Genomic DNA, 57671 nt, shown 5'->3' with positions numbered 1-57671 from the left:
CCCCTAATCGCCGTACTAAGGCTTCAATATTCACACTCATTGATATAATCCTCTCGCTCTATTTAATCGGTGTATTTCTGCTAAAACGTTATCCAATTATGTTTGATAGGGTAATCATGCCTTAAAATCGTTTTGAAGGACGTGAATATGGATAAACGGGATCATTTATAGTGATCAGGTTTCCAACGTGCTTCTAAATCGTCTAATAATTCAAAGGTGATTTTTTTAGCAAAGCCTTTCATTTCGGGGTGATAGCTAACCAAAAGAGAGACTTTTTGGTTTAAGTGAGTCTGCTCTTTTAATATAAATACCTCTGCTTTACCATAGGGAGTCCCTAGGAGAACCTTTTCTGGTGCTCGTCTAATCGGGTTACCCATATGCTGATAAAGCCATTGGTCAGTCATGATCTGTTCTAACTCAAACGGGATTTTATTGGGAAATACCCAGCCATTTTTCATATTGTCAGGAATTAAAGTTAGCGTAATTTGTTTTAATTCTTTTGATGGATTTTTAAAGGATAAAAAAACATATTCTTTACGCATCCATAACTTTAAAGTGATATCACCCGAATTGCCTTGCGGTTTAGTTTTATAAGGGATTAATCCGTCGCTATAAAGTTCATCATAGGTATCCCCTAATCGCAGCACTAAGGCTTCAATATTCACACTCATTGGTATAATCCTCTCGCTCTATTTAATCGGTGTATTTCTGCTAAAACGTTATCCAATTATGTTTGATAGGGTAATCATGCCTTAAAATCGTTTTGAACGACGTGAGTATGGATAAACAGGCGGTTTTCGCCAACTAACTCGCCCGTTTAACATAAAAGGGATTATTTGTAGTGATCGGGCTTCCAACGTGCTTCTAAATCTTCTAATAATTCAAAGGTAATTTCTTGAACAAAATTTTTCATAGTAGGATGAAAACTTGCTATTAAAACGACTTTTTGATTTGAGTTTGTCTTCTCTTTTAAGGTGAATACTTCAGTCTTACCATAGGGGGTACCTAAGATTACTTTTTCCGCCCCTTGCCTAATTGGATTCCCCATATGCTGATAAAGCCATTGGTCTGTCATAACCTGTTCTAGCCCAAAGGGGGTTTTATTGGGAAATACCCAACCATTTTTCATATTATCGGGGATTAGTGTCAGTGACATTTGAGAGAGTTTTTTTAATGGGTTTTTAAAAGCTAAAAAAACATATTCTTTACTCATCCGTAACTTTAAAGAATTATCACCCGAATTACCTTGCGGTTTAGTTTTATAAGGGATTAACCCATCGTCATAAAGCTCGTTATAGGTATCCCCTAATCGCCGTACTAAGGCTTCAATATTCACACTCATTGATATAATCCTCTCGCTCTATTTAATCGGTGTATTTCTGCTAAAACGTTATCCAATTATGTTTGATAGGGTAATCATGCCTTAAAATCGTTTTGAACGACGTGAGTATGGATAAACAGGCGGTTTTCGCTAACCAACTCGCCCGTTTAACATAAAAGGGATTATTTGTAATGATCGGGCTTCCAACGAGCTTCTAAATCCTCTAATAATTCAAAGGTGATTTCTTCAGAAAAGCCTTTCATTTCTGGGCGATAGCTAACCAAAAGAGAAACTTTTTGATTTGAGTGAGTCCTCTCTTTTAATGTAAAGACCTCTGCCTTACCATAGGGAGTTCCTAAGATAATATCTTCGGGTGCTCGCTTAATTGGATTACCTATATGTTGATAAAGCCATTGGTCGGTCATAACCTGTTCTAACCCAAACGGGATTTTATTGGGGAATACCCAACCGTTTTTCATATTATCAGGGATTAATGTCAGTGTAATTTGAGAGAGCGTTTTTAATGGGTTTTTAAATGATAAAAAAACATATTCTTTGCTCATCCGTAACTTTAAGGTGATATCACCCGAATTGCCTCGTGGTTTAGTTTTATAAGGGATTAATCCGTCGTCATAAAGCTCGTTATAGGTATCCCCTAATCGCCGCACTAAGGCTTCAATATTTACACTCATTGATATAATCCTCTTGCTCTATTTAATCGGTGTATTTCTGCCAAGATTTCATCCAATCATATTTGATAGGGTGATCATGCCTTAAAATCGTTTTGAACGACGTGAATATGGATAAACGGACGACTTTAATTAACTCGCCCGTTTAACATAAAAGGGATTATTTGTAGTGATTGGGTTTCCAACGTGCTTCTAAATCCTCTAATAATTCAAAAGTTATATCTTTAACAAAATTTTTCATGGTGGGATGAAAACTTGCTATTAAAGCGACTTTTTGATTTGAACAGGTCATTCCTTTTAATGTAAATACTTCTGTTTTTCCTAAAAAAAAACTTTTTAAAACATACCTCTCAGGCGTTCGCTTAATTGGATTACCTATATGCTGATAAAGCCATTGGTCGGTCATAACCTGTTCTAACCCAAAGGGGATTTTATTGGGAAATACCCAGCCATTTTTCATATTATCGGGGATTAATGTCAGTGTAATTTCAGCGAGTTTTTTTGATGGGTTTTCAAAAGCTAAAAAAACATATTCTTTTCTCATCCATAATTTTAAAGTGATATCACCCGAATTACCTTGCGGTTTAGTTTTATAAGGGATTAACCCATCGTCATAAAGTTCATTATAGGTATCCCCTAATCGCCGCACTAAGGCTTCAATATTCACACTCATTTATATAATCCTCTTGCCCTATTTAATCGGTGTATTTCTGCCAAGATTTCATCCAATTATATTTGATAGGGTGATCATGCCTTAAAATCGTTTTGAACGACGTGAGTATGGATAAACGGACGACTTTAATTAACTCGCCCGTTTAACATAAAAGGGATTATTTGTAGTGATCGGGTTTCCAACGTGCTTCTAAATCCTCTAATAATTCAAAGGTGATTTTTTTAGCAAAGCCTTTCATTTCAGGGTGATAGTTAACCAAAAGAGAGACTTTTTGATTTGAGTGAGTCCTCTCTTTTAATATAAAGACTTCTGATTTACCAAGAAAATTATTCAGTACTGTTTTTTCAGGAGCTCGCCTAATTGGATTACCCATATGCTGATAAAGCCATTGGTCTGTCATAACCTGTTCTAGCCCAAAGGGGATTTTATTGGGAAATACCCAGCCATTTTTCATCTTATCGGGGATTAATGTCAGTGTAATTTGCTCTAATTTTTTTGATGGATTTTTAAAGGATAAAAAAACATATTCTTTGGACATTCTGAGAGTCACTTCATCATCACCCGAATTGCCTTGCGGTTTAGTTTTGTAAGGGATTAACCCATCGTCATAAAGTTCATTATAGGTATCCCCTAATCGCCGCATTAAGGCTTCAATATTCACACTCATTAGTATAATCCTCTTGCTCTATTTAATCGGTGTATTTCTGCCAAGATTTCATCCAATTATATTTGATAGGGTGATCGTGTCTTAAAATGGCGTACAGGGATTGCTACGGGGGTGAACGGGCGGTTTTCGCTAACTAACTCGCCCGTTTAACATAAAAGGGATTATTTGTAGTGATCGGTTTTCTACCTTTCTTCTAATAATTCAAATCCTATTTTTTTAACAAAATTTTTCAGGGTAGGATGAAAACTTGCTATTAAAGCAACTTTTTGATTTGAGTTTGTCTTCTCTTTTAATATAAACACTTCTGTCTTACCATAGAGAGTCCCTAAGATAATTCTTTCCAGTGTTCTCCTAATCGGATTGCCAATATGTTGATAAAGCCATTGGTCGGTCATAACCTGTTCTAACCCAAACGGGATTTTATTGGGAAATACCCAGCCATTTTTCATATCATCGGGGATTAATGTCAGTGACATTTGAGCGAGTTTTTTTGATGGATTTTCAAAAGCTAAAAAAACATACTCTTTACTCATCCGTAATATTAAAACATCATCACCCGAATTACCTTGCGGTTTAGTTTTATAAGGGATTAATCCGTCGCTATAAAGTTCATCATAGGTATCCCCTAATCGCAGCACTAAGGCTTCAATATTTACACTCATTAGTATAATCCTCTTGCTCTATTTAATCGGTGTATTTCTGCCAAGATTTCATCCAATTATATTTGATAGGGTGATCGTGTCTTAAAATGGCGTACAGGGATTGCTACGGGGGTGAACGGGCGGTTTTGTATATCTAACTCGCCCGTTTAACATAAAAGGGATTAGCTGTAATGATCGGGCTTCCAACGAGCTTCTAAATCCTCTAATAATTCAAATGTTGTTTCTTGAACAAAATTTTTCATAGTAGGGTGAAAGCTCGCTATTAAAACTATTTTTTGATTTGAGTGAGTCCTCTCTTTTAATATGAACACTTCTGCCTTGCCATAGGGAATCCCTAAGATAATATTTTCAGGGGCTTGCCTAATTGGGTTACCCATATGCTGATAAAGCCATTGGTCTGTCATAACCTGTTCTAGCCCAAAGGGGATTTTATTGGGAAATACCCAGCCATTTTTCATATCATCGGGGATTAATGTCAGTGACATTTGAGCGAGTTTTTTTGAGGGATTTTTAAAAGCTAAAAAAACATATTCTTTGCTCATCCGTAACTTTAAAGAATTATCACCTAAATTACCTTGCGGTTTAGTTTTATAAGGGATTAACCCATCGTCATAAAGTTCATTATAGGTATCCCCTAATCGCAGTACTAAGGCTTCAATATTCACACTCATTTGTATAATCCTTTTGCTCTATTTAATCGATGTAATTTAGCTAAAACTTCATCGAGTTCTTCATCAGACATATTATATTCCGCTTTTAAACATCCTCTGTTTGCTTCCCAATTTCGCTCAACTGCGGCTTTTAAATCCTGACTGTCATACTCTTTTCGACGTAATTTGATGTCATCGTCTAAGTCTATCCAGGTTCGGTTTTTTCCACCGTAAGTTTCACTGCATTTTTGGTGTATGGATTTGGGGATTGCGACGGATGCCACGTTATCTAATGCTATAGTTAATTGAGTTTCAGTTATTTTTGGATTTAACTTTGTTAAATAAATTTCCACTGCAGCTTGTGACGGAATATGGTCAACTTCATAAATTCCCCCTTTAGAGAGTTTTCTTAATTTTCCGTAATAGTCGACCTCTAAAAAATTCACGAGTCTTTTTTGAAAATAGACATAAATGGCGGGCACTTCCCCCCAAGGGTCGACAATAATAAAATCATTAAAATCGTCTTCTTCCAAGGGAAAGGTTTCGACCCAACCTTCTTGTCGTTCTTCAGGAAAACCAGGAGGCGCATTCAGCGATTGTTCAGGAATAGGGTTCGGTAAGCGCCAAATTTCTTGAGGTTCAGGTAACGGGAGTGGGGGCGTTGTATAGCCAAACTCACCCCCATCATGAATAAGCGTTTCTTGTCGCCCATTATCCAAACTAAACTTAACGGCATGAAAAGCATCACTAGTGTTTGAGGGGATATATTCTGCGGTATTCCTCACCATATCCCAATGAAATGTTCCTTCAATATCAGGATCTAAGAATGTGGCAGTGCCATCTTCATGACGCTCAGCAAATCGGACTCTGACATGATTGAGTCCACTAGCTTCATTGACAATATACCCAGCGACCTTGGTGGCATATCCTGTACTTTCATCATCAACAATCCTGAATCGAACGCCCGTGATGACGGTGCTTTTTTTATGAGCAAGCTGCCGTAAAGTGGCTTCTTCCGTATAATTTTGTCCTTTGACTGTCTGAGGTGATCGAGAAAAACCGCCGACTAAAAGGGGCGAATTTATCATTCTACTGATGAATAGTTGGTCTTCGTTTGGATCTCCAGCAGGCTCAGAGTGAAAAAGTAAGCCTAAAACCCCCCATCGAGAGGCAATCGCAATATCTTTAACGGCATTGAGGACACCTTGATAAGGCACGGGGGTAGGTTTAAAGATAGGCTTAGGTAATATGATGGATTTAGGCGACGCATAGGATAGTGAACGCGCTTCCATGAAAAGTTTAGCTGACGCTATGGAAACAGAAACAGGAGTTACCTGACCTCCTGCTGTCGTTTTTCCTTTATCTTCATCTCTTCGTCTATGAATAAAATATTCCGGCATTCATTACTTCCTAAAACAATAGTATTAAGTGAAATGAAAATATCTTAATTAATTGTTTTTATTGAATTCACTTCAAATAAGATAATAAATAGGTATATTTATCCATTATTAATCAGTTACTTAGATAAATAATACCGCTCGTTCCCTATGTGTGGCGATCAATGGTTTGCAGTATTCGTTATTTTTATCTGAAGATAATGTCGTCTTCTACTTCTAACGTTAGATGAATAAGTGTTGTTTTAGCAAACGACTTTCTGTTCAATATAGGCATTTCTAGATTATTCTTAATAAATTTTAAAATAAGTACAATTACGAAATATAATTATAATCATTTATAAAAAACAATAAGATAAAGTTAAATATTTAGAAATGAAGAAAAAAGAGATTTCCTCTATCGCACTCCTAACACCCTAAATGGAATACGATAGAAGAGGAATGATATTAAGATGAGCTACTACTACTATTGAGTGCTTCAACGCCTAGATTCCAACGTTCCATCGTTGATATTAAGAATAAGCCAGTCATGGCAACCAATAAAAATGGTAGTGAAGATGAAGAAATTTCTGACAACGCGCCAGCCAGCAAAGGCCCAGACAAATTACCAATTCCCCATAACATCGCCGCAGACGCATTTGCAACCATCAGATCATTACCTGAGAAATATTGCCCTATTTGTACTAATGCAATGGTGTATATCGCACCCGCTGTTGCCCCCAGCACCAGTAATAGAGGCCAAATCAAAAATGTATGAGACATCGTGATCGGTAATAATAAGCTTGCGAGTAAAGTCACCACACCACAAATTCGATATAACCGCGTTCTGTTCATATGATCAGCAAGCCAGCCAAATGGCATTTGCATAATGGCGTCACCGGCTAAAATAGCACTTATCATCATGGCTGCAATAGCTTCAGTATGTCCCATACTTAGGCCATAAATAGGAAACATAGAAAGTACGGTACCATCAAAAAAAGCAAAGAAAACAATACCGCCGCAGATTGCGGGTGCAACTTTAACAAAACGAATAATAGAAAAATTCGGCTCTTGCGTATCTTTTGGTAATTTATCTCCTGTTTTCTGATCCATCATTAAAAACAGGGCAATAGAGATAATATGAATAAAGACACTAATTAAAATAGGTGTTTTATCTGCGACGCCATAAAGCGCAATAATTGAAGGCCCTAATAACTGGCTGATAGTAAATACCGTAGTATATACCGCTAAAATTCGCCCACGTTTATTATCTGGTGAAAGCTCATTAATCCATGTCTCTCCTAAACAAATCATCACACCACTGGCAATACCAGTGATAAGTCGTAAAGAAAATAACAACTCTAGCGGTAAGCTTCCCATTAAGGGTAATAAACTGATTGCAGAAATAATGGTTGCTAAAAGCATCGCAAAGCGTTTACCAATCCATTGCACAATACGCCGAGCAAAAGGTGAAATAATTAACATCCCAATAGCTGGCGCGGCAGAAATAAGTCCGATGATAGATTCACTAATACCCGCTAAATTAAGACGTAGTGCAACCATGGGAATAGTTAATCCGATAACAATCCCGATAACGCCAATGCTTACCGTGATAGTTGTTATCGCAAAAATTTCAGATTGGCGATAATTTTGATGTGACATGTTATTTTGTTTCTGTGAATAACAGAAACCTCTGTAATAAAAGAAAGGGGGTTAAATAAAATATTGTTGTATTATAGGGGATAAGAAATAGATAAACATGCTTAAAAAACAACATTAATCAGAGAAAGATCTCCATTTGACTCACGAAGATCTTTGCCTTTCACAATATTCTCACTTCGCCGTCATTTATCTTACAACACTTAAGAAAAATAACGGTAAATAAGCACAGCACCAGATATCAATACAATAGTATAAATCACACTCATAAATCGTGCTTTCGACATACGTAATGTTAAATTTCGCCCTAACCAAACACCTGCAAACATGGCTGGTAAGAAAATAACAGCTAATTTAAGAATATCTAATTGCCAATAAATTCCTGCAAATAAAAAAATCACCACTCGAGTTAATGTGCTAAAACCGATCAACGTTGTTTGTGTAATGCGAAACTTATTTTTGTCTGCAATTCTGCCTGACAAGTAAATCGCATATAAAAATCCCCCACTACCAAACAACGCGCTAAATACACCGCCGATTAATCCAAAAGGATAAACTAAGCGTTGAGAAAATTGGCTTTCTTGTTTTTTCCAAAACAGTGCATAAATTGCATAACAAGCAGCAAATAGACCTAAAAGAAGAGAGAGTAAATCAGGACGTGTGGTTAATAAAATTGTTGCCCCAACAAGGCTACCAATAATAATAAGCGGGATAAGATAACGGATCTCTTTAAAATCAGCCTGCTTACCATCCCTTGCGACATTCACTATAGCTGCGCTTAAATCGATTAGTGCCAATAAAGGAACTATCATTGGCAATGGTAAATAAAGCGCCAAGACTGGCCCTGCAATTAATGCTGATCCAAATCCTGCCATACCAAAAATCACGTAAGCAAAAAATAAGGTGAATAGACAAATAAAAATATCAGCCCAACTGAGCAATTCCATCATAAAAAACCTTGAATAGTTATCATTTACGCAAAGATATTAGCGTAACTAGTAAAAATCGAACAGTGATCGTAAGACTATTCACAAAATACAGCAGAAACAGAACCTCATTTTTCCGAATACGGTTAATTAGTGTTATTATCTAATCGGAATGACACTTTTAAACTAACGATATTTTAAATTGGCAATGAACCCACAACCTCCTAAAAAAACAAATGAATACCTTGGTAATAAAGTTAAACAATTAAGACAATCTCGAAACTTGTCACTTAATGAGTTATCAAGAAAGTCAGGAATATCCAAGGCAGCATTGTCAAAATTAGAATCCGGTGATTCTAATCCTAGAATCGATACCTTAGAGGCTATCGCGATAGCCCTTGGCTTTCCTTTGGGAGATTTATTTAGTTTTACACGCGAAGAGTACCCTCGCTTAGAACGACATAAACCTATCGTGGGTGATTATGCCCAAGAGTTTAAATTCCGTATTGGTATCGGCAATATTACTGAGATTTGGCATATCGAGATGAAGCATGGCGCGATTATTAATAGCCCTGCTCACGCTGATGGTACTCAAGAACACATCATGGTCTATTCTGGTAAATTAATGATGCGTTTTGATAACGACGAAACGGTTTTATTAGAAACTGGTGATTTTTATGCTTTTCATGGTAATGCGCCCCACTCTTATATTTGTGTAGAAGGCCATTTGCGCGCCTCTGTAATTATGTCTAGCCCAAATCAACAGCATTACCATCATCGCCCTTAAGCACTATATTGGCTCGCTCTTAATGATAAAGAGAGAGCCAATCTACATTAATTTAAATAACTTTCCATTTGCTCAAAAACACGTAAGTCATCGCTGAATCTCACTTCTTTTACGTCTTCAAGCTTTTCTACCTGACTCACCATCTGCATTAGGCGATCATCTTTTTGCACTAATAGCCAAATCCGGCTTTTATCGCTATTTTTCATTGGTAAACACAAAATGCCATCGACGTTAAATGCGCGACGAGCAAATAGACCACAAATATGGGTCATAACACCGGGATGGTTGCGAACAATCAATTCCAGCGCGATAGGTTGTGATTGGTTTGACATAAATTAAGCTCCTATCATCTCAATATTTGCAGCCCCAGGTGGAACCATCGGGAATACTTTTTCGTGGATATCAATCATAACGTGAATTAAGCAAGGGCCTGGTTTTTCAATAGCAGCTTGCAATGCACTGGCGGGATCTGCTTCTTGATTTAAGTCACAGGTATCTAAACCAAAACCTTGTGCAATACGGATAAAATCTGTTTGGTAAGGGTAAGCCGCCGCATAAATGCGCTCTTCAAAAAACAGTGTTTGTTGCTGATGCACTAATCCTAATGCCTGATTATTAATCAAAATAATTTTGATATCTAATTGGTGTTCAGCCACAGTGGCAAGTTCTTGAATATTCATCATAATACTGCCATCCCCTGAGAAGCAGAGGATTTTCTTATCTGGCTCAGCTAATGCGGCACCAATTGCAGCAGGTAAACCGAAGCCCATCGTACCTAAACCACCAGACGTTAACCATTGTCGAGGTCGATTTAACGGATACGCTTGCGCTACCCACATTTGGTGTTGCCCTACGTCAGTCGTAATAATCGCATCATCATCTACGCAATTTGCGGCCGCCAATACAATACCGTAACCACTCAGAATATTTTCAGAGTTTTTCATTTCTAATGGATATTCTTGTTTCAGTGTCGTAACACGTTCTATCCATTCATTACGCTTGTTTGTATTAATCAATGGTAATAACAGTGATAATACGGATTTCGCATCGGCGTGGATCGCAATATCAGGGCGTTTGATCTTACTAATTTCAGCGCGATCGATATCAACATGAATAATTTTAGCATTAGGGCAAAACTTCTCGGCTTTACCAATGGCACGATCGTCAAATCTAGCCCCTAATACAATCAACAGATCCGCTTCTTCCAAAATAAAATTGGTACTACGAGTCGCATGCATACCCAACATTCCCAAATACAGTGGATGCGAAGGTGGCATTAATCCTAACCCCATTAAGGTCATGGTTGTTGGCAGATTATTTTTCTCTGCTAATTCAATTGCTTCTTTACATGCTTCAGAGCTAATGATCCCCCCACCTAAATATAAAACAGGGTTTTTAGCCTGATTAATCATTTGCGCCGCTTGTATCACTAAATCAGTATTAAACGCGGGAACAGGATCTTTTTGTGGAATAGGCGGTAACGCTTCTAATGTAATTTTGGCTTGTTGAATATCTTTTGGTACGTCAACCCAAACAGGCCCCGGTCTTCCTGACATTGCTAAACGAAACGCATCACAAATAATTTCAGGTAACTCAGCAATATCACGAACTAAATAGTTATGTTTAGTAATGGGAATAGACATGCCGTAAGTATCAACTTCTTGGAAAGCATCAGTTCCAATCATCGCTGAAGATACCTGACCTGTAATACAAACTAAAGGAATAGAATCAAGCTTAGCATCGGCAATTGCTGTTACTAAATTTGTCGCACCCGGCCCACTCGAAGCAATACAAACAGCAGGTTTACCATTTGCACGGGCAATCCCTTGTGCAATAAAACCAGCACCTTGTTCATGGCGAGTTAAGATATGTCGAATAGATTTACTTTGGCTCAATGCGTCATACAACGGAAGCGCAGCCCCACCAGGAATACCCGCAACGGTCGTAATGCCTTGTCGTTCCAGTAAATAAACGATTAATTGTGCGCCAGTAAACGTTCTACTTGTTGTGGCGTTTTCTTGTTGATCACCCATTTTTATCTGTCCTTTGTTTTAAGCCGGACTTGATGGGCAGGTAGAAATGAAAAACCCCGCCCGGTTAGTGCGCCGGCGGGGTTTCGAAACTGTGTTGATTCGGACCCGTTACGGCGCTTTGCCGACGACCACCACCACACGCACGACAACCACAGCCGCGATGTGCGCTGTTAGTCGTAGGCTTTGTAGTAGAGTAGTGATGATCATGGGTTACCTATCAATTAATTTAATGATGTGTTTACGTGTTATCTGTATTTAAAAAAACATAACTTCTACAAATTAACAACCTTTTTTTTCGGTTTATTTTTTATCACCACTAAAAACGAGAGCTAGATCACTTCTAATGAAAATCAAAAAATAATGACGATAACAGCACAAAAAACCAGATTAATTTCATATTACAGAATAACCAAAAATCCTTTTATCTGCGTAAACACACCCACTCAATTTTATAAAAACGCAACTTGAACCAAGAGTAATGTTGCCGAAAGTACAAACATAAATACCACCATCGGCATAATAAATTTAAGCCATTTGTTATAGGAGATATCTAACATTTGCAAGGTCGCTAACACCAGTCCGGTAGGAGCTAAGAACAACATAATATATTGCCCCCAGTTATATGCTGACACCACCATATAACGAGGAACACCGACTGCATCTGCTAATGGTGCCATAATTGGCATCGCTAAAACCGCAAGGCCAGAAGAGGAAGGAACAATAAAACCTAAACAAATAAAAACAACGAGCTGTGCTAATAAGAACAAGCTTGGTGGCATTCCTGCAACCATATGAGACATAAACTCAAGGATAGTATCGGCAATTTTACCTTGTTCCATCACAAGGTTAACACCTCGCGCTAAACCAATAATTAATGAAACGCCTACTAACTCAGATGCCCCATGAATAAATCCATCAATGGCCGTTTTTTCTTTTAATCCAGAGAGAAAAATAATGATGATGGCAATGGCTAAAAAGAGAGCAGCCATTTGTGGAAACCACCAGCCCATATCCATGACGCCCCAAACCATAATAGGAAAAGCGGCAACAAATAAGCAGAGGATCACTTTACGACGCCACGAAAATTCTAATATCTCATTAGGATCGTAATTACTTAAAAAACGTTGTTTAAAACTTTCGGCATTCTCATAATTATAAGAAAAAGCAGGATCTTTTTTAATTTTTTTACAATACCAGTATAAATAAACCAAAACGCCAATCGTACCAATCACTAAGCCAATAGTACGAAAGCCGATCCCTTCAATAAAACTTATTCCTGATGCATTTGAGGCAATGACCACAGAGAATGGATTAACTGTTGAAAATCCAGCCCCCATTGAAGAAGCTAGAAAAATAGCCCCGACACACACAATAGCGTCATAACCCAATATTAAGAATATAGGGACTAATATGGGATAAAAGGCAACGGCTTCTTCTTCAATCCCACAACTTGTCCCGCCTATGGATAATATAATCGTGACACCAAATACCACTAAAAACTCTTTACCTTTGGTTCGATTTGCCAGTGCTGTTAAGCCCGCATTGAATGCACCAGTTTTATTAACAACCCCAATAAGCCCCCCCAAAACAAGAATGAAAACAATAACATCAGCCCCCTCTATCGTCCCTTTCACCATACTTTCGGTAATATCCATTATCCCTTTGGGTTGCTGTGCTACGCGTTCATAGGTTCCAGGTATCGCTATCGGTTTTTTAATTGTTCCATCAGTAAATTTATTAATTTCAATAGAGACATTTAAATCATTTAATGTCGCTTGAGTTGCAGGTAATACTTCATGAGAACCATCTATTTTCGCAACCACTAATGATGGCTCTGTTGAGTTATAACTTAATCGTTGATATTCGCCAGCTGGAATAATCCACGTTAAGCCAACCACAATTACTGTAATTGCAAATAAAATAGTAAATGCGGTCGGAAACGCAAATTTTTTAAGTTTCATAAGCGCCCTCGACTTAAATAAGAGGTAACTCTGCCAGTAGAAATAATATCTAACTGGCAGTGTTTATTTTTAGAATTAAATTTGGAATAATAAAAACAATATTAATTAGAGATAATTGTTGTGCCTGTTTTTCCTTCTAAAGCAGATAATGCATTATCTAAAGAAGTAATAATTGCTTGAGCATCCTTGTGACTTTCTTTTAGAAAATTAAGACAAGCTTCAACTTTAGGTAACATACTTCCTTTAGCAAATTGTCCTTGAGAAATATATTCTTGTGCTTGAGAGAGTGTTAATTTATCTAAATTCATTTGCTCTGGTTTATTAAAATTAATTGCCACTTTATCAACAGCCGTTAATATTAATAAAATATCTGCTTTTAATTCGACAGCTAATTTAGCACTGGAGTTATCTTTATCAATAACAGCATCAATACCTTCTAATAACTCTCCTTTTCGAATAACGGGAATACCACCTCCGCCAACCGTGATCACCACAATATTGCGTTCAACTAACTGTTTAATAATCGGTGATTCTACAATTTCTAACGGTTTGGGTGATGGAATAACTCGACGATATCCACGCCCTGCATCTTCCATAAAGTGGAAACCATGCTCTTTTTGGATAGCCTCAGCTTGCTGTTGAGTATAAAACGCGCCAATGGGTTTTGTGGGTGATAAAAAAGCAGGATCGTTTTTATCAACAACTACTTGCGTCACAATGGTCGCACAGCCATGATCTTTATTCAGATTTCTCGTACATAACTCGTCATTAATCGCCTGTTGTAGATGATAGCCGATATAGCCTTGGCTCATGGCACCACATTCAGCAAATGGCATATAAGGCGTGCCAATATTCTGTTGCGATGCATAATCCATAGCTAAATTGATCATCCCAACTTGCGGACCATTTCCATGACCAATAATGACTTGGTAGCCTTTCTCAACCAAATCTACAATCGGCTTTGCGGTTTTTCGTACTATCTGTTTTTGCTCTAGTGGCGTACTGCCCAGTGCATTTCCCCCTAAAGCAATAAATACCTTTTTAGGCATTGTTAACTCCTTGCTTTAGTTCAAAGTCGCGAACATAACGGCTTTAATGGTATGCATACGGTTTTCAGCTTGATCGAAAACTTTTGATTGGCGAGACTCAAAAACATCGTCTGCCACTTCCATTTCACTCAAGCCAAATTTTTGATAAATATCTTCACCAATAGTTGTTAAGCGGTCATGGAATGAAGGTAAACAGTGTAAGAAAATAGCGTGAGGATTTGCCATTTTCATCATAGATCCATTAACTTGATAGGATTTTAATAAACGAATACGCTCATCCCATACACTATCTGGCTCACCCATTGAAACCCAAATATCGGTATAGAGAACATCCGCGTCTTTTGCTCCTTTTTCAATATCTTCGGTTAACGTGATAGAACCTTCGTTTTCTGCCGCGATTGCACGACATTCTTTCACTAGTTGCTCTTCTGGCATTAAAGATGCTGGCCCACACGCTGTAAAATGTAAGCCTAATTTCGCACAGACTACCATTAAAGAGTTAGCAACGTTATTGCGAGCATCACCAAAGAAAGTCAGTTTAAGCCCTTTTAAATGACCAAAATTTTCTTCAACTGTTAGCATATCTGCCAACATTTGAGTTGGATGGAATTTATCGGTAAGGCCATTCCATACAGGTACTCCTGATTTCGCTGCCAATTCTTCAACTAATGACTGATCAAATCCACGATATTCAATACCATCATAGAAACGCCCTAACACACGCGCAGTATCTTCAATAGACTCTTTTTTCCCCATTTGTGATGAGCCAGGATCAAGGTAAGTCACCCCCATTCCTAAATCATAACCCGCAACTTCAAAGGCACAACGTGTGCGTGTTGAGGTTTTTTCAAATAATAAAACGATATTTTTACCTTCTAAAGAGCGATGAGGCATACCCGCCATTTTTAATGATTTAAAATGTTTAGAAAGCTTTAATAAATATTGAATTTCAGCTGATGAAAAGTCGAGTAATTTTAAAAAACTTCTACCTTTAATATTAATAGACATAATAATCCTATCTCCTAATTATTCTGATAATAATAGAGTTAAAAATGATTTGTTATTTATAAAAAATAGAGGCTTCCCCAATAACACCCGTTATTAGGAAATATGCTTTATATTTTAATTGTATGAATAGAGGGCTTACCCGTTAAAAACGGAGAAATGAAAACATTGACGTTGTTTATACATCATAATGTGGGCAATACGTCTAATATGAGGTGTTTTCCTATTATTATTTTCCATAATACTAGTACCTTCATCTATAGGTATTAAATGAGGGTTACAGTGAAACATATAGGAATTAACATTAATGTGATTATCATCTCAATTATCTATTTATGACTAAAATCATATCTCATTAAAAACAAATAATAAATCAAACATTTCATTAACACACATATATTACATGGAGAATAAAATTTATATTAGAAGACTATCTCAATTAAATTAGCAAGATAATATAAAATAAACCAAGAAAAACCATTAGACTTTATTTTGTTATTATTTATTATATTTTATAATATGTTAATATTATTGATGTAATTTAACATTAAAATAATTTAGCTAGCATCATTACAGCACTACAAATAATTAAAATTAAAGTCGCATACTGAAACACTCTATCAGGCATTCTTATCAGCAACCATTTAGACAGCGGAATAGAGATCAACGAGCCTAAAAATAACAAAAGCGCTAAATGAATATCCGTATGCCCGTCTTGCATATAAGCCAGTGCAGAAGATCCCGATAACAATGTTGTGGTAAATATAGAAGTACCAATGGCCTGCTTAATAGAGAGATTTGCATAACGTAGCAATAACGGTAATACAACTACACCGCCCCCTACACCAGTTGCACCTAAAATAACCCCAGCCATAACCGCAGGAAGTAAAAGTGCTTTAATATTTAAAGGCGCTAGCTTTGTATTTTCAACCACAACGGGAGGTAATGAGAAAAACATTCTCTGTACAAAGAGAAAGAGAGAAAAAACAATCGCACCCACCACAAGCGCATTAATTCCCCACTCTACTTGTTGCTGATACTGCTCTAATGAACCTAAATAATTAACCAAAACACTAGCCAAAAAGGTACTTGGTAGCATTATTCCTAATACAATCATTGCTCTTTTAAAAGGAATATTACCAAGGCGAAAATGCATATAAGACGAGGTGACTTTCATCAACATAGATAATAAATTTGCAGTCGCCACAGCCATTAATGCATTCATACCAAAAAAATACGTCAATACAGGTAAAACAATAACACCGCCACCCACGCCCGTTGTGCTAATAATTAAACCAATAGCAGCACCTACCGCTAATGTGGTGATAAGTAACATTATTGATTTCCTTGCATGACAGCTTTTCGTCCTTTTAATAAGGCTTTTTCTGCTGACTCACTCGCCAGTGTCATATATTTAAAAAATAACACATCAAAAGCCACCATTTGTAAAACTTGTGGCGTGATGACACCTAATTGAGAGTGCTGTTCGTCATAGAAATAAGGCAACGTATAATCAGATAATCGCGTCGCTTCATCTTGCCCAAAACGAGTTAATGCCACCGTTAAACAGCCTTCATTCTTTGCCGATTTCAACATACGATTAATATCAGCAGTATTGCCTCGTGCGGTAACCGCGATAGCAAAGTCATCAACTGATAAATTGGCAGAATAAGCCAATTGAGCATGAAGATCCGAACTAAATAAGGCGTTTTTATTCACGCGAATAAGCTTATGAAAAATATCACTTGCTACGACCGCAGAGGCGCCAATACCAAACAGGACAATGCGTTTAGCTGAGACCATTTTTTCAGCCAGCAGATCAATACAATTAGGATCTAACAAAGCCAATGAGTCCTGAATAGCACTAGTAAATAGATGGCCTGTTTTTGAAATAATTAATTCTGTTGGATCTGTTTTCGCTAAATTACCATAAAGAATATCGCCACTGCTTTTTTGTTGCTTTTCTTCTGAAAGGTAATCAATTTTAAATTCAGGATAACCACGATATCCCATTTGACGAGAGAAACGGATAACAGAAGCACTGCTTACACCGGCTTTAAGTGCCAATTCAGCCGCATTCATACTGGCAATATTCTCACTATTTTCTAATAGATAATGAGCAATACGTTGTTCTGTACCTTTGCCCTGTATTAGCAAACTTTCAAGCTTTTTGGTCAGTGTCGACATTCTGTTATCCTTTTTATTTCTGACTTATTTCTCTGGATCAGTAAATCCCATTAGCATACTGGCAATAAAACCGACAATCCATGCACCTAATACTGCAATCAAGAACTTAATAATTTGACCATCACCGACTAACGGAATTAATGATAACCCAGCTGTACCAAATGGAATAATGATCCCAACTTGGAAATATGCCATTAATGCGCCACCAGCAGCACCACCAATACATCCCGCCACAAAAGGTTTTCCTAATGGAAGAGAAACACCAAATAATAAAGGCTCACCAACACCAAAAATACCCACAGGTAATGCACCCATTAATGTTTTCTTTAAACGTAGATTTTTAGTACGTAGATAAACCCAAAAACAAGAGCCTACTTGTCCCATTCCGCCCATCGCTAAAATAGGGAACAGGTAATTTAAACCAAAAGTATTTAAGATTTCGGTATGAATAGGAATTAACCCTTGATGTAATCCTGTTAAGAGTAAAAATAAGAAACTTCCTCCTAAGGCAGCCCCAGTAACTACCGCACCACCACCTTGATTTAATAGTGATAATGATACGCCTTGCGCTAATAACTGATTAAGATAATGGCCAATAGGTTGGAATATCATAATCGCCACCAATGAAGAGACTAAAATCGTCACAAACGGCGTTAAGATAAGATCAAGACTCTCTTTAACGATGCTACGAAACCATAATTCTAGTTTTGAAGAGAACACCACCACCATTAATACCGCAAAAATCCCGCCACTGTTTGGCTGTAATTTCTCGCCAAATAAAGTGATATCAGCAAGCCCCGGCATGGCTAATAACCCCGCCATTACCGCACCAATCGAAGTTGACGCTCCCAACTCTTTAGCTGTATTTATCCCAATCATAATAGAAAGATAGGCAAATACCGTACTACCAATTAATTTGAATAATTTAAATAGCTCGGGGAATTGCTCAACTAAGCCCGGTGCGACTAAACGGATAATATTAATTAGCCCCATAATCAAACCGCAGCCAATTAAAGCAGGAATTGTCGGAACAAAAATAGCCGCTAATGTATTTAACATGCGGCGTATCGAGAAGCCTTTTTTCACTGGTGTTGACGCAGGCTTATCTTCACTACTTGCTGAACTATTTTGCATACGTTTATTCATAATAGAATAAACTTTTGCGGCGGTTCCCATTCCGACAATCACTTGATGCTGTTCGCCATTAAATACAACACCTTTAACGCCTTCGACTTGTTTTAAAGCATCAGCATTAAATAGTGAACTATCTTTTAAAATCAATCGAATGCGAGTCATACAATGTGTTAGGGTTGCCACATTTTGAAACCCACCAGCGTGTTTTTCTATTTCTATTGCTAACGTGTCGAGGTGTTCTATTTTATTAGCCATATGTGTGCCTGCTAAAGTTCAGAGTATTTACTCATATTGTTATTAATTAAATAAGGCAAGTTGCTGTTGTAGCGAACGATAAGGATATTGCTGTGTAATTTGATCAACTTTCTCCACACTCAAGTGAAGTTCATACATTAAAATGGCTTTTCTAGGATGATAATTAACCATTTTTAACAGCGTTCTGGCTCTTTCATTAGAAATTCCGCACACTTCGCTGACAATACCTTCAGCACGACGTTGTAATTTCTCATTACTCGCGATCACATCCACCATCAGGTTTTTATGCACTTTTCCAAGCTTAGTCATTACGCTGGTGCTTAACATACCCAAAATCATTTTTTGAGCCGTGCCGCTTTTCATTCTTGTAGAGCCTGTTAATACCTCTGCGCCCACATCTGGCGCAATAGATAAGTCAGCAATTTCACTCATCATACTTTTGCCACGCGTGGTAATAGAGATAGTCAACGCCTTTAGTTTCTTACCATATTGCAACGCTGCAACCGTAAAGGGAGTTCGACCGCTTGCGGCAATACCAATAACAACATCTTTATCACTGACATGACGACGTTGAAGCTCTTCAATTGCCGCTTCTTGGCTATCTTCAATATTTTCAACCGCTTTTAACATTGCATCATGACCACCTGCAATAATTGCCTGCACTAATGTAGAAGGTACACCAAAAGTTGGCGGACATTCGGCACTGTCTAATACAGCTAATCGGCCACTCGTTCCTGCACCGACATAAAATATACGCCCACCTTTTTGTAAACGTTCAGTGATTTTTTCTACCGCATTGGCAATAGCGGGTAATTCTTTTTTGACTGCATTTGCAACCGTCATATCTGCACTATTGATTAATGTGACCAATTCCAATGCACTTAACTCTGAAAATTGGGTTGTTTCTTGGTTACTTTCATTTTTAAGACATTGGCTCAATGCATCTTCTTTCATCACAACAACCTTATGAAACTAAATTTCAATTAAAATTACATCCAATGAAATTATATTTCAATCCTATTTGTCATGATGGTGTGAAATGAATCACATTATAAAAAAGCCATAACGGATCTGTTTGAAATCTGATTAATGAAATTGTGAATAACATCACGTCGACTTTGGTTATTCTGCCAACTTTTCAGTTTATTGGCAGAATGTTTAACGCATCATTTTTGCCCGCTTCTTAAGATAGTTTCAATTTCTATATCACAGGAATTTAGACTATGAGTATCTGCTACACCGTTGCTATCGATCTTGGTGCTTCAAGTGGTCGCGTCATGTTAGCCAGTTTTGATAAAGTCCATCAGCAATTATCACTGACTGAAATTCACCGCTTTACTAATCGTTTTGCTATGAATGAAAGTCATACTTGTTGGGATCTGGATTTATTAGAGCATCATATCCGTACAGGCTTATCTTTAATAGAACAGCAAAATATTGTTATAAGCAGCATTGGTATTGATACTTGGGGCGTTGATTATGTGCTACTAAACGCACAAGGAGAGCGTATTGGTCTAAGTTATTCTTATCGTGATAAACGCACTGAAAATGTGATGCAACAAGTGCAAAGCGATCTCAGTGCTGAATGGATCTATCAACAAACTGGTATTCAATTCCTTCCTTTTAATACTCTCTATCAACTGAAAGCTATGCAACTTGAAACCCCGCCATGGCTAGAGAGTGTGGCTCATTTTGTGATGATCCCCGATTACCTGGCTTACCGTTTAACTGGCAAGCTTAATTGTGAATATACAAATGCCACCACATCACAATTAATCGATATAAACACAGGAGATTGGAATAAAGCACTGCTTGATTATCTGCAACTTCCTCATCATTGGTTTATGCCCATTAAACAACCCGGAAATACGATTGGTTATTGGAAAAATAGTAAAAACGAGGCAATTCCTGTTATTTCCGTTGCCAGTCATGATACGGCGAGTGCAGTAATTGCTACACCGTTAAAAAATCAACAGTGCGCTTATTTAAGTTCAGGAACATGGTCTCTAATGGGAATTGAACGCTTCACACCTTGTGTTTCAACCCAATCATTGCATGCAAATATCACTAATGAAGGAGGTGTTGAAGGTCGTTATCGTGTTCTTAAAAATATTATGGGGCTGTGGTTATTTCAGTCAATTTGTAAAGAACACAACATTACTGATATTGCTGCATTAATTAATGATGTCGAACACATCACACCTTTTACTTACTTAATTAATCCCAATGATGAATGCTTTCTCAATCCAGATTCAATGAGTAAAGCAATCCAAGACTATTGCCAACAACAGGGAAAATCTGTTCCTAACACACCAGCACAATTGTCACGCTGTATTTTTGACAGCTTAGCGCTACTTTATCGCTATGTTTTCCTTGAATTACAATCACTTAATTTTACACAACTAACACAATTACATATCGTTGGGGGCGGTAGTCAAAATGCGCTGCTTAACCAACTTTGCGCCAACACCTGTGGAATTCCCGTTATTACGGGCCCTATCGAAGCATCAACATTAGGTAATGTGGGCTTACAACTCATTGCGCTAAATGAGATTGAAGATATCAGCCATTTTCGCCACTTAATAAGCCAAAACACCACTCACACCACGTTTATGCCCCAAGCGCCACTAAACAAAAATACGTGGCAATCATTTTTACAACTCATTGAAATTAAACACTAAATATTTTTACACGCGATTGACGGATAAGGAAAGTGCCATGTCTAACATTAAAGAGAGCTATCAACTTGCCAAACAACGTTTTTCACAGATAGGTGTTGATACAGAAAAAGCTATTCAGGCAATGGATGTATTACCTGTGTCTATTCATTGCTGGCAAGGTGATGACGTCTCAGGATTTGAACCTTCAAATACCGCATTAACTGGCGGCATTCAAGCAACGGGGAACTATCCGGGTAAAGCGCGTAATGCTACGGAACTACGTGCGGATATGGAAAAAGCAATGAGCCTTATTCCTGGCTCAAAAAGAGTTAATCTTCATGCCCTTTATTTAGAATCCGATACACCTGTTGAACGCAATGAAATCAAACCTGTGCATTTTGCTAATTGGGTTGAATGGGCAAAACAACAAAACATTGGGCTCGACTTTAATCCTTCGTTTTTCTCTCATCCTTTAAGCCTTGAAGCTACATTAACGCACGCCAATAAAGAGATCCGCGATTACTGGATTGGTCATACCAAAGCATGCCGTCGCATATCAGCCTATTTTGGCGAGTCACTAAATACGGCTTCGGTGATGAACATCTGGATACCTGATGGTATGAAAGACACTCCTATCGATCGCTACGCCCCAAGACAACGTCTTGTTGAAGCGCTTGATGAAGCGATTAGCGAGAAACTCTCCACTAAACATCATATTGATGCTGTCGAAAGTAAATTATTTGGTATTGGCGCTGAATCTTATACCGCAGGCTCTAGTGAGTTTTACCTTGGCTACGCCATTACTCGTCAAACCGCACTTTGTTTAGATGCAGGGCATTTTCACCCAACAGAAGTTATTTCAGACAAAATTTCTGCGGTGATGCCTTACGTTGAACGCTTACTTCTCCATGTGAGTCGCCCTGTTCGTTGGGATAGCGACCACGTTATTTTACTTGATGATGAAACTCAGGCGATCGCAAATGAAATCATCAGACATAACTTACAAAACCGTGTTCATATCGGTCTCGATTTCTTTGATGCTTCTATTAACCGTATCGCTGCTTGGGTTATTGGTACACGTAATATGAAAAAAGCATTGTTACGAGCCTTACTCGAACCAACGCCAATGTTACGACAATTAGAAATTGATGGTGATTTCACAGCTCGCCTAGCCTTATTGGAAGAACAAAAAGCACTGCCTTGGCAAGCGGTTTGGGACGAATATTGTGAACGCCAAAATGTTCCTGTTGGTGATAAGTGGTTACAAGAAGTTCGTCATTATGAAAATAGTGTTTTATCAAAAAGATAAGGTGATCACCATGCAAAAAATTCTCACATCTTGTTTTGTGCAAGGCATGATCAAAGCGACCAGTGATATGTGGTTAAAAGGCTGGGATGAACGTAATGGCGGGAATGTCAGCTTACGTTTAACACCTGAGGAAGTTTTACCTTATCAAGGAGACTTTTATTCAACACCACGTTATATCGAAGTCACAGAACCCGTTAAAGAATTAGCAAATCAATATTTTATCGTGACAGGATCAGGTAAGTTTTTTCGCAACGTAGCACTAGATCCCGAAGATACCTTGGGATTAGTAAAAATTGATGAAGAAGGTCAGGGTTATCACATTATTTGGGGATTGATTAATGGTGGCGTTCCTACTTCTGAATTTGCAGCCCATTTTCAGTCACATATTACACGCTTAAAAGTTACTCAAGGGCAAAATCGCGTCATTATGCATTGCCATGCGACAAACTTAATTGCCCTTAGCTACGTACTACCGCTCGATAGTGCCACGATCACACGTCAACTTTGGGAAATGAGCACCGAATGTTTAGTTGTATTCCCAGATGGTATTGGCGTTTTCCCTTGGATGGTACCCGGAACAGATGGCATTGGGCTTGAAACAGCACGACAAATGGAAAAACATGGGCTGGTTTTATGGCCATTCCATGGCATTTTTGGCTCAGGCCCGACCCTTGATGATGCATTTGGCTTAATTGATACCGCTGAAAAATCAGCTGAAATTCTGGTTAAAGTGCTCTCTATGGGGGGAAAAAAGCAGACTATCTCTACCGAAAATCTCATTGCATTAGCTAAACGTTTTAATGTTTCTCCAATGCGCGAAGCACTGAAATAACACCTATTTCTTTGTGACAGAGTCGTTCCTTTGTCACAAAGAAAAACACAATAATAATGGTATGAGGAAAAACTCATGGGTAGTGGAATTATATTAGGCATTTTCTGGCACTTTGTCGGTGCCGCCTCCGCTGCATGTTTTTATGCTCCACTGAAAAAAGTTAAAAGATGGTCATGGGAAACCATGTGGTCTGTGGCTGGAATATTTTCTTGGATAATTTTACCTTGGACAATCAGCTACTTATTGCTCCCTGATTTTTGGTCATATTACGCGTCTTTTGGTAGTGAAATCCTATTACCTGTCTTTTTATTCGGTGCAATGTGGGGAGTGGGAAATATTGGTTACGGTCTGACAATGCGCTATTTGGGAATGTCGATGGGAATTGGTATTGCCATTGGGATCACATTAATTGTTGGCACATTAATGACACCAATTATTCAAGGTAAATTCGGCGAGCTTGTTGCTTCAACAGGAGGAAAACTGACTTTAGCTGGAGTGGCTATTGCCCTAATTGGTGTGGCTATAGTCTCTTATGCAGGACTTTTAAAAGAGCGTGCAACTGGTGTTCAAGCTGAAGAGTTTGATCTGAAAAAAGGCTTATTGTTAGCTGTGATGTGCGGTATTTTTTCTGCTGGTATGTCATTTGCGATGAGCGCAGCAGTTCCTATGCATGAAGTTGCATCACAATTAGGCGTTTCATCTCTTTATGTGGCTTTACCAAGCTATGTAGTGATTATGGGTGGCGGTGCATTAATTAACTTAGGTTACTGTTTTAGTCGCTTAATGTGTAAAAAAGATCTTTCTTTCAAACTTGATATTTCTGTCCCTAAAGCGCTCCTGATTAGTAATATCTTATTTGCCATCTTAGGTGGTGGTATGTGGTATTTCCAATTCTTCTTTTATGCGTGGGGACATGCCAATATCCCAACAGAATACGGCTTTATGAGCTGGATGCTACACATGAGTTTCTATGTTTTATGTGGTGGTATCGTCGGTTTAATATTAAAAGAGTGGAAAGATACTGGAAGAAAACCTGTACGCATTTTATCGCTGGGTTGTTTAGTGATCATTCTTGCTGCCAATATTGTGGGTTTAGGCATGGCTGCATAAATCCATTATCAGGGTTAATGTACATTAGCCCTGATATTTCCTGATAAAAATCTTATCTTAATCAAGAGGTGAACCATGATAAGAAAAGCCTTTGTGATGCAAGTTAATGCTAATTCTCATCAAGAGTATCAACAACGACATAACCCGATTTGGCAAGAACTTGAAGCAACGTTAAAAGCCCATGGTGCCCATAATTATTCCATCTTTCTTGATAAAAAAAGAAACCTACTTTTTGGTTATGTGCAAATTGAGTCAGAAGTGCAATGGAATGCTGTCGCTAATACAGAAATTTGCCAAAAATGGTGGAAATACATGTCAGATGTTATGCCATCCAATCCAGATAACAGCCCTATCAGTGATAATTTACACGAAGTATTCTTTCTTAAGTAACCTGTTCATTTTTGGGTGATATTTGAATAATATCGCCCATCTAATTTATTTCTTGTTATGAAAATTTTGCCGGTAATCTCTCGCAGTAATATTCATTTTTTTATGAAAGACAGATGAAAAATAATTACTATCTTCATAACCGCATTGTGCAGCAATATCACTAATTAATAAATCCGTTGTTCTTAATAACGTTGCAGCATGACATAAACGCAATTGTTGTAAATAACCGGTGACTGTCATTCCCGTATTTGATTTAAATAATCGGTATAATGAACGAGAGGCAACATGATGTTCCTGTGCAAATTCATTTAAAGAAAATGGCATTGATATGCTTTGATTTAGTCTTGTAATTAAAATATCAATCAAATGTACAGAACTTACCGGTGAATTATTGGGCTGATAGCGATAACGAGAAATCAGTAAGATAAATTGCAAGAAAAGTGATTCACATAAGTGAATTGAAATACTATCCGGCTTACGACACTCTTTATCTATTTGTTCGATAATAGGAATAAATTGAGACAAACAAGAAGGTGGCAATTTCCATTGGCGCATTTCTTTTATTTCTGTTACTAAAGGAAGATATTTTGATATTTCTTTATTAAACAGTAGCTTTTCAGGTTTATACAATATATTAACTAATTTTAACTGATTAACTGAATAATAACCGTGCCTATCATTCGCATTAATATAAAAAAAATCACCACAAGTAATAGGGTAATCGTCCCCATTCCATGTGTGAATGCCATTTCCGGAGAAAACTATAACTAATTCATTAAAATCATGATCATGAATAACAAAACTCTCTTGCGATTTTCTTTTTTCTATTGTGATCGTATTCTCATCACAAATAAAATAATTATTACTTTTTAGGGATAAAATAGTGTTATTCATGAGCACTCCCAAATACTTAAAAAAACATCATTGCTAGATAGCATTTTATGTGCAATAACGTAACGCTCTGGGTGTGACATTGTACTCATTTTTAAAACAGGTAGAGAAATAGGCGCTATCATTAAAACCACAATTCAAGGCAATATCAGTAATACGTTCATCCGAAAAACGAATTTTATAATAAGCATCTGATAGCCTTAATTTCATTAGATAATTTTGAGGGGATAGCCCTAAATGATTTTTAATATGCCGATGGAGTGTTCGTAATGAAATATCGTACTTCTCAGCAAGAACAGCCCAATCAACAACTTCTAGATAATTCATATTTAACCAGCGTAATACTTGCATCATTTTTTGCTCATTACTTCCATCCGTTATAGTATTATATTTTCCTTCTTGTAACGTCACTAACAATTGAAAAAATAGACTTTCTTCTTCAGCAATGTCATTTCCTGTCACTTTACTTAATTTATCTATTATTTTTTGTGATTTTATAAAATTAGTTTTATTTAATAGCCAATGTGAACCTTTATCTTTATTATTTACAGGAAGAAATTGATTAATATTATTTAAATATTTAAACTCTGATATAGAGCGATATAGAACATTCGTTAAATTCAAACCTGAAACATTATCAAATAAATGGTAATCCTCAGATTTAATATAACAAACCGTTCCTGGACATAATGTATAAGGTCGGCCATTAAGGACATGTAATCCAATACCTTGCGTAACAATAAATATTTCACTGAAATCATGAGTATGTTCAGGAAATATCGGTTGTGGCATCCTAGGCTCTACAGCTATAGGTTGATTTGGTGCTGAAAAATAATCTTCACTGTATAATTTCATTTAGCCCCCTTAGCATAATTATTATTTACTTTCTCAAATAATTCTTTTATTAAGAAATACTTTTGAAAAATACGGTTGAAAAATAAAAATATAAAATAAAGTGGACTGCTAGGTAAAATAATAAGAACAACTAATTCTAAGCAGTAAAAATAAAAATCACCTTTAACATTCAGACAAGAAGCTTTTATTTTTGGCAAAAAATCAAAGAATAGCCTCATAAATTAATAAATTTGTGAAGTCACAGGCAATTAATAATGTATTAAATCTTATTTTCTCACTTAATTATTGCTCGATTTAACCGATATTCCCTCACCTATATAGATGAGGGAAATGATAACAATGTGGCTTAAACGATTAAATAATCAGAATAAGATAATATTCAAGATAAAATTAACCGTTATTTTTTATTTCCTAAAAACTGCCCAAATTCTTCAATACTCGGATAAGAAGATTGTGTGCCTTTTCCGGCAACACTTAAACCTGAAAACATCACCGCTTTATTTAATGCTTCTTCAATATTATTAGTGTGAACATAATAATGGGAAAAACAACCAATAAAAGCATCACCTGCTCCACTGGTATCTATCGCATCAACTTCAATAGCAGGAATGTATTTTTCAATGTCACCATTTATCCATAATGCGCCCTTTTCACCTAATGTGACAATGACATTCTTAAAGCCTTTTTGTAGTAAAGAACAAGCGGCTTCGCGAATTTCATCCATTGTGGTAATTGGCATACCTGTCAAAATTTCAAGCTCTGTTTCATTCGGAACAAAAAAATCACAACGGGCAGCAATATCAAGATCTAATGCTTTTGAAGCGGGTGCAGGGTTAAATAACACAGGAATATGGTGTTTGTTACCAAACTCAATGGCGTGATAGACCGTTTCAAGTGGGATTTCTAATTGCAGTACAATTATTTTGCATTTTTTCAGACTATCGGTCGCTCTATCAATATCTTCTGGCGACAAATGCTGATTAGCACCTTTAACAATTAAAATGCTATTTGACGATTGGGAAGTCACAAAAATAGGTGCAACACCACTTGTTGTACCTGGTACTTTTTCAACATAACGTGTATTGATGCCATAAGATCCTAAATTCATGATGGTGTTATCCGCGAAAATATCATCGCCGACTTTTGTTAACATCATCACTTTTGAATTTAATTTAGCAGCAGCAACCGCTTGATTTGCTCCTTTACCACCACAACCAATTTTAAATGCTGGCGCCTCAAGGGTTTCACCCTCTTTTGGCATCCTATCTATATAGGTGATCAAATCCACCATATTTGAACCAATCACTGCGATATCCATAGCGCCTCTTACTCTTATGTAAAATTTATAAATGTGAAAATAGTGACATTTTGATAGATGCATAACAGTATCATGTTATTTAAATATCATTTGTGATTGTTATCCTGTTAAAACAGCACTAATATGTTGCCAAACTAACATGAGTGATAAATAACAATCTTCTTATTAAGGAATATACAATGCGTCCATTAGCTAATTATATCGATCATACCCTTCTTGCTGCAGATACAACTGAAGCACAAATCAAGAAATTGTGTGCTGAAGCAGCTGAACACGGTTTCTTCTCTGTTTGTATTAACACTTCTTACATCCCTTTAGCAAGAACTTGCCTTGAAGGGAGCGATGTAAAAGTATGTTGTGTTATTGACTTCCCATTTGGTGCTGGTTTAACTGCAACAAAAGCATTTGAAGCCGCTGAAGCTATCCGCCAAGGCGCACAAGAAGTCGATATGGTTATAAACATCGGTATGTTAAAAAGCGGTCGTTTAGACTTCGTCAAACAAGATATTGAAGCTGTAAAAGCGGCTTGTGGTAACACAACACTGAAAGTTATTTTAGAAACTTGCTTATTAACTGACGACGAAGTACGTTTAGTTTGTGAAATGTGTCGTGAGATCCGCGTTGATTTTGTGAAAACATCAACAGGATACAGTACAATGGGCGCCACAGAACATCATGTTGCATTAATGCGTAAAACAGTAGGTGACGAAGTGGGCGTAAAAGCGTCTGGTGGTGTTCGCGATCGCCAAACAGCATTAAACATGATCAAAGCAGGTGCAACGCGTATCGGTGCTAGCGCAAGCGTCGCTATCGCAACAGATTCAGATGCGCCTGAATCAAACTACTAATTATTTAGCGTATATTTTCTTGGAGTACGCTATTCAATAACACAAGGATCCTTCGGTGATAGAGACCAAACAGCACGAACGTTTGCGCCGCCTCAGTGAATGTATAAAACGCTCAGGTCGCATACATCTTAAAGACGCCGCGAGGATCCTTGAAGTTTCTGAAATGACAATTAGGCGTGATCTTAGTTCTGACGCTGAAAATCCATTTCCAATGTCATTATTGGGTGGCTATATTGTTGCATTAGCCCAGCCTCATTTTGGATTAGTTTCAACATCATCCGATATTATTACACCGGATCAAACAGAAGAACTTCATATACCCAATCTTGCCGCCGGTATGGTCTCTGAAGGTGATGTCCTTTTTTTCGATAACGGACAATTAATTCCGACACTAATTGAACTTATTCCTGATAATCTGCATTTCACAGGGATCTGTTATTCTCATCGTGTATTTTTGGCATTAAGCCAGAAGAAAAATGCCACCGTATTACTCTGCGGAGGTGAATATCGCCCTAAAAGTGATTCATTCTACAATCCTACCCAACCTTCTTATCTTGATAGCATTAATCCTAAGAAAGCCTTTATTTCAGCTGAAGGTGTTCATCTCGATTTTGGCGTTACCTGCTATAACATCGACGATCTTTATATGAAGAAAAAAGCGATGGATAAATCTATTCGTAAAATTTTACTCACCAAATATCACTATTTTGATGAAACAGCGACAGGCAACATGGGCGATTTAGCTCAGTTTGATGTTGTTATCACTGATAGAAAATTAACAGATGATTACGAAGATTATTGCCGAAAAAGCTCAGTAAAAGTGATTTATTAATTAAAAGTAGAGAACTAACTAAAATAGATAATAAAGAAAAATCAACCTTAAATTAAATAAATTATATTTATTCTCTTTTATAAAAATAAAGAAAATTCACACCACTTTTTAATTGCTAATGCAAAAAAAAGTGGTTACTATGCCCGCGATTTATTATTTCTTATCCATTTCACTTAACTGCAAGGAGGTATCCCATGACAACTACAAATATGAATACTCTTTGCGGACAATCTCAGAAGTAATCTTTTTTCCTTCTTTTTGCTGTCCGCCAATCAATTTATTTTTTATCCTTTACATTATATGGATTGGTATATGGACAAGTGTGTTCATTATTTATCTGATAGCGTTTGTTATATCGCATCGGATAATACTTGGATTGAAAGCAAAGCAATCCAACAATTAGAAACAACGGCTCAACTTCCTGATATGACTTATGTCGCAGGTATGCCAGATCTACATCCTGGTCGTGGTTATCCTATCGGCGCAGCCTTTTTTTCTGTTAATCGTTTTTATCCTGCCTTAGTCGGAAATGATATCGGCTGTGGTATGACGCTCTTTCAAACGGAATTTAAAAACAGCAAACTTAACTTAGATAAAGCAGAAAAACAGTTGAGTGAAATGAGTGATATCGCACCTTCAGAATGGTTGGAAGCTCATCTACCAACTGAAATGCAAAACCACTCTTTTGCTGGCTCTTTAGGCTCTATTGGTGGTGGTAATCATTTTGCTGAATTCCAACAAATCGACCAAGTGATCAATGAAACGCTTTTTGCTGAAAGTGGTATCAATAAAAAACAGTTATTGCTATTAGTCCACAGTGGCTCAAGAGGTTTAGGACAATCTATCTTACGTGCCCATACAGAACAGTTTGGTCATAAAGGACTGACTGCTAACACCGAAGATGCAAATGAATATTTGCAAGCTCACAATAAAGCACTTGATTATGCAAAGCTAAATCGTCGCCTTATTGGTGAAAGAATGATGCGCCAAATTCGTACTCAAGGTGAAGTTATTTCTGATGTTAATCATAATCTTGTAGAGCCTTGTGAGTTATATGGTCAACAAGGCTGGTTACATCGAAAAGGTGCAACACCAGCACATCACGATATGGTGGTTATTCCAGGATCACGCGGTGATTATAGCTATATTGTTAAGCCCATTGTGTCTGAATTAAGCCTTCATTCATTACCACATGGCGCAGGCAGAAAATGGATGCGTACAGAGTGTAAAGGGCGTTTATCACACCGTTTTACGCCCTTACAACTTTCACGAACTGCATTAGGTAGCCGTATTATTTGTGCCAACAAACAACTGATTTATGAAGAAGCACCACAATCTTATAAATCAATTGAAACCGTGATTGAAAGTATGGTCAGCATTGGATTAATCGAAGTTATTGCACGTTTAAAACCCGTGATCACCTATAAAACAAGTGGGGAGATGGCGTAATGTTATTACAATTCACCTCCGCACAAGGCCCTGAAGAGTGCTGTTTAGCCGTTGAAAAAGCCTTAAATTACTTTTTGAAATCAACGACAAAACAGCAAGTGAACGTTACTGTTCTTGAAAAAGAACCTTCACGTCATGGCTTAAAATCTGCGTTAGTTTCTCTTGAAGGTAGTGATGCACAAGCTATTGCACAACAGTGGGCAGGTTCAGTGCAATGGCAATGTACAAGCACGTTACGACCACGACATAAGCGTAAAAACTGGTTTATTGGTGTTGCTTGTTTTGAACAACCAGATGAAATTAGCGACACAGAAATTGTCTTTGAAACTATGCGTTCAAATGGCCCCGGTGGTCAGCATGTTAACAAAACAGAATCGGCGGTCAGAGCAACACATATTGCCACAGGTATTAGTGTAAAAGTGCAATCAGAACGTAGTCAGCACGCTAATAAAAAGCTCGCTAAGCAACTTATTGCATGGCATTTAGAAGCTTATATGATGAAGCAACACGCCTCATTAAATAGTCAGCGCCATATTGCTCATCATCGAGTGATCAGAGGTGATGCTACACTCTGTTTTAGTGGTAATGACTTTGTGCTTATAAGCAAATAATGTTATTAATCTAACAAAAGCAAAGCCACGATTTTTTTATCGTGGCTTTTTTTAAGACAAAAAGACCCTACAATAAGATTTTTTAATTTAAAAAATCAATAAAGCGTATAGTGAATTTTAATAAATAAATCTTACAGTTAAGATATTTATTCTATTTAATTAATCTTATTTATTTTAATAACATCACACTTATTCAAATATAAACGTTATTAATACTGATTAATTAAATTTCTGCAGGTGTATTTCTCATTTTAACAGTGAACGTCACAACAGCAGAGGCGACTAATGCAATTATCATAAACATAAATGCACTATCATAACTGCCACCACTCGCTTTAATTAAGAAGCCCATAACGGGAGCAGAAACAACACCCGCCATTTGGCCACCGAAGTTAACAATTCCCGAAGCACGGCCCATGATTTTATTTGGGATAGTATCCATTAAAATACCCCAGAACATTGCCATGGCGAAGAACATAAATAATGCTGAAATACACTGATATACAACAGCCATATCCGCACTTTCAACGGTATAAGTCATATATAAGAAGCCTGCTGCAATCACTGCGGTAACCATATATAACCATTTACGCTGTGATTTACATTTATCAGAAACATAACCACCTAATAATGTCCCACCAGCACCAAATAAGAATGGAATAGCTGCCATTACCCCGGTTTTAGCCAAAGAGAATTCACGAACAGTAATTAAATAGCTTGGTAACCAAGTTGAAAATCCCCAAAAGGTAATATCAAACAGAAACCAAATCGCTGCCATTTGCCATAATACGGGCATTTTTAACACATCTTTAAAAGGTACGGCTTCAACAGGTTTATCCGTTAATGTACCATCTGCCGCTAATTCATCGAGATCTTGCTGAGTAATACTTGGGTGATCTTTGGGATTATCACGAGTAAAGAAGTAGATACCTGCGGCAATTAATAAGCCCGGAATACCTAAGACAATAAAGACCATGTGCCAGCCAAAAGCGCCGATAATGCTGGCTGCAACAATGACGGCTAATGCTGGCCCTAAAGTATTTACTGTTGATTGAATTGCAGTAGCACGACCACGCTCTTTAGATGGGAAATAAGTTGAGATCATTTTCCAAGAAGCGGATGGGAAACAGCCTTCACCAATACCAAATAAGAATCGCACTGCTAACATTAACGGTAATGTAAACACCATCCCCGTTAAACTGGTAAATACTGACCACCAAGCGATACCAATTGCCATAATTTTACGCGCACCAAAACGGTCAGCTAAGAAACCACCCGGTATTTGGAATGCAGCATAACCGACAAAGAATGCACTGATGATTAAGCCTTGTTGAGTGGTATCAAGATTAAGATCACGCCCAATAAAAGGTAATGAAACGCTCATCACCATTCTATCTAAGAATGAAAGTAACCATGCTAACCAAATCAAAGATAAAACGGTGTAACGAGCTTTCCATGTTTTCTTCTGTTGAAGATCTGGAATAATATTTGAACTCATTTTCCTGTTCCTCAGGTAAGGGGAAACCATCACGGTTGAAGAACAACCGTGATAAACAGAGATAAGATTTAACGTTTAAGAGCGCTATTGTGTTGTTATGCTCTTAAAACATGACCGCTACAGGCGTAACTTTCGACTCCATTAATTAAAGCAATACGCCCATTGACCATCACCAAATCAATCCCTTCTGGGTATTGGTTTGGTTCAACAAACGTGCCTTTATCAATAATGGTTTCAGGATCAAACATCACAATGTCTGCCGCATACCCTTCTTTAATTAAACCTCTGTCGGTTAATCGAAGGACTTCCGCTGGTTTACCGGTCATTTTGCGGATAGCTTGTTCCCAAGTAAGGCATTTTTCTTCTCTGACGTATTTCCCTAAAACACGAGGGAAAGCACCAAATACACGGGGATGAGGTTTCCCTGCGCCCATTAATCCATCAGTACAGACGTTTTGTTCAGGACGACATAAGAATTTGATAACGTGCTCTTCTGTACCGTAAAAATCCACCATTCCTACCGCATTTTCTTCTTCATATAGCAGGTCAAAGGTTGCGTTATAGGGATCTTTACCTCTCAATTTGCCTAGCTCGACAAGGCTAAGCCCAACAGCATCTTGGTTTTTTTCTGTTTTAGAGCTAGTGACATAAATATTTTCTAATCCTGCGAAATCAATAAAGTTATCCCAACCTGGAATGCCTTTTTCGATATCTTCAATCATCTTTTTACGCAGTTCTGGAGAAGCTAAGCGTTCTAATAATTTCTCTGTACCTCCTGCGTGAACCCAAGGCGGTAAAATCACCCCAAGCATGGTACTGCCTGCCACATACGGATATTGGTCAAAAGAGATACGAATACCCTCTTTTTGGGCTTGCTCTAACATACCGAGCATTTCATCGATTAATCCCCAGTTTTTCTTACCACACACTTTCATATGAGAGATATGCAACCAAACACCCGATGCTTTAGCGATATCAATAAGCTCTTGAGTAGACTGAATAATATCGTCAGCTTCACTACGCTGGTGAACCACAAAAATACCATTGTGCTTCGCGGTAACCTTGCAAAGTTCGATCATTTCTGCGGTATCGCCAAAGGCGCAAGGCATATAAATCAATCCTGTTGATAAACCAAATGCCCCAGCTTTTAATTCACGCTCTAAGATCTCGCACATTTTGGCGACATCTTCACGAGTAGAGGGATTACCTTCTAATCCCATTGCTTCCATTCTGATATTGCCATGAGGCACAAGGTAAGCGAGATTAGTTGCTGAGCCTCTAGCTTCCAACATCCCTAAGTAACCTTCAGTATTTTTAAAATGCCAATCAATACTGTCAGAATCTCCATCTAATCCTGCAATATTCTTACGCCATGCAGAAATATACTGTTCTGGCAATGGTGCTAACGCGACACCATCTTGCCCTAACAATTCCGTGGTGATCCCTTGACGGATCTTTGCCGATAATGCGGGATTAAGTAGTGCAGAAAGATCAGAGTGAGTATGCGTATCAATAAAACCAGGGCAGACTATCTTTCCAGTAGCATCAATTATTTGATCATTTGTTTTTGCATCACACTGACCGATTTTTATTATTTTGCCTTCATTAACCACGACATCAGCTTGAAATGCACTTGCCCCTGTTCCATCAATAACAGTGGCATTTTTAAATATTGTTTTCATTCTGTTATTTCTCCAAAGAGCATCTGGCTATTTCGCCAGATACTCTTCTAGTAAGGATTTATTTTAGTAAGAATTAAAGGTGATAAAGGCTGTTCATAATGCTGTAGTAACCGCTTGCTGCACCTTTTAGTTGTTCAATTTCGATATACTCATCAATGGTGTGCGCCAAATTTTCGCGAGATGGACCAAAACCAATAGTTTTAATGCCGGCTTCACCCGCGTAATGACTGCCATTAGTACAGAAAGAGTATTGTGTAACAGTAGGTTTAAAGCCCGACTCATGTAGCCCTGTTAAAACGCTTTGTACATAAGGATCACTCTCTTCTAATACCCAACCTGGGAAGAAACGTTCACCTTCAATAATGGCACCGGTGTAACATTTTTCAGTACCATAGGCATAAGAGACTTTAGCTTTAAAATCAGCATCTTGATTAGCCAGTTCGTCAATTGCTTTTTGTAATGGTGCGAGTACTTGTTCTTTAGTTTCACCCACTAACAAACGGCGATCATAAGTGGCTCGACAATATTCGGGTACAACCGAAGCACCAGGATAAGGTGAGGATTTTATATCCGTCAGTTCTAAGATCCCTTTTCCTAATATCGGATGAACTGGTGGCGTTAAGGCTCTGATCTTCTCGATCAATTTTGCCATTTTATAAACAGAATTGATCCCCGCATCTGGATTAGCGGAGTGTGCTGGCTTACCGAAGGTTTCAACAACAATTTCGGCTCGACCTCGTTGGCCTATTTTCAGGTTTAATTCTGAGGCTTCACCAATCACCACGTAATCGGGTTTATAGCGCTCTGAAACCAGTCTTGCTGCCACACCTTCAAAGCATTCTTCATGCACAATACAAGAAACATAAATACGGCCAGCAAAATTTCGCTGATTATCTTGGCCATAAAAACCAATTGCCGAAATCATTGCAGCCACAGCACCTTTCATATCACTAGTACCACGACCATAAATCTTGCCGTCTTTTATTTCTGCACCATAAGGTTTTTCTTTCCAGTCATGCTCACTTACCGGTACAGTGTCGATATGACCATCAAAAATAAGGGTTTTCCCTGGGTGTTGGCCTATAATCCCACCAATAATATTGCCGTATTTATCAATATGAATATCATCAAAATCATAGCTTTTCATCATCTCTTCTATGACTTTAACAACGTTACCTTCTTCACCTGAATAGCTTTTTTGTTGGATTAATAATTGGCAATTCTTAATAACTTCATCAAATCGGTTTGCTGATAACATACTTTTTCACTCCAAAAGACTTATTTGTTTTTTAAAATTGTTTGAAGCTAGGCAACTCACCATCCCACACGATATCGCGATAACGCTCAGGATCTGTGTCACCTTCAGTGCTGATCACAAGCACTCTTGCATTTTCATCTAATCCCAGCTCTTCTTTCACGCTTTGATAAACCGGTGATTGCATTAAAATAGAGAGCAACCCTGTTGTCACAGCGCCAGATTCACCAGAAATGATGTGCGGATCACCGGGTAAAGGGTTTCCTAAAATCCGCATTCCCCTAGTTGCGACGGCATCAGGGCAAGAGAAAAATGCCGCTGAATAATCGCGTAATAAATTCCAACCAATACTATTCGCTTCACCACAAGCAAGCCCCGCCATAACGGTTTGCAAATCTCCGCCAACAGGAATGGCATCCGCTTTTCCTGATACGGCAGATTGATATAAACAGTCGGCAATACGTGCTTCTGCCACAATTACTTTCGGGGCTTGTTTGCCATAAGCAGCGGTTACCATGCCTTGCACCATACCCGCAAAAGAGCCCACGCCGGCTTGCACAAAAATATGCGTCGGTGGTACTTCATGTAATTGCGCGAGAGATTCCAGCATTAAAGTGCCATAGCCTTGCATGATCCATAGAGGGATCTCTTCATAGCCATCCCATGCAGTATCTTGAACCACGATCCAGCCATATTTTTCAGCCATTTCCGCCGTCATTCTCACTGCATCGTCATAGTTCATATCAACGATTTCAGCGACTGCACCTTCTCGTAAAATGGCATCCAAACGTTCTTGTGATGATCCTTTTGGCATATAGACCACTGCTTTTTGCTTTAACTGTCTTGCCATCCAAGCAACGCCACGTCCATGATTCCCGTCAGTGGTTGTCGCAAAAGTTACGCCATTTAACTTTTTCCTGATCTCATCACTGATCATTACTTCATAAGGTAATTCACTTATGTCCATTTCGAGGAAATCAGCAATATGGCGCGCCATCGCGTAAGCACCACCTAACGCTTTAAACGCCTTTAAACCAAAACGGAAAGATTCATCTTTGAGATATAATTCACCAACCCCAAAAGTTTTAGCTAACTGGGGTAAATGAAATAACGGTGTAGGTGCGTATCCTGGAATAGTTCGGTGAAAATCTAACGCTTTAGCTAACTCGTCATAATGAAAAGGGGCAAGCTCCGCGGTTGGTTTTCGCGTAAATGAACTTTGGTTAATCAGGTACTGCAATTGCTCCTGCATGGAATTACCTCTTAATCACACTTTAAAATTCGCGATAACCCAATATCGCGATTAATCGGAATACATAGGGTTATTCCCTATATCGCAATATGTATGCCAACTCACTCAAAAAGCATCCACTAAAAACATAATTAATTGATTTTAAATATATTTATTGTTTTAGTGATTAAGGAGGAAAATTCTTGAGACAGAAAAGCTGTGATCTAGACGGTTTTATTTAGCTGATAAATTATCAATAATAAGAAACTGTGTGAGCTTTATACAAAATAAAAGCAACCAATTGATAAATAACAATTAAATAAACATCAAAAATAGATGATGATAATTTATTATCAATAATGATAATTTTAAGGTGAGAATGTAATGCACTCATTACTTAGTACACTGCAAGATGAAATCAGTAAATATACCGATGCCATTGCGGGGATCACTGGCACTGATGTTGAAATTATTGATAACAATTTAATTCGTATTGCAGGTACAGGGCGTTACCGTTATATGCTTAATCAAGATGTCTCCAATAATGGACATATTTATCGCCATGTGCTGCAAGTACAAAAGACTATTTTGATTGAAGATCCGAAAGAAAATAGCCTCTGTCAACTCTGTCAAAATCGCTTAACCTGCACTGAAGAGCTTGATCTTAATGCCCCTATTTTTCTGAATAACCAAGTTATTGGTGTAATTGGAATTATCTGTTCTAACCGAGAACAGAAAATGTTTTTGATGAAGCAGAAACAAGCTTTTATCACCTTTATCGAACAGTTTTCAGAAATGATCTCAAGCCGTATTTTTGAATGCCTTGAAAGGCTTCGTGAACAAGAGCGATTTGGCACTTTTCGAAATTTAATTGATGTGATGGATAGAGGGGTAATTGCTATTGATAGCCAAGGTAAAATTTGGCACGCCAATCTTTCTGCTTTGCGTTTTTTTGATTGTGAGCTTATTGGTCAGTCTCTTGATATCGATATGACAGGCGATATCCTTTATGGTGATGAAGAAGCGTGGCTGATATTAAACCAGCAACGCTACCACGTTCTGTGTAAAAAAATCACCTTTTCATCGGTTGATAATGACCAACTTACCATGGTTATCTTTCATGATGCTCGTGATTATATGACGCAGGTAAATACCCTTTCCGTTGATGAAAACCCCCACTCTCCTTTAATTGGCAATTCACAAAACATGCTTCACTTAAAAAGTATGTTAAGTAAAGTTGCCGTAAGTCATGCTAGTGTGCTTATCACAGGAGAAAGTGGCTCAGGTAAAGAAGTGGTCGCTTATACTATTCATCAACAAAGCCTACGCACAAAGCAGCCCTTTATTACTATTAACTGTGCAGCCATTCCTGAACAACTCTTAGAAAGTGAGCTTTTTGGTTATGTACGTGGCGCCTTTAGTGGTGCTGATCCAAAAGGACGTATTGGTAAATTTGAATTAGCTCATGGTGGTAGCCTATTTCTTGATGAAATTGGTGATATGCCTTTACATTTACAAGCCAAACTTTTGCGTGTACTTCAAGAAAAAAGTATTACCCGTGTTGGCTCTAATAATCTAATTAATATTGATGTGCGTATTATTGCCGCCACAAACAAAGATCTGCGTGAAATGGTAAATAAAGGCCAATTTCGTGAAGATCTATTTTATCGTCTCAATGTTGTTCCGATCCATACACCAGCATTACGTGATCACAGAGAAGATATTGCAGAGCTAGCACAATTCTTTGCTGATGATCTGGCTTTAACCTATCAAAGGCCCTCCACGAAGATCCCCAACGTTATTATTAACTACTTATATTCCTATGATTGGCCGGGTAATATTCGCGAGTTACGCAATGTGATTGAATATATGTATGTTATGCAAGGCGATACCGTCGATTTAAATCTCAGCCACCTTCCGCCTTACCTGTTAGAGACTTCTCATGGTGATATTTTAGAAAAAGAAAATTTTAATCGTGTCTATACCAAGACTAATCCCCCCCACGAACATCAAACTCAATCTTTAAACACACAAGAACTTCTCAAAACTAAAAGCTTAACATCAGAGTATCAAACCATTATTAGCATATTAGAAAAAACGGGAACAACATTGGAAGGAAAAAAGAAAGCGGCAGAAATCTTAGGAATAAGCATTGCCACTTTATATAGGAAAATGAAAATACGATAAAAAGTATTTAAGATGAAATTTTAAATACTTTTAAATTTAATCAAAAGATTTAAATAAAAATGAAAGATTTAATAACAATTATTTCTACTAATTATTCTATCTAGATTATTAGAAACTCTTCTTTTAATGACTACCTTTTATAAAGTATTGTCATCATGATATTTTAATATTAATGCTATTTGTAACAAAATATATTTTCCATAAAGTAAATTTAAACTATCTCCCTTTCTTCCTTACATCACATAAAAAACCAACCATATGAAAAATAAGAATAAATAATTTTATTTTTATTATCTTATTAATGTTTTTTCTAAATTACATAAGAAAACTTTGTAACACTGTACATGAGACATAATTAAATAAACTACATAGAATCCACCTGTACAAAAATTGAAGTTATTTTCTACATCCAGATTTAGTATTAATTATAAAAAGCAAAGTAATAAGAGTTGATTGTGAATTTTATGATTAATACTAAAAGCTATTTTATCTAAGGTTATATTTCTATTAGAACCATCTTTTTGAATTGCTTATATCTACTGGTGCTTTTAGTTAATTTATGAGCAATAAGGACAAACTAATCTTAGAGTAAATAGCACTTAATATGACTAATTAAACACTATTTATATCAATCACTAGGGGTCAATAATGCCTATTTTAACAAAAAAACTACTTCCAATGGCTTTCGTTATCTCAGCAATAACGGCAAGTGCAACAGTTTCTGCTGAAGAGCAAACAGGACAAATTTCTTTTACTGGTTTAATTTACGCATCAACTTGCACCATTGATATTAATGGCACTGGTTCTGACGGTAACGTCAATATGGGGCGCTATGCTACCAGTGAATTTGACGATGCCGGTAGCGAAGTGGGCGGAACTGGCGGTAATGGTCAATTAGATATCTCTTTAATTAACTGTCCACCTCAAGGTAAAGTTAAATTAAAACTAGAGGGTAAAACAGATAGTAGTTCTAATCAAATTTTAGCATTAGATAATCCTAATGATCCTAACACCGCAAAAAATGTCGGTATTCATATTTATGATCATGATGATTTAGATGATCCTTACCATATTAATCTTACTGAAGAATATGAAATTAAAGATAATGGCGATCTTAAATCTAAAACATTATCTTTTATTGCCAAATATGTCAGCACTGATAATGACGTTGAAGCTGGTCGTGCTGATGCAACATTAAATTATACTTTGACTTATCAATAATAAATAAATGCAGGTTAATTATTATATTAGCCTGCCTCAATTAAAGAGGTGCTTATCAATGATATTAAAAAAAACGCTGTTAGGACTAGGCTTAATATTTAGCTCAATCACATCTAGCTTTGCTGGATTTGGTTTAGAAACAACACGAGTTGTTTACAATGAAAGTAATAATAATGAAGGATTTGTTGCATTTAATAGCGATAAGAATACTAATTATTTATTACAATCTTGGGTCGAAGATCTTAATGGAAAACTTACACAAGATTTTGTTATTACACCACCATTAATTAAATTAATGGCTCAACAAAAAAACACATTACAAGTTACTAAAAATACCACCTTACCTAATGATATTGAATCTATGTATTGGATCAATGTTAAATTTGTCGCACCAAGTAATGAGAACTTAGAGAATGTACTTCGCTATTCTATGACTAATAGAATTAAATTAATCTACAGACCTCAATCTCTTAAAAATGCAAATATTGATAAAGAAATAAAAGCATTAAATTGGAATGTGAAAAATGAAAACCTCGTAGTATCCAATAAATCACCTTATTTTATTAATATTGGAAAGCTAATAATCGATGGTAAAGAGATTGAAAACACACCTAGTTTTCTTTTACCAAAATCAGAAACAACGATTAATGTAGGTAAAACACTTTCGAACAATAAGAAAATAGAATTATTTTATATCGATGATTTTGGAAAAATCCTTCCAGTGGAATTCTCATTATAATAAGAGATATTATTCAATATGAAAAAGACAATGGATAATTATTTAAATAAATCGCCACTCAATTTATTTATTGTTGGCGTTTTATTCGCTTCTTTTAATACATCTGCAAACGATTATTATCCTGCTAATTTATTAAATATTGAAGGAAATACACAGCAAGTTACCAATGAAGATCTTAATGTCTTTAGAGAAAATAGTATTGCTCCCGATCGTTATACCGTAACACTTTTTGTGAATGAAAATCGCGTATTAACTCGTGATTTTGATTTTATTCTCATGGAAGATGAGAATGGTAATAAAATATTAGCACCTCGTCTTTCCGCTGAAGAATGGTATAACGCAGGTATTGATCTCCCTTATGATGTGATTAATAAAAACAAAAATAATGATTTTATTAATCTCAACGATATTAACAATGCCAGTGGCTATCTTGATTTAAATAGAAAAAAATATATTTTAACAATACCACAGTTATATGTTAACGAAGACAGATTAAAAGAAAATGAAATAAAAAATTGGGATTCAGGTATTCCTGCATTATTAGTTAACTATGCCTTATCTTCATTCAATAGCCGTACTCATGGTAATACAACAGACAGTTATTATGGCAATATTCAAACCCAAGTTAACTTAGGGCCTTGGCGCTTTAATAACTATTCAACCTGGACAAAGAATGAGAATGGCGATAAAAAATGGAATACGCTAAGTAATGTGATTTCTAGAGCAATCACCAGTATTAATAGTGAATTAATGATTGGTGATCTTTATTCTTCTTCACAACTGTTTGATTCAGTAAAATTTAGAGGTATTAAATTAGTTACTGATAGATTAATGACACCGACACAAAATAGAACTTATGCACCGAGTGTTTCTGGTATTGCCAATTCAGAATCTATAGTTACTATTACCCAAAATGGCCAAGTTATTTATAAACGCAGTGTACCTGCGGGGCCTTTTAATATCACTGATTATTATCCGATGAACAGTGGTGGAGATTTACATGTTAGCGTTACTGAAGCTGATGGTTCTGAGAAAAATTTCATAGTCCCCTTTTCTTCTATTGCCAATCTTGAACGAAAAGGCGAAATAAAATATAGCTTTTCGACTGGTAAATATGACGGTAACAATAGCGGTAATGGTGCTTATGTTGTCCAAACCGAAGCTTTCTATGGTTTAACCGATTACGTTACCCTTTATGGTGGTGTACTTATTGGTGAAAAATATCAATCTGTTGGTGTTGGTACAGGCGTAAATTTAGGTAGCTATGGTGCAATCACGACCGATTTACTCTACGCCCAATCTTCCACTAATCATGGCAATGATGCATTACATGGTAATGCCGTTAGAGTAAATTATTCTAAAAATATATCAGTTACAGATACAACGCTTTCGTTAGTCGGCTATCGTCATTTCGATGCCAACTTTCTTAATTTTACCCAAGCAATGGAACACAAGGACACAAAATATAATCCCAATAATGGATTAAAAAATGAATATACATTCTCCATTAATCAGCCTTTATTTTCTAATAGTGCTTCAATTAATTTAAACTCTGTTATTTATAAGTATGTCGATGGTAAAACTGTTCACTCTTATAATGCAGGTATTAATAGCTCTATAAATAAAGTTAACTATAGCGTTTATTACACTTATTATGATGGCAGTCGCTATAACGATAAAAATAAAAACAGTCATGATTTAAGTATGAATGTTAGTATTCCATTTTCATGGAATGAAAACTACATTTGGGCTAATTACGGTATTTCGACTAATAATGATAACCAAGTATTACAAACTGCACGTCTAAGCGGAACCTATGGTGACAAAAACCAAGCCAATTGGGATGTTTACCAAGGATATGGCAATAAAGGTGTTAATTATAGTGGTGGTTTAAATGGCTCTTATAAAGCACAAAATGCTGTCGTTAATGCAGGATATTCATACACAGAAGATAAACAAAATATTAATTACGGCATTAGTGGAGCATTAGTCGCAACACAATATGGCGCGGTATTTACGCCCTCATTACAACAGACAAACGCATTAATATTGACCAAGGATACCTCTGGTGTAGAAGTGGTTAATGGCCAATCCATCAAAACAAACAATAGTGGATTAGCGGTTGTTTCCGGCATGTCTCCTTATCAAAAAAACAGCATTAGCGTGAATACTAATTCGATCCCGAGTAACACTGAAATTTCAAATAATATTATTAGTAATATTATTCCGACCAAGGGCGCATTAGTGTTAGCTGACTTTGATGCTAAAAAAGGATTTAAATTCCTACTGACATTACAAACACCGGATAAAAGTACCATTCCAATGGGCGCTAAAGCCGTGATTGATAATGATGATACACAATTAGTAGCAAGCTTCCATCAACTCTATTTTGTTGCCAATAAACCACAAGGCAACATTCAAGTTTCATGGACTATTCACGGTGAGCAGAAAACCTGTCACGCAACTTATGACATTAATAATAAAGCGCCAGTTAATGGTTTATATATTTTAGATACTGAGTGTAAATAAGGAAATAAAATGACTAATTTAAAAAATAAGATGAATAAATTATTATTTCTAATTTTTATTCTTAGTTTATCTTCTCTCTCATTTTACAGCCATGCGGCACCAGATTGTGTTAATAACGGCGGTATTAAACATGGCACAATGGATGCCAGAGGTGGCACAATTGAACTAAAAGGAATGGTCAAAAAAAATCAAGAGGTGGCGCGTTTTACATTTAAACGTGATGGCTCTGATGTTGCTGTTGCGGATTGCCCAGATGGTGCTGAGTTTTATGCTTATGCAACATATAGCGAGGCAAGTGGTGTAATGCCAACATATTATGGAGATATTGATGGTAGGCCCGCATATTATGTTGTACGCAATGGCCCTACAGTAGGCTTAGACGATTATGCTTATGTTCTAATCGAAAACCAATCTGGTCTTGCATTTAGAAGCCAACCTGGACAAGAAATCCCAGTTAATGCACCTAAACTTAATACCAGAGACGCCACAGTAATTGTTTACTCTACTAAAGATAATCCTAAATCACACCGTTTTACGACTCAATATATTGGCTCTATATTAATTAATCGGTTTAATTCAGGTGGTGGCACAACAGCGGTTGGTTTTAGTTATCGTCTATCGGTAAATATTATTAGTGCACCAACATCTTGTAGTGCAGAAAATACTAATCTTGAAATGAATTTGCCTAAAATGCCTATTACCGCATTTTCTGACATCGGTTTTCCTCGCGATAATCAGTATGTAGAAGATCATCTCAGAATAAACTGTACAGGTAACAGCTCTGCTAAAATTAAACTGATGGCACACAACACCACCAGTTATGATGGACAAAAAACGATTATCAAACCCGATAATGAAGGTGATAGGAATAATGCTAAAGGCATAGGCTTTGTAGTTTCATCCCCTTTAAATGATAATACGGTATTAATTAATAATCAGTTTGTAAAACTGGCTGATTTAACCAGTGGGATCAATAGTGTTCCATTAAAAGCTGAATATTATCGTTATGGTGATGAGATAAAACCCGGCAAACTTAGTGCCTCTGCAAACTTTGTATTAGAGTTTAATTAAAAAGTCTTTGATAATTAAATAACCCACTATCTTTAAACAAAAAAAACGCTATTAAATTTAATAGCGTTTTTTTAATCAATAAGAAAGAATTAAGGATAAGCAGCTATTAATACGGCTGTACCACTATAATTACCTCCACTAGCATTTGTTCCTTTTAAAATACTTTCTATTTGGATTTGCTTATATTGTCCAACTCTAGAAGTAAATTTTTGTCCTCGATTACCTGTCTCAGCATCAATCATTTGAATTTTGCTATAGATAGTTCTATTTGTACCATCGACTTTTAAAGGTAAACGTTGTTGAGGATCACCATCTTTGGTATAAAATAGTTCAAATTCAACAGGGGTTGGAACAACGTGATCACAAGAGAAATTAATTGGTCTAACAACTCGGCTTTCATACTTTTCAGCATTTAATACACCGTGATTAATAACCAAGTTATAACCTACATCAGTTCGACATTCTGCTGGTGATATCAATGTAGCTCCAAGTAACCTCATTGGTGCCGATGTACTGCTAATTGGCATGGATTGAGGTAATACTCCTTTAGCTAGAGACAGGTCGGATAAATTTGTCCAAGCCCTAGTATAGGCAGCAAATTCAGAGCTTGGAATAACAGTCACACCATCAATATTTCTTTTTTTAATATAAATTGTTATATAAAACGGGAATTGATAGCGAAAAGAATCAATTTTTTTAGTTGTAGATTTATTAAACTCATTTCTACAGTGAACCGCCGTAGAATTAGTTTCACTACTCCAATTATTTAATATGGGTGCTTCTGGTTTAATTGTAGCAAAAGTATTATAGCTTAATTGAAATGTCGCTTGATTATTAATTAAAAATGGAGCTTGTGGTGAATAAGTAAATATTCTATGAAAAGGAGTCCAGCTTTTAGTTTTTGCCCCAGGAAACACTTTAGAGAAATCACCATGGCACCTTACCATTCCTGAAAATCGAACTTGAGAAGCACCTTTTTCTATTTTATAAGTATTACCCACTTGATAGAAAAAATCACCATTTGACGCAATAGTGGGTGTTTTTGAGATTTTAGCATTATTAGCAGTTAAATCGATTGTATACCCATCAGCACTAGAAGTTATTGTATCTGTATAAACAACCGCATCTGCCGCAATACTGTTAAATGGAATAGAAAAACTAGCACCTAAAACAGCACTCAAATATAATGTTTTATATTTTTTTAAAAAAAATAAATAATTTTTCATACTAGCCTCTAATTATAATCAACTAATAACGAAACATTAGCTGTAAAAGGTCCCATTTTAAGCTGTGTGCCAGATCGATTTGATACTAACTGAGTGCTTAGTGATATTTTCCCTGAATTACTGCTACTAAGAATTGGTGTAATACGTTCATAACGCTGAACATTAATTTTACGTTTACCACTGGTAATATCAGAAAATTCAATTCCTAATTGATCTGTTGTTGTGGCTAATACATCAACACCATTATAAGAAAAATAACCATTATCTTTAGGAGAAAGATATAAATTCATCATTTTATTTAAGTTACAATCTTTAATTAATACATCAAAGGTTTTTGGTGGTGTTTTTACTATTGCGTTAACATCCACATTTTGAAAATCAATAAATAGCTCTTTGGCTCCTTTAGCATCCGTCACTGTACATGCAGGATTAATTAGTGTCGCATTAACTGTAATATGGATTTCAGCCGATGAAATAGGTACATATAATAAGCCAATAGTTAGCGCTAGTATTATTTTTTTCATTATCGCCTCCTATTGATAATCAATATTAAATGTAATGGTCGATGAAAATGCACCTTCTTTTAAATCCCCTGTAACAGGTGGACGTGCATAAACCTTAAAATTCAATAAATTTTGCTCATTTTGACCTGTCACTAAAACACGAGCCATATCAATTTTTTCATTAAATTTAATGACTGTATCATTGTTATCCAGTAGACCTAATAAAACATTAGAGCCACCTTCTGTTTTTAAATAGCTAATACCTTTATCTGTTACAAGAGTATTACTATTTAATTTTATTGAAATTGTTTTATTTAAATCACTCACATAACAATCAACAATGGGTATAGAAAAATCGACAGGTTGAGAACGTCCATATTCATAAAGATATTTACTACTAATTTTATTAAGCTGAACCTCTAAGTTATAAGGCGATTCAGGGAGCTTACATCCTGTAGAAACTAGATTTCCCATAAAAGAAATATCTAATGAACCACCTGCATAGCTATAAGTGGAGAGGCTACATAATGGCAATAGTAGATAAATCAATTTATTCATAATATATCTCCATCAGATAGCTATGAGCACCTAATTCTCGCGCTTCAAATTGCAATGCATTTCTACCATTTTGTAATGAAAATTTATGCTTTGATAAAACACGATCATACTCAATAAAAGATAAATTAATCGGTGTCGGTGCCGTCATATTTTTAACAGTCTGTGGAGAAAAAGAATTACCCATACCACATGCAGATAAATTCGCTGTAATTAAAAAAGCGTCATAACTTAGAAATTTATTTTTTGGACGATAACTTTTTATTTTGTAGTCAATAAAATCACAGGGCGAACTGACAAGATTAGCAGTGACATAAATATAACCACTGCTTTTATTATTATATGCGCTTTCTATCGTCTCAGTAGAATTTAATAAAGGTTTTGTTTCAATAGTAATTATTTTGGCATAGGCATAACTCCCAGATAATAAAATTATCATAGATAAACAGCTATTTTTTAGATAACGAAATTTCTGGGAATTCATATTCTATTCCTTATGTTACATTTCTTTTGCTACTGTGCATTTAGCTTGTTCACACTTAAATTGCAGCGTCGGTTTTCCGCCGTAATCATTAATAATGGTCATATAGGGAACATTCGTTTTAGGTACAGCGAATTCATGATCTGATTTAGGAGGGATCATCACAACGCTAAAGGCACCTGTTTCAGATGCTTTTTGTGTTGAAGCCAATCCAATCACAGTTAAATAAAAAGGTGTCACGTTATTCACGGTATACCCTTTCGCTGACGGTGTTAATGTCACACTATGGAACCACATGCTGTCTGCTTGGGACAGAATTTCTGCCGGACGATAAAACAATTTTACTCGACTTTGTAATGCAATTTGTAAAACGTTCGCTTCTTCAGATTTAGGTGGAACTTCACGTAAGTTATAGTAAAAAACAGTCTCTCTATCTTTTGGTAATGATGCGATAGAAGGTGTCGTACTAATTTGTACGATACTTGATGATTTAGGATCTAGACGCTGGATCGGCGGCGTCGCAATTAATGGTCCTGTTGTTAATTTTTTCTCATTAGCATCATCAATCCATGTTTGTGCTAAATAAGGAAGCGTTGGATTATCATTACGAATAGTAATGTTAATCGATTTTTCAGTTCCAGGAAAAATCACTCTCGTTCTATCTAGTGTTACTGCACTTTGAGCAACACTAGAGATCCCCATTAATGAGATGAAAAGAGTGGAAATAACAGTTTTATTAAATTCTTTTTTCATTTACGGTTAACCTTATTAGCATCACTTACATGGCATTAATAGCATTTGTGTTTTTGGATCAATGGTTTCAGGTAAATTAATGGTGCAACGCTTTTCATTTCCCCAGAAGACGCCCAGTTCTTCATTTTCAGCAACACCAACTACCCAAGCTATACCTTCGTCTCCAACAATACCTAATTCCACATTATCTTTATTACGAATACTTGCCCCAAATGGTGGATGTTTACCATCACTCATCTTAACTGTGGCAAATAGCTTATAGCCTTTAATTACTTTCATTTGACGATAACCAATTGCACCTCTTGTTAAAGTGACATCTGTCATCGTATCAATAGCATCATAGTTATCCGGTAATGCACTCACATCAATCGCTGCTGATGAACTACGGAAACTAGTAACACTAGGTATAACAGCTAATCCAAATGCGTTAGTTTTTACTGATTCACCTTCAATCGGAACATCCGCTATTCCCGGAGTTTCAATAAGTAAGCGTGTATCCCCATAAGCAGGTTGATGAAGCACCAAACCATGAGATGTTCCTGTTAAACCACCTGAAAGTGTTCCGCTTAAACTCTTATATTGACTAGGTACATAACTTGCACTTGCTGCAAGGTTTGCAAGACTCATATCTTTACTAACATAACCACTAAATGAAGATTCTGAATCGACTTCTTTTCCATGTGTTAAGCCTGCATTCATACTGTAGCTTAAACCTTCATCATATCCACTATAGCCCACGTTATGGTTGTAGCGTCCTTTTCCATCTGTTTTTGTATATTGTTCAGAGAAAGTCAGGTTGCCACCTTGATCGAAAGGCACAGATACATACAAACTTAGCGTATCATCATTCACGCCTTCACGCTGAGAGCGAAAAGCTGAAAGTGTTAAGTTAATATCGCGGATCTTCACTTTAGATAAAGAGAATCGCGTATTTGCATAAATACCATATTGCGTTTGAGAGCGACTATTCCAGAAAGTATTATGTTGATAATTAAGTGATAATGAAAAATTATCAAAATATTTATTTAAATAAATTTGGTAACTTTCTTTTGGAGAATAAGCATCCTGCCCAGTTCTTCGCTCTTCCATAGCTTGACTTAAGGTACGATAGTCTTCATCCGTAAAACGATAACCAGCAAAGGTAATATTGGTTTTTACTTCATCAAATGATTTCGAGTAGTTCACACGATATGAACGACCTTGTTTATCACTCTCTGATAATTTGGCAAATGATTGGTTGATATCAAAAGAGAGCGCACCAAACATAGAAAGGTCACGCCCAACACCAACCGCAACAGATTGATAGTGTTGAGATAATTGGCTACCACCATATAAGCTCCATGCATTACTCACACCATAGGAAATTTCACCACCAATTGCAGTATCACCCGTTAATCTATGATCTTCATAACGTGATTTCCCCCCCACTAATTTATAGCGGATTTGCCCAGGCCGAGTTAAGTAAGGCAGTGTTGCAGTAGAAATAGTAAACTTACGTTCTTCACCATTATCTTCACGAATTGTGACATCTAGCTGCCCTTGGATAGAGCTATCCAAGGTCTGAATTCTAAATGGTCCAGGTGGAACCGTTGTTTCTAAAATAATACGATCTTGGCTTTTAACAATAATGGTCGCATTTGTTTTTGCTACACCAACAATTTCTGGCGCATAGCCCACCAACTTAGGTGGTAACATGCGATCGTCACTTTCTAAGGTGATACCAGTGTATTGCCAAGCATCAAATAATTGTGAATAAAAGTAGTTTTCACCGACAGTTAATGTCGCAGCCAACGCTTTAATAGAACGATAAGCATAGAAACGATTGAAATCAAAATTATGTGATTCATGTTTATCACTGCTATTTCCGCCGTTTTCTTTTTGGTAACTCATACTATAGTCACTACGAAAACGCCAAACGCCCATATTAAAACCACTGGTACCATTCATAGATGCATAAACAGATTTAGAACCTGAATTATATTTAGCACCGCTGAGTGATAACGTGTAATCAATAAATGCACCTACAATACCTTCTTCCCAACGCGAAGGAGGTACCCATGAAGGATCTGAATATTGTAACCACGTTTGTGGAACCGTTAATTTAAGCGCGAGTGCAGGCAAGTCAAATGTTAAATTTGTCCCGGTTAATGGGGATAGATCTAAACATTGGCCATCATGGTGTGTTAGAACTTTTTTTTCTGCTTCTTCTGTTAACCCTAATTTTTCAAGATTATTACTAGGTACACAGACAGAATTAAATATATTTTCTGAAGATGCTGTTTTTTCAATTGGATAAACAGAGACTTTTTGACTAGGACCGATCCTTTCACCATTACTAAAAATGGTAAGATGGTAATCCCCTGGCATAATATAACCAGCACTATTAAATTGGCTGATATCAATATTTGCAGCATCGGAAGCATCAAGAATATCTGTATTAAATTCGACAGAATAAGCATAGAAGCACGGTGACATTGTGAGTAATAAAACTACTTTTGCCATATTTTTTGAAATTAGCATATTCATTCACCGTGATAATGTGATCAAAAAAATAAATTTATTATCTATTTATAATCGATTGAAAAATACACAAATGCAGAGTGTTTTCCTGCTTCTATTATTTGATTAGTAAAAGCAAGTTCAATTTGATAATTTAATATAGGTTCTCTTTTTGCATCTTTAGTATGATATATAAGATGATCAATATAATAAGGCTTATTAGGGGTAATTATATTCTCATCTTCATCTAAAATATAAAAACCTAATCCATTAGAGCTTCCAGACATCGAAAATATAGAATCATTATTAGCTTCTAACCCATTAAATTGAATATTTAATGCTTTCTTATCTGTACCACTATATTGACTAACACAACTCGATAATCTTATATAAAATTTCTTTCTTAAATTTTCTCTCTTTACTTTATTATCAATAGCAGATAACGATATATCTCCAAATTGGATATATTGGTAACGATCTTCCATTTCAATAGAGCAAGGCGATGCTATAATTGAGCCAACTAATGATGCATTACCTTTGAGAACTTTGGGTTTTACCACGTCATCAAAAGCAAAAGAGACTGATGATACAAAAAATAGTACTCCCATCGTATTTAAAATAGTCAGATACTTATTTTTATTAAATTTCATCATCTCATTACCATTATTTAAATATGTATAGGGGAAAATCCCCTATACATATATTGGTGCATTATTCGTATGAAATACGGAAGTCAGCGATAGCAGAGAATTCGCCTTCTTTAACTTCTTTAGATGCATCAACAGCTTTAGCTAAAGCAGTAAATTCAAGTACGTTAGTACCTTGTTTGTTACGCATTTTAGCTAAGATATCAGAAGCTTCACCAAATTTGTAAGTATCGATAGCGATACCAACGTTGTTAGCTTTAGTTCTGTCAGTTGCTAACAGTGTATTTGTTGCATCTGCATATGAACGTCCGTCAAATTGGATTTTCATAGTTTTAACAGGTAACCACTCGCCATTTTCGTCTTTTTTGAATTTGTCGAAGTTACATTGTTCTAATTTAATAGTGAATGCTCTTTCTCTTTCATTACCTTGCTCTAAGAACACACGAGAAATTTCACCAAATTTAACTGTTTGATTTAAACTTTCGTCTGCGATGTTACATGGAGAATCAACAACTGAACCAACGAAGTTAACTACGCCATTATTATCAGCAATAGAACCGAATGATGCTAAAGATAATGCAACTGCAGCGCCAACGATGCTTAATTTCTTAAATGTCATTATGTATACCTCAAAAGTAAGTTAATATCTGACTAACGTCATTTTTTAAAATAGTAGAGCTTATCTTTATTAGATTAAGATGTTTAAAAAACTTAATCTAATTACCTAGATATTATTAATGGAATAATTAATTTATATTTTTAATTACTCCACCAAATTTCGTTACGCACATACTATAACTTGAAATATTTATTTTCAATTTGTAAAAGAACTTAAGATTAAATAAATAATAGTAATGATTTTTAATGAAATATAGGAATAAAAGATCAAATAACATCAAAAAACGATTAATAAAAAGTGCAATAAACTAAAAAGCGAATTAGGATAATCTGTATATGAACGAAGGATTAATTTATTAATACTCGTATTAGGATTAAAAACGACATTATTTACTAGAAATTAAGACTATTCTTGGTCATTGATATTCAATAAGAAACAGCAAAATTACACGTAAAACACGTAAAACACACACATATTTAATTTCACAAACAAATTTGAAACAAATAGTAAACAAAATGCGCGGTGGATATATGTCAATAATTACATTTAATATCACCAACCCAGATAACGACTTAAATCAAAAAAATAATTTTAGAATTATTATCTAATAAATCTCATCATTAAGTCTTTATTCATCTATCTAAAATAGAACACCGACATAATTGTATGGTTATATTTTTACGTATGATTAAATTAAGTATAATTACCTAACCATTTGCAATCTCTTTTTTTCAGATAACAGAATGTTAATTGTTAAGAAAAGGTAGCAAAAACACATCTTATTCACAATTAACATTGATATACATAACTCAATTTAATATATTGAACCTCACTTAAATCAATCTATTTTTATTAAATGAAGTTCATTATCTTGATGTTATAAAAATAAACACCAAAAATAGAATATCTGATAAATACTTATTTTTAGAATAAGAACGTGATTGTTTTTTATACTTTGCATAAATAATATGAACTATATTTCCTTCATAACCATTTATTATCTTAATTCGATATGTATTAAACAATAATAGAAAAAAAGTAAATTTATTCTCTCTGATAAGCTTTTCATAATCACAGGTGGGTTTGTACTATTCACTAACTGAGTAGTGTGAATTGGCTAGCTATATTATAAGTAGAGTTATAATCAATTAAGCTTCACTGTGTTGTATTGCGCACAATAGCTGTCACGCATTGTTATAATTGTGTCACAATATCAAAACTTCCTGTCGTATCTATACCTTTAATGGATCTAGGATAATGTAAGTTTTCAGTTCAGCCCACTTCCGTTGCCCTAAAGACTTTTAAGGGCTCGACAGCTATCTCCTTCTGACCACTTTTTATTAGTCGCGAGGCCATCACAGAGAAGCTTGTCGAATGTATTAAATTCTTTTTCTGTTCTTCTTTAGCTTGATACAGTGAGTGATCTGTTTTAATAAAACAGATCACTTTAATAATGGAATCTAATCCAATTATTTAGGTGCTAAATGAAAAAACAAACAAACAAACAAACAAACAAACAAACAATATTTATACCACTGAGTTTAAGCAAGAGGCGGTCATATTAGTCACCGAGCAAGGTTATACCGAAGGAATTGGTAAATCATCCTGCTTTGATAAAAATTGAATATGGTATTGATGTTGCTGCCAACGGCATATTCTTGACTTGAGGAAAGCTGACAATGGTGTTAGTGCAATGGCAAGGCACCAAGGCAACCATCACGGATACACAGATGCGATTAGAAATGCTTTAGATAGAATAGAACTTAAACAATCTAAAGAAGTTATATCGCAACAAGTAGCTAACATACAAGATATAGCTAAAAAAGGCATAATGGATGGGAATATAATTAGATCTAAAGATATGTATAACACAAAAATATTTGGTAAGGATGTTAGCCAAATAGGAAGGCAAAGAGTGTTTGCTTGTTGGAGTAAAATATTAGGGTGATATCAATGCATGAAACAATAGATTTTTATATGGAGCCAATGCTTTTTTTTAAAAAGCTCTAATTTTCTTTCTGGATCTTCTGATAAATTAGAAGGATATGAAATTATAGAAGATAAAGAAAATGCTATAAAACTCCTTTTTGATCAAAATGTTTCAAGTCCATATGCAATTTGGAGCAATTTTTTTTCTGATCTCATATCTGAATTTTACCTTCATGAAGATTATAAAAAGGCAGATAAAAATATTCTTGACAGAACAAAGCTGTCAACTGAAGACTATGTAAAGGAAAATATTAGGAAAAGAAAATTATATCTCATGAGAAAGAAGCAAGGATTAGCTGACAATATCGAATATGATTCATTTTTAGAAGAAGTTAGTGATGAGTGTCATCATATGCTAAGTATGGCTAGTATTTATCGATATTTATTTTCTTTTAATGAGAGTTCTAAATTAGAAGAAATATTCTCCATATTTAAAAAAGGTTTTATGCCATGTGGTGTTACTAAGGATAAAAAAATAGTCGTTTTTAATCCAATGGTATTAAAACAATAGTTGGTATAGAAGCAATATCGACTGCCCGCAATTATATTTATATGGAAAATCAATATTTCCGTTATTCACCTCTTGTAACAACATTAACAGAGGCGGTAAAAAAGAGAAAAGCAGAAGGATATCATTTACCCCTGTATTTATTTGTGATGACAAATACCACGGCACTTGAAGAAATGAAAGTGGGGAGTTTTACGACTTACGATATGCTAAAAGAATTAAAGTACCCTGATTTGTCTCCTAATTTTTTTAAGAAAGACAAATTATCTGAAGATAAAAAAATGAAATGATAGAAAAAAGAATACCGGACTTAAATACGATTATTTGTACGTTAGTGTCGACTAATCCAGATATAACTCAAAAATCTCTTTGGCAACCGACTTATGTTCATAGCAAAGTATTAATGGTGGATGATGTTTTTCTGCCATTAGATCCGCAAGCAGACAATTGGTTTAAACAGGCGGTGCAATTAAGCGAACAGGATAATCCCAATTTTAATCAAATAGCGCAGCTTTATCGCCAAGCCGCTGAAAAAGACCATTACAAAGCGATAGGTAATTTGCAAGTTATGATAACTAAAGGGGATATTGATCCTTCCGTTGGTAAATATCGAACGGATGAAGTTATCGAGTTAGTCGAGCGCTTAATTCAAATGAATATTCCTTTTGGTTATTACATTATGGAGACTTATTTAGAAAGAGGATATGGTGTAGAGCAGGATAAAGGAGCCGCATTTAGTATATGTTAAAAGCTGCCGTGATGGAGGATCCCGAAGGACAATATGTAATAGGGCAAAATTTTATAAATATTCGAGTGCCTGAATTATATCGCCTAGATTTAGGGCGTGCGATGTTGGATCGTGCATCTCGTCAAGGTTTTAGTAAAGCCTCTTTTCGTTTAGCGATGAACTATTTGGTTGTTGATGAAAATTACTCGCAAGCTTTATTTTATTATCAAGAGGCAGTTAAACAAGGAGATTCTCAAAGTGCTTATAATTTATCAGGAGCATTTAAAACGAGTGATCCTAATAATAGCTTGGATTATTTAGGACAGAAAATCGACTTAGAACGGTCTCGTCGTTATGCTTTGATTAATGACGAAAGTGATGAATACCCCAACGCCAAATTTTCCAATATTGATAAAATTGTCCCTCTTCCTCCTGCTGAACTGCCCGAATGGGATGGTACTTTTGAATATCAAAAATAGACTCAAAATCAATAATAGGGTTTAGGCTAAATATAAAAAAGACGCTCTTAGCGTCTAATTTTTGGTGCGGAGGCCAGGCTCGATCTTAACATTCAATGCATTTTTTTATTTAATATAAATTTATAAATAATTTTTTGTATACTTAAATTTATACTCAGTAGTTTGGAGTTTGAAAACTAGATTAATTAACACCATCCCCCCTCTTACATAAGCTGTTGCCATAATAGCATCTTTATCATTTTCATTGGATATTATTAATAACGTCAATACTCTACTCTTATCTATTGTAACTCTTAGTAATTGTTAAAAATAACTTGTCAATACCTTAACGCTGGTCAACAATAACATTTAACTTAAGTTAAATTACGTTTAGGGACAGATATGGCTATAGGATATTTTTTACGAGTTGGCGATAAAACAACCTGTGGCGATCAGATTTTAACGGGTGATGATACCTTTATATTTCATGGAAGATCTGCTGCACGGCAGGGCGATCTAGTTACCTGTGGAAAGCATTCTGGGACATACAACATACTGGGTGGCGTTAGCAATGTATGGGGTAATGGTAGAATGATGGCAGCTTCAGCTCCTGTCCGTGTAAAGCAAGACTAATAAACTCCATCACAGATTGCTACAGTAAAGAAGATGAACCGATGTCTCGCGCATATAATCTTGTAGTATAAGATAAACCTATAGCTCCGCACCAACACTTTAATAGTTCGCAATCTACATATAATGAGTATGCTATAGGAGTGTGTGATAGAGCTGATGAGCAGCTATCGGATGGAGTCTACGTTTGGACTGAAAGAGTAGAGGCAGGACACTCTTATATTTCAATTCACAAAGATAACCATATTCACGTTTTTACTTATGGTCGATTTGGGCGTACAGGTACTGCTGGCGTCGCTGGCGATGGTATTCTTATATATTTACAAGGTGAGGATGCTAGAAATTATTTTAGGCATGAGCTGTACAAAATGAATGCTCGTGTTTTTTCAATCAACGATGCAGATGTTGAAAAAACATATCAACATTTCTATTCATTATGGATAAATGGCACAAAACCAACATGGCTACCCCAAAATGCGGGGGAAGCGACAAAAAACTACGGTCATGTAATCGACGTCTATGACTTA

At 36.2% G+C, this 57671-nt stretch carries 59 protein-coding genes (2 of these 59 only partly in view); 22 read left to right on the top strand and 37 right to left on the bottom strand.

Going from position 1 to position 57671, the window contains the following annotated elements:
* The 11 genes from LG402_RS02030 to LG402_RS01980 form a co-directional block, all read right to left on the bottom strand.
* Window positions 1-40, bottom strand: the beginning of a protein-coding gene (locus tag LG402_RS02030; protein WP_227336345.1) for a DUF6392 family protein. Its footprint begins 473 nt before the window's first position; 40 of the gene's 513 nt are visible here — the first part of the coding sequence; it begins with the start codon at window positions 38-40; the stop codon falls past the left edge of the window.
* A gap of 121 nt (window positions 41-161) precedes the next feature.
* Window positions 162-671 carry a DUF6392 family protein gene (locus LG402_RS02025; protein WP_227336344.1) on the bottom strand — a complete coding sequence of 170 codons (510 nt, stop codon included), beginning with the start codon at window positions 669-671 and terminating at the stop codon, window positions 162-164.
* A 161-nt stretch (window positions 672-832) separates the two neighbouring features.
* Entirely contained in the window at window positions 833-1342 is a 510-nt protein-coding gene (locus LG402_RS02020) for a DUF6392 family protein (protein WP_227336343.1), read from the bottom strand.
* 161 nt (window positions 1343-1503) lie between these two features.
* Entirely contained in the window at window positions 1504-2013 is a 510-nt protein-coding gene (locus tag LG402_RS02015; RefSeq protein ID WP_227336342.1) for a DUF6392 family protein, read from the bottom strand.
* Between the two features lie 157 nt (window positions 2014-2170).
* Window positions 2171-2683 (bottom strand): DUF6392 family protein, encoded by a 513-nt coding sequence (locus tag LG402_RS02010; protein ID WP_227336341.1) that lies wholly within the window; start codon window positions 2681-2683, stop codon window positions 2171-2173.
* A gap of 157 nt (window positions 2684-2840) precedes the next feature.
* Window positions 2841-3350, bottom strand: coding sequence for a DUF6392 family protein (locus tag LG402_RS02005; RefSeq protein ID WP_227336340.1), 510 nt, complete (start codon window positions 3348-3350; stop codon window positions 2841-2843).
* Window positions 3351-3532: 182 nt separating this feature from the next.
* Window positions 3533-4012 (bottom strand): DUF6392 family protein, encoded by a 480-nt coding sequence (locus LG402_RS02000; RefSeq protein ID WP_109408585.1) that lies wholly within the window; start codon window positions 4010-4012, stop codon window positions 3533-3535.
* A 161-nt stretch (window positions 4013-4173) separates the two neighbouring features.
* Window positions 4174-4683, bottom strand: a complete 510-nt coding sequence (locus tag LG402_RS01995) for a DUF6392 family protein (RefSeq protein ID WP_227336339.1) — start codon at window positions 4681-4683, stop codon at window positions 4174-4176.
* Window positions 4680-6062, bottom strand: a complete 1383-nt coding sequence (locus tag LG402_RS01990; protein WP_227336338.1) for an S-type pyocin domain-containing protein — start codon at window positions 6060-6062, stop codon at window positions 4680-4682. Before LG402_RS01990 ends, LG402_RS01995 begins: the two co-directional genes overlap by 4 nt.
* A 441-nt stretch (window positions 6063-6503) precedes the next feature.
* A complete protein-coding gene (locus LG402_RS01985; protein ID WP_109408584.1) occupies window positions 6504-7697 on the bottom strand; it encodes an MFS transporter in 1194 nt (397 codons plus the stop codon).
* Window positions 7698-7897: 200 nt separating this feature from the next.
* Window positions 7898-8644: a sulfite exporter TauE/SafE family protein gene (locus tag LG402_RS01980; RefSeq protein WP_109408583.1), complete on the bottom strand. Its 747-nt coding sequence runs from the start codon at window positions 8642-8644 to the stop codon at window positions 7898-7900.
* 184 nt (window positions 8645-8828) lie between these two features.
* Between LG402_RS01980 and LG402_RS01975 the strand changes: the two genes are divergently transcribed.
* Complete coding sequence (locus LG402_RS01975) at window positions 8829-9407, top strand: helix-turn-helix domain-containing protein (protein WP_069368071.1); 579 nt, start codon at window positions 8829-8831, stop codon at window positions 9405-9407.
* 47 nt (window positions 9408-9454) lie between these two features.
* On the opposite strand, the gene ilvN is transcribed toward LG402_RS01975, so the two are convergent.
* The 11 genes from ilvN to murQ all read right to left on the bottom strand — a co-directional run bounded on the left by ilvN (window position 9455) and on the right by murQ (window position 19985).
* Complete coding sequence (ilvN, locus tag LG402_RS01970; protein ID WP_006535577.1) at window positions 9455-9739, bottom strand: acetolactate synthase small subunit; 285 nt, start codon at window positions 9737-9739, stop codon at window positions 9455-9457.
* Window positions 9740-9742: 3 nt separating this feature from the next.
* The gene (ilvB, locus tag LG402_RS01965; protein ID WP_227336337.1) at window positions 9743-11440 is read right to left on the bottom strand and encodes an acetolactate synthase large subunit; all 1698 of its coding nucleotides are present in this window, start codon (window positions 11438-11440) and stop codon (window positions 9743-9745) included.
* A 108-nt stretch (window positions 11441-11548) separates the two neighbouring features.
* The gene (gene ivbL / locus LG402_RS01960; protein ID WP_071788573.1) at window positions 11549-11647 is read right to left on the bottom strand and encodes an ilvB operon leader peptide IvbL; all 99 of its coding nucleotides are present in this window, start codon (window positions 11645-11647) and stop codon (window positions 11549-11551) included.
* Between the two features lie 242 nt (window positions 11648-11889).
* Window positions 11890-13401: a YfcC family protein gene (locus tag LG402_RS01955; RefSeq protein ID WP_166540360.1), complete on the bottom strand. Its 1512-nt coding sequence runs from the start codon at window positions 13399-13401 to the stop codon at window positions 11890-11892.
* 101 nt (window positions 13402-13502) lie between these two features.
* Window positions 13503-14450 carry a carbamate kinase gene (gene arcC / locus LG402_RS01950; protein ID WP_166540359.1) on the bottom strand — a complete coding sequence of 316 codons (948 nt, stop codon included), beginning with the start codon at window positions 14448-14450 and terminating at the stop codon, window positions 13503-13505.
* 15 nt (window positions 14451-14465) lie between these two features.
* On the bottom strand, window positions 14466-15458 hold the full coding sequence (gene argF, locus LG402_RS01945; protein ID WP_227336336.1) for an ornithine carbamoyltransferase: 993 nt from the start codon (window positions 15456-15458) through the stop codon (window positions 14466-14468).
* A gap of 135 nt (window positions 15459-15593) precedes the next feature.
* Entirely contained in the window at window positions 15594-15695 is a 102-nt protein-coding gene (gene speFL / locus LG402_RS01940) for a leader peptide SpeFL (protein ID WP_109372621.1), read from the bottom strand.
* A gap of 307 nt (window positions 15696-16002) precedes the next feature.
* Window positions 16003-16791 carry a sulfite exporter TauE/SafE family protein gene (locus tag LG402_RS01935; protein ID WP_166540357.1) on the bottom strand — a complete coding sequence of 263 codons (789 nt, stop codon included), beginning with the start codon at window positions 16789-16791 and terminating at the stop codon, window positions 16003-16005.
* Window positions 16791-17642, bottom strand: coding sequence for a MurR/RpiR family transcriptional regulator (locus LG402_RS01930; RefSeq protein ID WP_227336335.1), 852 nt, complete (start codon window positions 17640-17642; stop codon window positions 16791-16793). Before LG402_RS01930 ends, LG402_RS01935 begins: the two co-directional genes overlap by 1 nt.
* A gap of 24 nt (window positions 17643-17666) precedes the next feature.
* The gene (locus LG402_RS01925; protein WP_227336334.1) at window positions 17667-19031 is read right to left on the bottom strand and encodes a PTS transporter subunit EIIC; all 1365 of its coding nucleotides are present in this window, start codon (window positions 19029-19031) and stop codon (window positions 17667-17669) included.
* A gap of 42 nt (window positions 19032-19073) precedes the next feature.
* On the bottom strand, window positions 19074-19985 hold the full coding sequence (gene murQ, locus LG402_RS01920; protein ID WP_227336333.1) for an N-acetylmuramic acid 6-phosphate etherase: 912 nt from the start codon (window positions 19983-19985) through the stop codon (window positions 19074-19076).
* Window positions 19986-20254: 269 nt separating this feature from the next.
* Here murQ and rhaB point away from each other — a divergent pair, with 269 nt between their 5' ends.
* The 5 genes from rhaB to rhaM all read left to right on the top strand — a co-directional run bounded on the left by rhaB (window position 20255) and on the right by rhaM (window position 25332).
* A complete protein-coding gene (rhaB, locus tag LG402_RS01915; protein WP_166540354.1) occupies window positions 20255-21712 on the top strand; it encodes a rhamnulokinase in 1458 nt (485 codons plus the stop codon).
* A gap of 37 nt (window positions 21713-21749) precedes the next feature.
* Entirely contained in the window at window positions 21750-23000 is a 1251-nt protein-coding gene (locus LG402_RS01910) for an L-rhamnose isomerase (RefSeq protein WP_109408573.1), read from the top strand.
* 10 nt (window positions 23001-23010) lie between these two features.
* Complete coding sequence (rhaD, locus tag LG402_RS01905; RefSeq protein ID WP_166540352.1) at window positions 23011-23832, top strand: rhamnulose-1-phosphate aldolase; 822 nt, start codon at window positions 23011-23013, stop codon at window positions 23830-23832.
* 75 nt (window positions 23833-23907) lie between these two features.
* Complete coding sequence (rhaT, locus tag LG402_RS01900) at window positions 23908-24942, top strand: L-rhamnose/proton symporter RhaT (protein ID WP_109408572.1); 1035 nt, start codon at window positions 23908-23910, stop codon at window positions 24940-24942.
* A 75-nt stretch (window positions 24943-25017) separates the two neighbouring features.
* Window positions 25018-25332 (top strand): L-rhamnose mutarotase, encoded by a 315-nt coding sequence (rhaM, locus tag LG402_RS01895; protein WP_109408571.1) that lies wholly within the window; start codon window positions 25018-25020, stop codon window positions 25330-25332.
* A gap of 45 nt (window positions 25333-25377) precedes the next feature.
* Here the strand turns inward: rhaM and LG402_RS01890 are convergent, their stop codons facing one another.
* From LG402_RS01890 to rbsK, 3 genes are all read right to left on the bottom strand, one after another.
* Complete coding sequence (locus LG402_RS01890; protein WP_109408570.1) at window positions 25378-26226, bottom strand: helix-turn-helix domain-containing protein; 849 nt, start codon at window positions 26224-26226, stop codon at window positions 25378-25380.
* 45 nt (window positions 26227-26271) lie between these two features.
* Entirely contained in the window at window positions 26272-27078 is an 807-nt protein-coding gene (rhaS, locus tag LG402_RS01885; RefSeq protein WP_109408569.1) for an HTH-type transcriptional activator RhaS, read from the bottom strand.
* 397 nt (window positions 27079-27475) lie between these two features.
* Entirely contained in the window at window positions 27476-28396 is a 921-nt protein-coding gene (rbsK, locus tag LG402_RS01880; protein ID WP_227336332.1) for a ribokinase, read from the bottom strand.
* Window positions 28397-28575: 179 nt separating this feature from the next.
* On the opposite strand from rbsK, the gene deoC reads away from it, so the two are divergent.
* The 4 genes from deoC (at window position 28576) to prfH (ending at window position 32136) form a co-directional block, all read left to right on the top strand.
* Window positions 28576-29244, top strand: a complete 669-nt coding sequence (gene deoC, locus LG402_RS01875; protein ID WP_072069516.1) for a deoxyribose-phosphate aldolase — start codon at window positions 28576-28578, stop codon at window positions 29242-29244.
* A 55-nt stretch (window positions 29245-29299) separates the two neighbouring features.
* Window positions 29300-30076, top strand: coding sequence for a DeoR family transcriptional regulator (locus LG402_RS01870; RefSeq protein WP_109408567.1), 777 nt, complete (start codon window positions 29300-29302; stop codon window positions 30074-30076).
* 312 nt (window positions 30077-30388) lie between these two features.
* Entirely contained in the window at window positions 30389-31525 is a 1137-nt protein-coding gene (locus tag LG402_RS01865; protein WP_227336331.1) for an RNA ligase RtcB family protein, read from the top strand.
* Window positions 31525-32136 carry a peptide chain release factor H gene (gene prfH / locus LG402_RS01860; protein WP_166540350.1) on the top strand — a complete coding sequence of 204 codons (612 nt, stop codon included), beginning with the start codon at window positions 31525-31527 and terminating at the stop codon, window positions 32134-32136. Before LG402_RS01865 ends, prfH begins: the two co-directional genes overlap by 1 nt.
* A gap of 223 nt (window positions 32137-32359) precedes the next feature.
* Here the strand turns inward: prfH and LG402_RS01855 are convergent, their stop codons facing one another.
* From LG402_RS01855 to dpaL, 4 genes are all read right to left on the bottom strand, one after another.
* A complete protein-coding gene (locus LG402_RS01855) occupies window positions 32360-33634 on the bottom strand; it encodes an MFS transporter (protein ID WP_166540349.1) in 1275 nt (424 codons plus the stop codon).
* A gap of 95 nt (window positions 33635-33729) precedes the next feature.
* Window positions 33730-35316 carry an N-acyl-D-amino-acid deacylase family protein gene (locus LG402_RS01850; protein ID WP_109408563.1) on the bottom strand — a complete coding sequence of 529 codons (1587 nt, stop codon included), beginning with the start codon at window positions 35314-35316 and terminating at the stop codon, window positions 33730-33732.
* 73 nt (window positions 35317-35389) lie between these two features.
* Window positions 35390-36574, bottom strand: coding sequence for a YgeY family selenium metabolism-linked hydrolase (locus tag LG402_RS01845; RefSeq protein WP_166540348.1), 1185 nt, complete (start codon window positions 36572-36574; stop codon window positions 35390-35392).
* A 31-nt stretch (window positions 36575-36605) separates the two neighbouring features.
* Window positions 36606-37823, bottom strand: a complete 1218-nt coding sequence (dpaL, locus tag LG402_RS01840; protein WP_166540347.1) for a diaminopropionate ammonia-lyase — start codon at window positions 37821-37823, stop codon at window positions 36606-36608.
* Between the two features lie 363 nt (window positions 37824-38186).
* On the opposite strand from dpaL, the gene LG402_RS01835 reads away from it, so the two are divergent.
* The 5 genes from LG402_RS01835 to LG402_RS01815 all read left to right on the top strand — a co-directional run bounded on the left by LG402_RS01835 (window position 38187) and on the right by LG402_RS01815 (window position 45549).
* Window positions 38187-39989 carry a sigma-54 interaction domain-containing protein gene (locus LG402_RS01835; protein ID WP_227336330.1) on the top strand — a complete coding sequence of 601 codons (1803 nt, stop codon included), beginning with the start codon at window positions 38187-38189 and terminating at the stop codon, window positions 39987-39989.
* A gap of 648 nt (window positions 39990-40637) precedes the next feature.
* Window positions 40638-41210, top strand: coding sequence for a fimbrial protein (locus tag LG402_RS01830; protein ID WP_166540345.1), 573 nt, complete (start codon window positions 40638-40640; stop codon window positions 41208-41210).
* Between the two features lie 58 nt (window positions 41211-41268).
* Window positions 41269-41949 carry a molecular chaperone gene (locus LG402_RS01825; RefSeq protein ID WP_227336329.1) on the top strand — a complete coding sequence of 227 codons (681 nt, stop codon included), beginning with the start codon at window positions 41269-41271 and terminating at the stop codon, window positions 41947-41949.
* Between the two features lie 18 nt (window positions 41950-41967).
* Window positions 41968-44478 (top strand): fimbria/pilus outer membrane usher protein, encoded by a 2511-nt coding sequence (locus LG402_RS01820; protein ID WP_227336328.1) that lies wholly within the window; start codon window positions 41968-41970, stop codon window positions 44476-44478.
* A gap of 9 nt (window positions 44479-44487) precedes the next feature.
* Window positions 44488-45549: a fimbrial protein gene (locus tag LG402_RS01815; RefSeq protein WP_227336327.1), complete on the top strand. Its 1062-nt coding sequence runs from the start codon at window positions 44488-44490 to the stop codon at window positions 45547-45549.
* Window positions 45550-45638: 89 nt separating this feature from the next.
* Here LG402_RS01815 and LG402_RS01810 read toward each other — a convergent pair whose 3' ends face one another.
* The 8 genes from LG402_RS01810 to LG402_RS01775 form a co-directional block, all read right to left on the bottom strand.
* Window positions 45639-46775, bottom strand: a complete 1137-nt coding sequence (locus LG402_RS01810) for a hypothetical protein (protein WP_227336326.1) — start codon at window positions 46773-46775, stop codon at window positions 45639-45641.
* An 8-nt stretch (window positions 46776-46783) separates the two neighbouring features.
* Entirely contained in the window at window positions 46784-47299 is a 516-nt protein-coding gene (locus LG402_RS01805) for a fimbrial protein (protein ID WP_166540342.1), read from the bottom strand.
* A 9-nt stretch (window positions 47300-47308) separates the two neighbouring features.
* On the bottom strand, window positions 47309-47836 hold the full coding sequence (locus LG402_RS01800) for a fimbrial protein (protein ID WP_166540341.1): 528 nt from the start codon (window positions 47834-47836) through the stop codon (window positions 47309-47311).
* Window positions 47829-48317 (bottom strand): hypothetical protein, encoded by a 489-nt coding sequence (locus LG402_RS01795; protein WP_227336325.1) that lies wholly within the window; start codon window positions 48315-48317, stop codon window positions 47829-47831. Before LG402_RS01795 ends, LG402_RS01800 begins: the two co-directional genes overlap by 8 nt.
* 15 nt (window positions 48318-48332) lie before the next feature.
* Window positions 48333-49067 (bottom strand): molecular chaperone, encoded by a 735-nt coding sequence (locus tag LG402_RS01790; protein ID WP_166540340.1) that lies wholly within the window; start codon window positions 49065-49067, stop codon window positions 48333-48335.
* Window positions 49068-49088: 21 nt separating this feature from the next.
* The gene (locus tag LG402_RS01785) at window positions 49089-51593 is read right to left on the bottom strand and encodes a fimbria/pilus outer membrane usher protein (protein WP_413685600.1); all 2505 of its coding nucleotides are present in this window, start codon (window positions 51591-51593) and stop codon (window positions 49089-49091) included.
* A gap of 38 nt (window positions 51594-51631) precedes the next feature.
* Window positions 51632-52216: a fimbrial protein gene (locus LG402_RS01780; protein ID WP_227336323.1), complete on the bottom strand. Its 585-nt coding sequence runs from the start codon at window positions 52214-52216 to the stop codon at window positions 51632-51634.
* A gap of 61 nt (window positions 52217-52277) precedes the next feature.
* Window positions 52278-52832 carry a fimbrial protein gene (locus LG402_RS01775; protein WP_166540337.1) on the bottom strand — a complete coding sequence of 185 codons (555 nt, stop codon included), beginning with the start codon at window positions 52830-52832 and terminating at the stop codon, window positions 52278-52280.
* A 1693-nt stretch (window positions 52833-54525) separates the two neighbouring features.
* Between LG402_RS01775 and LG402_RS01770 the strand changes: the two genes are divergently transcribed.
* From LG402_RS01770 to LG402_RS01740, 7 genes are all read left to right on the top strand, one after another.
* The gene (locus tag LG402_RS01770) at window positions 54526-54780 is read left to right on the top strand and encodes an AHH domain-containing protein (RefSeq protein ID WP_264484595.1); all 255 of its coding nucleotides are present in this window, start codon (window positions 54526-54528) and stop codon (window positions 54778-54780) included.
* A gap of 315 nt (window positions 54781-55095) precedes the next feature.
* A complete protein-coding gene (locus tag LG402_RS01765; RefSeq protein ID WP_227336321.1) occupies window positions 55096-55332 on the top strand; it encodes a hypothetical protein in 237 nt (78 codons plus the stop codon).
* 41 nt (window positions 55333-55373) lie between these two features.
* Window positions 55374-55619: a hypothetical protein gene (locus tag LG402_RS01760; RefSeq protein ID WP_166540335.1), complete on the top strand. Its 246-nt coding sequence runs from the start codon at window positions 55374-55376 to the stop codon at window positions 55617-55619.
* Window positions 55616-56077, top strand: coding sequence for a hypothetical protein (locus LG402_RS01755; protein WP_227336320.1), 462 nt, complete (start codon window positions 55616-55618; stop codon window positions 56075-56077). The genes LG402_RS01760 and LG402_RS01755 overlap by 4 nt, the downstream gene beginning before the upstream one ends.
* Complete coding sequence (locus LG402_RS01750; RefSeq protein ID WP_227336319.1) at window positions 56071-56535, top strand: DUF6396 domain-containing protein; 465 nt, start codon at window positions 56071-56073, stop codon at window positions 56533-56535. Before LG402_RS01755 ends, LG402_RS01750 begins: the two co-directional genes overlap by 7 nt.
* A 381-nt stretch (window positions 56536-56916) precedes the next feature.
* Window positions 56917-57147 (top strand): PAAR domain-containing protein, encoded by a 231-nt coding sequence (locus LG402_RS01745; protein WP_319800747.1) that lies wholly within the window; start codon window positions 56917-56919, stop codon window positions 57145-57147.
* Window positions 57148-57287: 140 nt separating this feature from the next.
* On the top strand, window positions 57288-57671 hold the beginning of the coding sequence (locus LG402_RS01740; RefSeq protein WP_227336318.1) for a hypothetical protein. It continues 384 nt past the right edge of the window; 384 of the gene's 768 nt are visible here — the first part of the coding sequence; its start codon is at window positions 57288-57290; the stop codon falls past the right edge of the window.

The sequence above is a fragment of the Proteus sp. NMG38-2 genome, from assembly GCF_020640995.1.
Classification (GTDB): Bacteria; Pseudomonadota; Gammaproteobacteria; order Enterobacterales; family Enterobacteriaceae; genus Proteus.
The sequence above is the reverse complement of the archived record's forward strand: the minus strand, read 5'-3'. Positions and strand labels throughout refer to the sequence as shown.

Excerpts from the sequence above, each read along its gene's own strand:
- rhaT (WP_109408572.1), top strand. The coding sequence starts at position 23,908 with ATGGGTAGTGGAATTATATTAGGCATTTTCTGGCACTTTGTCGGTGCC.
- rhaS (WP_109408569.1), bottom strand. The coding sequence starts at position 27,078 with ATGAAATTATACAGTGAAGATTATTTTTCAGCACCAAATCAACCTATA.
- rhaB (WP_166540354.1), top strand. The coding sequence starts at position 20,255 with ATGAGTATCTGCTACACCGTTGCTATCGATCTTGGTGCTTCAAGTGGT.
- LG402_RS01750 (WP_227336319.1), top strand. The coding sequence starts at position 56,071 with ATGTTAAAAGCTGCCGTGATGGAGGATCCCGAAGGACAATATGTAATA.
- LG402_RS02015 (WP_227336342.1), bottom strand. The coding sequence starts at position 2,013 with ATGAGTGTAAATATTGAAGCCTTAGTGCGGCGATTAGGGGATACCTAT.
- LG402_RS01865 (WP_227336331.1), top strand. The coding sequence starts at position 30,389 with ATGGACAAGTGTGTTCATTATTTATCTGATAGCGTTTGTTATATCGCA.
- LG402_RS01800 (WP_166540341.1), bottom strand. The coding sequence starts at position 47,836 with ATGAATAAATTGATTTATCTACTATTGCCATTATGTAGCCTCTCCACT.
- rhaD (WP_166540352.1), top strand. The coding sequence starts at position 23,011 with ATGCAAAAAATTCTCACATCTTGTTTTGTGCAAGGCATGATCAAAGCG.
- LG402_RS01760 (WP_166540335.1), top strand. The coding sequence starts at position 55,374 with ATGGAAAATCAATATTTCCGTTATTCACCTCTTGTAACAACATTAACA.
- ilvB (WP_227336337.1), bottom strand. The coding sequence starts at position 11,440 with ATGGGTGATCAACAAGAAAACGCCACAACAAGTAGAACGTTTACTGGC.
- LG402_RS01930 (WP_227336335.1), bottom strand. The coding sequence starts at position 17,642 with ATGTCGACACTGACCAAAAAGCTTGAAAGTTTGCTAATACAGGGCAAA.
- LG402_RS01850 (WP_109408563.1), bottom strand. The coding sequence starts at position 35,316 with ATGAAAACAATATTTAAAAATGCCACTGTTATTGATGGAACAGGGGCA.
- LG402_RS01855 (WP_166540349.1), bottom strand. The coding sequence starts at position 33,634 with ATGAGTTCAAATATTATTCCAGATCTTCAACAGAAGAAAACATGGAAA.
- LG402_RS01980 (WP_109408583.1), bottom strand. The coding sequence starts at position 8,644 with ATGATGGAATTGCTCAGTTGGGCTGATATTTTTATTTGTCTATTCACC.
- LG402_RS02020 (WP_227336343.1), bottom strand. The coding sequence starts at position 1,342 with ATGAGTGTGAATATTGAAGCCTTAGTACGGCGATTAGGGGATACCTAT.
- rhaM (WP_109408571.1), top strand. The coding sequence starts at position 25,018 with ATGATAAGAAAAGCCTTTGTGATGCAAGTTAATGCTAATTCTCATCAA.
- LG402_RS01825 (WP_227336329.1), top strand. The coding sequence starts at position 41,269 with ATGATATTAAAAAAAACGCTGTTAGGACTAGGCTTAATATTTAGCTCA.
- LG402_RS01985 (WP_109408584.1), bottom strand. The coding sequence starts at position 7,697 with ATGTCACATCAAAATTATCGCCAATCTGAAATTTTTGCGATAACAACT.
- LG402_RS02005 (WP_227336340.1), bottom strand. The coding sequence starts at position 3,350 with ATGAGTGTGAATATTGAAGCCTTAATGCGGCGATTAGGGGATACCTAT.
- ilvN (WP_006535577.1), bottom strand. The coding sequence starts at position 9,739 with ATGTCAAACCAATCACAACCTATCGCGCTGGAATTGATTGTTCGCAAC.
- rbsK (WP_227336332.1), bottom strand. The coding sequence starts at position 28,396 with ATGGATATCGCAGTGATTGGTTCAAATATGGTGGATTTGATCACCTAT.
- LG402_RS01925 (WP_227336334.1), bottom strand. The coding sequence starts at position 19,031 with ATGGCTAATAAAATAGAACACCTCGACACGTTAGCAATAGAAATAGAA.
- LG402_RS01785 (WP_413685600.1), bottom strand. The coding sequence starts at position 51,593 with ATGAATATGCTAATTTCAAAAAATATGGCAAAAGTAGTTTTATTACTC.
- LG402_RS01790 (WP_166540340.1), bottom strand. The coding sequence starts at position 49,067 with ATGAAAAAAGAATTTAATAAAACTGTTATTTCCACTCTTTTCATCTCA.
- argF (WP_227336336.1), bottom strand. The coding sequence starts at position 15,458 with ATGTCTATTAATATTAAAGGTAGAAGTTTTTTAAAATTACTCGACTTT.
- murQ (WP_227336333.1), bottom strand. The coding sequence starts at position 19,985 with ATGAAAGAAGATGCATTGAGCCAATGTCTTAAAAATGAAAGTAACCAA.
- deoC (WP_072069516.1), top strand. The coding sequence starts at position 28,576 with ATGCGTCCATTAGCTAATTATATCGATCATACCCTTCTTGCTGCAGAT.
- speFL (WP_109372621.1), bottom strand. The coding sequence starts at position 15,695 with ATGGAAAATAATAATAGGAAAACACCTCATATTAGACGTATTGCCCAC.
- LG402_RS01910 (WP_109408573.1), top strand. The coding sequence starts at position 21,750 with ATGTCTAACATTAAAGAGAGCTATCAACTTGCCAAACAACGTTTTTCA.
- arcC (WP_166540359.1), bottom strand. The coding sequence starts at position 14,450 with ATGCCTAAAAAGGTATTTATTGCTTTAGGGGGAAATGCACTGGGCAGT.
- LG402_RS01820 (WP_227336328.1), top strand. The coding sequence starts at position 41,968 with ATGAAAAAGACAATGGATAATTATTTAAATAAATCGCCACTCAATTTA.
- LG402_RS01955 (WP_166540360.1), bottom strand. The coding sequence starts at position 13,401 with ATGAAACTTAAAAAATTTGCGTTTCCGACCGCATTTACTATTTTATTT.
- LG402_RS01815 (WP_227336327.1), top strand. The coding sequence starts at position 44,488 with ATGACTAATTTAAAAAATAAGATGAATAAATTATTATTTCTAATTTTT.
- prfH (WP_166540350.1), top strand. The coding sequence starts at position 31,525 with ATGTTATTACAATTCACCTCCGCACAAGGCCCTGAAGAGTGCTGTTTA.
- LG402_RS02025 (WP_227336344.1), bottom strand. The coding sequence starts at position 671 with ATGAGTGTGAATATTGAAGCCTTAGTGCTGCGATTAGGGGATACCTAT.
- LG402_RS01935 (WP_166540357.1), bottom strand. The coding sequence starts at position 16,791 with ATGTTACTTATCACCACATTAGCGGTAGGTGCTGCTATTGGTTTAATT.
- LG402_RS01810 (WP_227336326.1), bottom strand. The coding sequence starts at position 46,775 with ATGAAAAATTATTTATTTTTTTTAAAAAAATATAAAACATTATATTTG.
- LG402_RS01890 (WP_109408570.1), bottom strand. The coding sequence starts at position 26,226 with ATGAATAACACTATTTTATCCCTAAAAAGTAATAATTATTTTATTTGT.
- LG402_RS01830 (WP_166540345.1), top strand. The coding sequence starts at position 40,638 with ATGCCTATTTTAACAAAAAAACTACTTCCAATGGCTTTCGTTATCTCA.
- LG402_RS01805 (WP_166540342.1), bottom strand. The coding sequence starts at position 47,299 with ATGAAAAAAATAATACTAGCGCTAACTATTGGCTTATTATATGTACCT.
- LG402_RS01835 (WP_227336330.1), top strand. The coding sequence starts at position 38,187 with ATGCACTCATTACTTAGTACACTGCAAGATGAAATCAGTAAATATACC.
- LG402_RS02010 (WP_227336341.1), bottom strand. The coding sequence starts at position 2,683 with ATGAGTGTGAATATTGAAGCCTTAGTGCGGCGATTAGGGGATACCTAT.
- LG402_RS01755 (WP_227336320.1), top strand. The coding sequence starts at position 55,616 with ATGATAGAAAAAAGAATACCGGACTTAAATACGATTATTTGTACGTTA.
- LG402_RS01770 (WP_264484595.1), top strand. The coding sequence starts at position 54,526 with ATGGCAAGGCACCAAGGCAACCATCACGGATACACAGATGCGATTAGA.
- LG402_RS01975 (WP_069368071.1), top strand. The coding sequence starts at position 8,829 with ATGAACCCACAACCTCCTAAAAAAACAAATGAATACCTTGGTAATAAA.
- LG402_RS01990 (WP_227336338.1), bottom strand. The coding sequence starts at position 6,062 with ATGCCGGAATATTTTATTCATAGACGAAGAGATGAAGATAAAGGAAAA.
- LG402_RS02000 (WP_109408585.1), bottom strand. The coding sequence starts at position 4,012 with ATGAGTGTAAATATTGAAGCCTTAGTGCTGCGATTAGGGGATACCTAT.
- LG402_RS01745 (WP_319800747.1), top strand. The coding sequence starts at position 56,917 with ATGGCTATAGGATATTTTTTACGAGTTGGCGATAAAACAACCTGTGGC.
- LG402_RS01765 (WP_227336321.1), top strand. The coding sequence starts at position 55,096 with ATGAGAAAGAAGCAAGGATTAGCTGACAATATCGAATATGATTCATTT.
- LG402_RS01845 (WP_166540348.1), bottom strand. The coding sequence starts at position 36,574 with ATGTTATCAGCAAACCGATTTGATGAAGTTATTAAGAATTGCCAATTA.
- dpaL (WP_166540347.1), bottom strand. The coding sequence starts at position 37,823 with ATGCAGGAGCAATTGCAGTACCTGATTAACCAAAGTTCATTTACGCGA.
- LG402_RS01775 (WP_166540337.1), bottom strand. The coding sequence starts at position 52,832 with ATGACATTTAAGAAATTAAGCATCGTTGGCGCTGCAGTTGCATTATCT.
- LG402_RS01780 (WP_227336323.1), bottom strand. The coding sequence starts at position 52,216 with ATGAAATTTAATAAAAATAAGTATCTGACTATTTTAAATACGATGGGA.
- LG402_RS01995 (WP_227336339.1), bottom strand. The coding sequence starts at position 4,683 with ATGAGTGTGAATATTGAAGCCTTAGTACTGCGATTAGGGGATACCTAT.
- LG402_RS01795 (WP_227336325.1), bottom strand. The coding sequence starts at position 48,317 with ATGAATTCCCAGAAATTTCGTTATCTAAAAAATAGCTGTTTATCTATG.
- ivbL (WP_071788573.1), bottom strand. The coding sequence starts at position 11,647 with ATGATCATCACTACTCTACTACAAAGCCTACGACTAACAGCGCACATC.